The 57,267-nt window shown below is 56.8% G+C and carries 53 protein-coding genes (2 of these 53 cut by a window edge); 33 read left to right on the top strand and 20 right to left on the bottom strand.

Annotation, left to right across the window (positions count from 1 at the left end):
- The 3 genes in view from METAL_RS05765 to METAL_RS05755 are tightly spaced (each overlapping or abutting the next) and all read left to right on the top strand, a layout consistent with a single transcriptional unit that may run on beyond the window.
- A protein-coding gene (locus METAL_RS05765; RefSeq protein WP_005370496.1) for a TolC family protein crosses the window boundary here: on the top strand, window positions 1-1,302 show its 3' portion. 78 nt of this gene lie to the left of the window's left edge; 1,302 of the gene's 1,380 nt are visible here — the last part of the coding sequence; its start codon lies beyond the left edge, outside the window; the stop codon is at window positions 1,300-1,302.
- Window positions 1,299-2,363 carry an efflux RND transporter periplasmic adaptor subunit gene (locus tag METAL_RS05760; RefSeq protein ID WP_005370493.1) on the top strand — a complete coding sequence of 355 codons (1,065 nt, stop codon included), beginning with the start codon at window positions 1,299-1,301 and terminating at the stop codon, window positions 2,361-2,363. Before METAL_RS05765 ends, METAL_RS05760 begins: the two co-directional genes overlap by 4 nt.
- Window positions 2,360-5,602: an efflux RND transporter permease subunit gene (locus METAL_RS05755; protein WP_005370492.1), complete on the top strand. Its 3,243-nt coding sequence runs from the start codon at window positions 2,360-2,362 to the stop codon at window positions 5,600-5,602. Before METAL_RS05760 ends, METAL_RS05755 begins: the two co-directional genes overlap by 4 nt.
- A gap of 88 nt (window positions 5,603-5,690) precedes the next feature.
- Here the strand turns inward: METAL_RS05755 and METAL_RS05750 are convergent, their stop codons facing one another.
- The 5 genes from METAL_RS05750 to hypF form a co-directional block, all read right to left on the bottom strand.
- Window positions 5,691-6,311 (bottom strand): hypothetical protein, encoded by a 621-nt coding sequence (locus METAL_RS05750; RefSeq protein ID WP_005370490.1) that lies wholly within the window; start codon window positions 6,309-6,311, stop codon window positions 5,691-5,693.
- A gap of 97 nt (window positions 6,312-6,408) precedes the next feature.
- Entirely contained in the window at window positions 6,409-7,455 is a 1,047-nt protein-coding gene (gene hypE, locus METAL_RS05745) for a hydrogenase expression/formation protein HypE (protein ID WP_005370488.1), read from the bottom strand.
- Window positions 7,448-8,542 carry a hydrogenase formation protein HypD gene (gene hypD, locus METAL_RS05740; RefSeq protein ID WP_005370486.1) on the bottom strand — a complete coding sequence of 365 codons (1,095 nt, stop codon included), beginning with the start codon at window positions 8,540-8,542 and terminating at the stop codon, window positions 7,448-7,450. Before hypD ends, hypE begins: the two co-directional genes overlap by 8 nt.
- A complete protein-coding gene (locus METAL_RS05735) occupies window positions 8,539-8,784 on the bottom strand; it encodes a HypC/HybG/HupF family hydrogenase formation chaperone (RefSeq protein WP_005370485.1) in 246 nt (81 codons plus the stop codon). The genes hypD and METAL_RS05735 overlap by 4 nt, the downstream gene beginning before the upstream one ends.
- Window positions 8,785-8,790: 6 nt before the next feature.
- Window positions 8,791-11,079 (bottom strand): carbamoyltransferase HypF, encoded by a 2,289-nt coding sequence (hypF, locus tag METAL_RS05730; protein ID WP_005370483.1) that lies wholly within the window; start codon window positions 11,077-11,079, stop codon window positions 8,791-8,793.
- Window positions 11,080-11,146: 67 nt separating this feature from the next.
- On the opposite strand from hypF, the gene METAL_RS05725 reads away from it, so the two are divergent.
- The 7 genes from METAL_RS05725 to hypB all read left to right on the top strand — a co-directional run bounded on the left by METAL_RS05725 (window position 11,147) and on the right by hypB (window position 17,488).
- The gene (locus METAL_RS05725) at window positions 11,147-12,925 is read left to right on the top strand and encodes an NAD(P)H-dependent oxidoreductase subunit E (protein WP_005370481.1); all 1,779 of its coding nucleotides are present in this window, start codon (window positions 11,147-11,149) and stop codon (window positions 12,923-12,925) included.
- Between the two features lies 1 nt (window position 12,926).
- Window positions 12,927-13,646 (top strand): 2Fe-2S iron-sulfur cluster-binding protein, encoded by a 720-nt coding sequence (locus tag METAL_RS05720; protein WP_005370479.1) that lies wholly within the window; start codon window positions 12,927-12,929, stop codon window positions 13,644-13,646.
- Window positions 13,636-14,178, top strand: coding sequence for an NADH-quinone oxidoreductase subunit B family protein (locus METAL_RS05715; protein WP_005370478.1), 543 nt, complete (start codon window positions 13,636-13,638; stop codon window positions 14,176-14,178). Before METAL_RS05720 ends, METAL_RS05715 begins: the two co-directional genes overlap by 11 nt.
- A gap of 117 nt (window positions 14,179-14,295) precedes the next feature.
- Window positions 14,296-14,478, top strand: a complete 183-nt coding sequence (locus METAL_RS21465) for a hypothetical protein (protein ID WP_005370477.1) — start codon at window positions 14,296-14,298, stop codon at window positions 14,476-14,478.
- A 207-nt stretch (window positions 14,479-14,685) separates the two neighbouring features.
- Complete coding sequence (locus METAL_RS05705; RefSeq protein WP_005370476.1) at window positions 14,686-16,188, top strand: Ni/Fe hydrogenase subunit alpha; 1,503 nt, start codon at window positions 14,686-14,688, stop codon at window positions 16,186-16,188.
- Window positions 16,181-16,690, top strand: coding sequence for a hydrogenase maturation protease (locus tag METAL_RS05700; RefSeq protein WP_005370475.1), 510 nt, complete (start codon window positions 16,181-16,183; stop codon window positions 16,688-16,690). Before METAL_RS05705 ends, METAL_RS05700 begins: the two co-directional genes overlap by 8 nt.
- 18 nt (window positions 16,691-16,708) lie before the next feature.
- On the top strand, window positions 16,709-17,488 hold the full coding sequence (gene hypB, locus METAL_RS05695; RefSeq protein ID WP_005370474.1) for a hydrogenase nickel incorporation protein HypB: 780 nt from the start codon (window positions 16,709-16,711) through the stop codon (window positions 17,486-17,488).
- Between the two features lie 160 nt (window positions 17,489-17,648).
- Here the strand turns inward: hypB and METAL_RS05690 are convergent, their stop codons facing one another.
- Window positions 17,649-18,254 carry a TetR/AcrR family transcriptional regulator gene (locus tag METAL_RS05690; protein ID WP_005370473.1) on the bottom strand — a complete coding sequence of 202 codons (606 nt, stop codon included), beginning with the start codon at window positions 18,252-18,254 and terminating at the stop codon, window positions 17,649-17,651.
- A 1-nt stretch (window position 18,255) separates the two neighbouring features.
- Window positions 18,256-19,170 carry a LysR family transcriptional regulator gene (locus METAL_RS05685; protein WP_005370472.1) on the bottom strand — a complete coding sequence of 305 codons (915 nt, stop codon included), beginning with the start codon at window positions 19,168-19,170 and terminating at the stop codon, window positions 18,256-18,258.
- Between the two features lie 194 nt (window positions 19,171-19,364).
- Between METAL_RS05685 and METAL_RS05680 the strand changes: the two genes are divergently transcribed.
- From METAL_RS05680 to METAL_RS05655, 6 genes are all read left to right on the top strand, one after another.
- Entirely contained in the window at window positions 19,365-19,949 is a 585-nt protein-coding gene (locus METAL_RS05680; protein ID WP_005370471.1) for a beta-class carbonic anhydrase, read from the top strand.
- A 129-nt stretch (window positions 19,950-20,078) separates the two neighbouring features.
- On the top strand, window positions 20,079-20,606 hold the full coding sequence (locus METAL_RS05675) for an NUDIX hydrolase (RefSeq protein ID WP_005370466.1): 528 nt from the start codon (window positions 20,079-20,081) through the stop codon (window positions 20,604-20,606).
- Window positions 20,607-21,111: 505 nt separating this feature from the next.
- Window positions 21,112-21,918 carry a hypothetical protein gene (locus tag METAL_RS05670; RefSeq protein WP_051040330.1) on the top strand — a complete coding sequence of 269 codons (807 nt, stop codon included), beginning with the start codon at window positions 21,112-21,114 and terminating at the stop codon, window positions 21,916-21,918.
- A complete protein-coding gene (locus METAL_RS05665) occupies window positions 21,915-23,483 on the top strand; it encodes a DUF935 domain-containing protein (RefSeq protein ID WP_005370449.1) in 1,569 nt (522 codons plus the stop codon). Before METAL_RS05670 ends, METAL_RS05665 begins: the two co-directional genes overlap by 4 nt.
- Window positions 23,483-25,012 (top strand): phage minor head protein, encoded by a 1,530-nt coding sequence (locus METAL_RS20520; protein WP_005370445.1) that lies wholly within the window; start codon window positions 23,483-23,485, stop codon window positions 25,010-25,012. Before METAL_RS05665 ends, METAL_RS20520 begins: the two co-directional genes overlap by 1 nt.
- Before the next feature lie 243 nt (window positions 25,013-25,255).
- Window positions 25,256-25,897, top strand: a complete 642-nt coding sequence (locus METAL_RS05655; RefSeq protein WP_040578294.1) for a LuxR C-terminal-related transcriptional regulator — start codon at window positions 25,256-25,258, stop codon at window positions 25,895-25,897.
- 325 nt (window positions 25,898-26,222) lie between these two features.
- Here the strand turns inward: METAL_RS05655 and METAL_RS05650 are convergent, their stop codons facing one another.
- Complete coding sequence (locus METAL_RS05650) at window positions 26,223-28,202, bottom strand: TonB-dependent receptor plug domain-containing protein (RefSeq protein ID WP_005370443.1); 1,980 nt, start codon at window positions 28,200-28,202, stop codon at window positions 26,223-26,225.
- A gap of 390 nt (window positions 28,203-28,592) precedes the next feature.
- Here METAL_RS05650 and METAL_RS20515 point away from each other — a divergent pair, with 390 nt between their 5' ends.
- The 5 genes from METAL_RS20515 to METAL_RS19835 all read left to right on the top strand — a co-directional run bounded on the left by METAL_RS20515 (window position 28,593) and on the right by METAL_RS19835 (window position 31,927).
- Window positions 28,593-28,832 (top strand): hypothetical protein, encoded by a 240-nt coding sequence (locus tag METAL_RS20515; protein WP_005370441.1) that lies wholly within the window; start codon window positions 28,593-28,595, stop codon window positions 28,830-28,832.
- Window positions 28,829-29,044 (top strand): DUF2283 domain-containing protein, encoded by a 216-nt coding sequence (locus tag METAL_RS05645; RefSeq protein WP_005370439.1) that lies wholly within the window; start codon window positions 28,829-28,831, stop codon window positions 29,042-29,044. The genes METAL_RS20515 and METAL_RS05645 overlap by 4 nt, the downstream gene beginning before the upstream one ends.
- Window positions 29,045-29,299: 255 nt before the next feature.
- Complete coding sequence (locus METAL_RS21460) at window positions 29,300-29,521, top strand: hypothetical protein (protein ID WP_245549473.1); 222 nt, start codon at window positions 29,300-29,302, stop codon at window positions 29,519-29,521.
- A gap of 9 nt (window positions 29,522-29,530) precedes the next feature.
- Window positions 29,531-30,487 carry an IS5 family transposase gene (locus tag METAL_RS05635; RefSeq protein ID WP_005369238.1) on the top strand — a complete coding sequence of 319 codons (957 nt, stop codon included), beginning with the start codon at window positions 29,531-29,533 and terminating at the stop codon, window positions 30,485-30,487.
- A gap of 192 nt (window positions 30,488-30,679) precedes the next feature.
- The gene (locus METAL_RS19835; protein ID WP_213069465.1) at window positions 30,680-31,927 is read left to right on the top strand and encodes a serine/threonine-protein kinase; all 1,248 of its coding nucleotides are present in this window, start codon (window positions 30,680-30,682) and stop codon (window positions 31,925-31,927) included.
- Here METAL_RS19835 and METAL_RS05625 read toward each other — a convergent pair.
- From METAL_RS05625 to METAL_RS05590, 8 genes are all read right to left on the bottom strand, one after another.
- On the bottom strand, window positions 31,924-32,472 hold the full coding sequence (locus METAL_RS05625; protein ID WP_005370437.1) for an OmpA family protein: 549 nt from the start codon (window positions 32,470-32,472) through the stop codon (window positions 31,924-31,926). The two genes, METAL_RS19835 and METAL_RS05625, sit on opposite strands and share 4 nt — an antisense overlap.
- A 33-nt stretch (window positions 32,473-32,505) precedes the next feature.
- Window positions 32,506-33,027, bottom strand: a complete 522-nt coding sequence (locus tag METAL_RS05620; protein WP_005370435.1) for a hypothetical protein — start codon at window positions 33,025-33,027, stop codon at window positions 32,506-32,508.
- An 18-nt stretch (window positions 33,028-33,045) separates the two neighbouring features.
- Window positions 33,046-33,459: a hypothetical protein gene (locus METAL_RS05615; protein WP_005370433.1), complete on the bottom strand. Its 414-nt coding sequence runs from the start codon at window positions 33,457-33,459 to the stop codon at window positions 33,046-33,048.
- A gap of 35 nt (window positions 33,460-33,494) precedes the next feature.
- Complete coding sequence (locus METAL_RS05610; protein WP_213069464.1) at window positions 33,495-34,589, bottom strand: caspase family protein; 1,095 nt, start codon at window positions 34,587-34,589, stop codon at window positions 33,495-33,497.
- Window positions 34,590-34,788: 199 nt separating this feature from the next.
- Window positions 34,789-35,745 carry an IS5 family transposase gene (locus METAL_RS05605; protein WP_005369238.1) on the bottom strand — a complete coding sequence of 319 codons (957 nt, stop codon included), beginning with the start codon at window positions 35,743-35,745 and terminating at the stop codon, window positions 34,789-34,791.
- A gap of 59 nt (window positions 35,746-35,804) precedes the next feature.
- Window positions 35,805-37,685 carry a WD40 repeat domain-containing protein gene (locus METAL_RS05600; RefSeq protein WP_213069463.1) on the bottom strand — a complete coding sequence of 627 codons (1,881 nt, stop codon included), beginning with the start codon at window positions 37,683-37,685 and terminating at the stop codon, window positions 35,805-35,807.
- Window positions 37,686-37,835: 150 nt separating this feature from the next.
- Window positions 37,836-41,666, bottom strand: coding sequence for a two-partner secretion domain-containing protein (locus METAL_RS05595; protein ID WP_005370431.1), 3,831 nt, complete (start codon window positions 41,664-41,666; stop codon window positions 37,836-37,838).
- A 28-nt stretch (window positions 41,667-41,694) separates the two neighbouring features.
- Window positions 41,695-43,404, bottom strand: coding sequence for a ShlB/FhaC/HecB family hemolysin secretion/activation protein (locus METAL_RS05590; RefSeq protein ID WP_005370426.1), 1,710 nt, complete (start codon window positions 43,402-43,404; stop codon window positions 41,695-41,697).
- A gap of 453 nt (window positions 43,405-43,857) precedes the next feature.
- On the opposite strand from METAL_RS05590, the gene METAL_RS05585 reads away from it, so the two are divergent.
- From METAL_RS05585 to METAL_RS05575, 3 genes are all read left to right on the top strand, one after another.
- Window positions 43,858-44,250 (top strand): helix-turn-helix domain-containing protein, encoded by a 393-nt coding sequence (locus METAL_RS05585; RefSeq protein ID WP_005370425.1) that lies wholly within the window; start codon window positions 43,858-43,860, stop codon window positions 44,248-44,250.
- Window positions 44,251-44,465: 215 nt separating this feature from the next.
- Window positions 44,466-44,759: a type II toxin-antitoxin system ParD family antitoxin gene (locus METAL_RS05580; protein ID WP_005370424.1), complete on the top strand. Its 294-nt coding sequence runs from the start codon at window positions 44,466-44,468 to the stop codon at window positions 44,757-44,759.
- A complete protein-coding gene (locus tag METAL_RS05575; RefSeq protein WP_005370423.1) occupies window positions 44,756-45,103 on the top strand; it encodes a type II toxin-antitoxin system RelE/ParE family toxin in 348 nt (115 codons plus the stop codon). Before METAL_RS05580 ends, METAL_RS05575 begins: the two co-directional genes overlap by 4 nt.
- Before the next feature lie 169 nt (window positions 45,104-45,272).
- Here the strand turns inward: METAL_RS05575 and METAL_RS20505 are convergent, their stop codons facing one another.
- Window positions 45,273-46,019, bottom strand: coding sequence for a hypothetical protein (locus tag METAL_RS20505; RefSeq protein WP_005370422.1), 747 nt, complete (start codon window positions 46,017-46,019; stop codon window positions 45,273-45,275).
- 469 nt (window positions 46,020-46,488) lie between these two features.
- On the opposite strand from METAL_RS20505, the gene METAL_RS05570 reads away from it, so the two are divergent.
- The gene (locus METAL_RS05570; RefSeq protein WP_031431170.1) at window positions 46,489-47,097 is read left to right on the top strand and encodes a hypothetical protein; all 609 of its coding nucleotides are present in this window, start codon (window positions 46,489-46,491) and stop codon (window positions 47,095-47,097) included.
- Entirely contained in the window at window positions 47,066-47,623 is a 558-nt protein-coding gene (locus tag METAL_RS05565) for a helix-turn-helix transcriptional regulator (RefSeq protein ID WP_040578290.1), read from the top strand. Before METAL_RS05570 ends, METAL_RS05565 begins: the two co-directional genes overlap by 32 nt.
- Before the next feature lie 189 nt (window positions 47,624-47,812).
- Here the strand turns inward: METAL_RS05565 and METAL_RS05560 are convergent, their stop codons facing one another.
- The 3 genes from METAL_RS05560 to METAL_RS05550 form a co-directional block, all read right to left on the bottom strand.
- Window positions 47,813-48,352, bottom strand: coding sequence for a TonB-dependent receptor domain-containing protein (locus METAL_RS05560; protein ID WP_031431166.1), 540 nt, complete (start codon window positions 48,350-48,352; stop codon window positions 47,813-47,815).
- A 311-nt stretch (window positions 48,353-48,663) separates the two neighbouring features.
- Window positions 48,664-49,758, bottom strand: coding sequence for a DegT/DnrJ/EryC1/StrS family aminotransferase (locus METAL_RS05555; RefSeq protein WP_005370420.1), 1,095 nt, complete (start codon window positions 49,756-49,758; stop codon window positions 48,664-48,666).
- Window positions 49,759-49,868: 110 nt separating this feature from the next.
- On the bottom strand, window positions 49,869-50,798 hold the full coding sequence (locus METAL_RS05550; RefSeq protein ID WP_005370418.1) for a Gfo/Idh/MocA family protein: 930 nt from the start codon (window positions 50,796-50,798) through the stop codon (window positions 49,869-49,871).
- A gap of 330 nt (window positions 50,799-51,128) precedes the next feature.
- On the opposite strand from METAL_RS05550, the gene METAL_RS05540 reads away from it, so the two are divergent.
- The 7 genes from METAL_RS05540 to METAL_RS05510 form a co-directional block, all read left to right on the top strand.
- Window positions 51,129-51,767, top strand: coding sequence for a phosphoribosylanthranilate isomerase (locus tag METAL_RS05540; RefSeq protein ID WP_005370416.1), 639 nt, complete (start codon window positions 51,129-51,131; stop codon window positions 51,765-51,767).
- Window positions 51,757-52,959: a tryptophan synthase subunit beta gene (gene trpB / locus METAL_RS05535; RefSeq protein WP_005370415.1), complete on the top strand. Its 1,203-nt coding sequence runs from the start codon at window positions 51,757-51,759 to the stop codon at window positions 52,957-52,959. Before METAL_RS05540 ends, trpB begins: the two co-directional genes overlap by 11 nt.
- The gene (gene trpA, locus METAL_RS05530) at window positions 52,956-53,759 is read left to right on the top strand and encodes a tryptophan synthase subunit alpha (protein ID WP_005370413.1); all 804 of its coding nucleotides are present in this window, start codon (window positions 52,956-52,958) and stop codon (window positions 53,757-53,759) included. The genes trpB and trpA overlap by 4 nt, the downstream gene beginning before the upstream one ends.
- Window positions 53,760-53,874: 115 nt before the next feature.
- Window positions 53,875-54,834, top strand: a complete 960-nt coding sequence (accD, locus tag METAL_RS05525; RefSeq protein ID WP_084675341.1) for an acetyl-CoA carboxylase, carboxyltransferase subunit beta — start codon at window positions 53,875-53,877, stop codon at window positions 54,832-54,834.
- A gap of 21 nt (window positions 54,835-54,855) precedes the next feature.
- Entirely contained in the window at window positions 54,856-56,130 is a 1,275-nt protein-coding gene (gene folC, locus METAL_RS05520) for a bifunctional tetrahydrofolate synthase/dihydrofolate synthase (protein ID WP_005370406.1), read from the top strand.
- Between the two features lie 4 nt (window positions 56,131-56,134).
- Window positions 56,135-56,911: an SPOR domain-containing protein gene (locus METAL_RS05515; protein WP_005370401.1), complete on the top strand. Its 777-nt coding sequence runs from the start codon at window positions 56,135-56,137 to the stop codon at window positions 56,909-56,911.
- A protein-coding gene (locus METAL_RS05510) for a CvpA family protein (RefSeq protein ID WP_005370400.1) crosses the window boundary here: on the top strand, window positions 56,911-57,267 show its 5' portion. Its footprint extends 174 nt past the window's final position; the window shows 357 of its 531 coding nt (coding positions 1-357); its start codon is at window positions 56,911-56,913; its stop codon lies off the right edge, out of view. Before METAL_RS05515 ends, METAL_RS05510 begins: the two co-directional genes overlap by 1 nt.

Here is a 57,267-nt window from a genome sequence, read left to right as displayed (position 1 = left end):
AATCCGGCGGCGGAATCCGATCCCGCCCTGCCGTCAGGCTCGGCTCCCCTTCTGACCCTGGAACGCGCGGTGACTCTGGCAATCGAACGCAACCCCGACCTTCAGATCGCCAATGAACGGATCGCCCAGGCCGAAGCCGCCATCGGCGAAAGCCTCGCCGCCTTCTATCCGCAAATCAGGGCCCGCCTGAGCTACCGTTACAGCGACAACCCGGCGGAGGCATTCGGAATGATCGTCGCACAGCGCCGTTTTTCTTTCGGCCAGAATATCAATCAACCGAACGGGGTGACCGATTTCCGCCCCGAAGTCCAGGCAACCTGGTCTTTGTACCGGGGCGGCCGCGATTATCACCAAAGCCTGGCCGCTGGCCTCGGCAAGGAAATCTCCGAACTGGAGCTTTCGGCGGTCAGCAACAATCTGATCCACGGCGTGACCGACGGCTTTTATACCCTGTTAGTCGCCAAAGAAAATCAGGCGATCGCGCAGCGCGCGGCCCTGGCGGTACAAAGCGAGCTGGCTGACACCCGCAAACGCCATGCCGCCGGCTCGGCTCTGAAAGCGGACGTGCTCTCGCTCGAAGCCCGTCTGGCCGAAGCCCGCGAGGCGGACATCCACGCGCGGAATGCGGTCGAAATGGCGCGCACGGTGCTCAGAACTCTGCTCGATTTCCCCGACAGCAGCCCGATCGAACCCCGCATCGATCGGGAACGCCCCTTGCCGCGTTTGCCGGCGGCCTTTGACGACTTGCGGACCGAGGCGCTCGCCAACCGCCCGGAAATGCTGATCGCCCAGAGACAGATCGAAACCCGGCAGCACGAGATCAAAATCGCCCGGGGCGAACATCTGCCGCGCCTCGACGCCTTCGTCAATTACGGGCTGAACGAACGTTCGCCCGAGTTTTCTTCGGCACACGACAACGTGACGTCCGGTGTCGCGGTCGAGATGGATTTGTTTGCCGGCCTCGGCACCGCAGCGCGGGTCCGCAAAGCCGAAAGGCGGTTGGCCGAAGCGAAGGCGCAACGCCGTAAAATCGAGCTGCAGATCGGCCGGGAAGCCAAAAATGCCTCCCTGGAATTGCAGGAAGCGCTGCAGCGCGCCGAAGTCGCCGGGACGGCGGTCGCGGCAGCCGAAGAAGCGTTCCGCCTGGTTACCGTGCAGCATCGTGCCGGGGCCGCGACGGTGACGCGCTTCCTCGAAAGCGAAGTCGCGCGCGACCGGGCGCAAACGCAACGGATGACCGCGCATTATGACGCGCTGCGCGCCGAGGCGGCTCTGCAGCGCGCGCTCGGAGCCCGGCGATGACGCAGCCGCTGCCGAAAAAATGGCTGTTCCCGGCCGCCGCGCTGATCGCATTGCTTCTGTTGATTTTATGGATGCTTGGGCTGCTCGGAGGAAACAAGACCGAACCCGGCCTAACGCCGCTACCCACCCAAGCGATGCTCCCGCAGGAAACCGCGCGCGCGATCCGGCAAACACTCCGGGAGACTCAGGCCTGGCCGGGCGCGGTCAAAGCCCTCATCGAAGCGCGGATAGCGCCGAAAATCAGCGCCCGCATCCTGGAAGTCGCCTTCCGCGAAGGCGACCGGGTCGAACGGGGCGCCGTCCTCGCCCGGCTCGACGCGGAACAGTCCCGGGCGCAGGAACGCGAAGCTTCGGCGCATGCCGCCGCCGCGAAAGCCGAAGCGGCGCGTACGGAGGCGGACCTGAAACGGACGCGGGAACTGTTCGAACAGGAAGCCGCGACCCGCGAAGCCTTTGAACACGCCGCAGCGGCCGCACGCAAGGCATCGGCCGGCGCCCGGGCCGCCGAACAGAACTTGCGCGAAGCCACGCTGCAACGCAGCGAAACCGTATTAACCGCGCCTTTTGGCGGCGTGATCGCCCGGCGCCTGCATGAACCGGGCGACATGGGACTCGCCGGCGAGCCGATCGTCGTACTGCACGACCCTTCGGCGTTGCGTCTGGAAGCCTCGGTCACGGCCGCCTGCGCAGGCCAGATCAACGTCGGCGATCCGGCCACGGTGCGCATCGATGCGTTGAAAGCTTCGCTCGATGCGAAGATCGGCGAAATCGTGCCGGCCGCCGACCCGCTGACCGGCACGGTCCTGATCAAGGCCGACCTGCCCCAAACGAAAGGCCTGCAGCCGGGCCTGTTCGGCTGGCTCGAACAGGCCTGCGGCAGCGAACATACCGCCCTGCTGATTCCCGCGGCGGCGCTGCGCCGGATCGGCCAGGTCGAGGCCGTGACCGTACTGGAAGGCGACAGGCTGAGCACCCGGCAGGTGCGCTCCGGCTTCGCGCGCGGAGAATTCGTCGAAATTCTCTCCGGCCTGGACGAGGGCGAAACCGTGGTCGTTCGATGACGCACGAACCCCAACGCGGCCTGAGCGCCGCGATCGTCCGCATCTTTACCGTTTCGCACCTGTCGCCGATACTGCTGATCGCGGCGCTGATCGCCGGCGTCGCCGCGCTGCAACTGACCCCGCGCGAGGAAGATCCGCAGATCGTGGTGCCGGTAATGGACGTGATGGTCGACTATCCGGGCGCTTCCGCCGAAGAAGTCGAAAAACTGGCCGCGACGCCGCTCGAAGCGATGCTGAAGCAGATCAAAGGCGTCGAGCATGTGTTTTCGGCATCCCAGCCGGGCCGGGCGGTCGTCACGGTCGGCTATTACGTCGGCGAGAACCCCGAAGACAGCCTGGTCAAGACCTGGAGCAAGGTGATGTCGAACCAGGACCTGCTGCCGCCGGGCGTGCGCGGCTGGAACATCAAGCCGGTCGATATCGACGACGTGCCGATGCTGATGCTGACCTTGTCTTCATCGACCGGGCAAACCGATGCGCTGGGACTCCGCCGGATCGCCGACGAGCTGCTGGCCAGCCTGCGCGGCGCCGACGACATCGCGAAAACCGAAGTGGTCGGCGGCGCGCGCCGGCAGGTGTCGATTTATCCCGATACGGCGAAAATGACCGGCTACGGCATCGCGCTGCAGGACATCATCGACGCGCTCCGGGGCGCCAACGTCCATCTGCGCACAGGGCGCTTCCAGAACGGCAACCGCGAAACGGTACTGGAAGCCGGTACTTATTTCGACTCGGCCGATGCCCTGGCCGCCACCGTGGTCAAAGCCCCCGGCGGCCGCCCCGTTTACCTGCGCGACATCGGCCGCGTGACCGACGGCGAGGAAGAGCGCGAACATTACACCCGAATCGGTTTCGGCCCGGCAGTCTCGAAAATGCGGACGGTCGGCCGGGCCGAAGGCCCCAAGGCAAAGCCCGGCGACGAACGCGAAATGGTCACGATCGCGCTGGCCAAGCGCAAGGGCAGCAATGCGGTAAAGGTTTCGCAAGATATCCTGGCCAAGGTCGAAGCGCAGCGCGGCCTATTGATTCCTGCCGACGTCGAAATCACGGTCAGCCGCGATTACGGGGCGACCGCCGACCACAAGGTCAACGAACTGGTCAAACATCTGGGCCTTGCGATCGCGATCATTCTGGTGCTGCTCGCGCTGGCGCTCGGGCCGAAGGAGTCGTTTATCGTCTGCATCGCGGTGCCGGTCACGTTCGCGGTCACGCTGCTGGCCGACCTGGTGTTCGGCTATACCATCAACCGGGTCACGCTGTTCGCGCTGATCCTGTCGCTGGGCCTCCTGGTCGACGATCCGATCGTCGACGTCGAAAACATCTTCCGCCATTTCAAACTGAAAAAAGAGCCTCCGCTGGAGGCGCTGCTGTCGGCGGTCGACGAAGTGCGTCCGCCGACGATCGTCGCGACACTGGCGGTAATGCTCGCGTTCATCCCGATGTTCTTCATCACAGGAATGATCGGCCCTTATCTCGCCCCGCTCGCGTTCAACATTCCGGTCGCGATGCTAGTCTCGCTGCTGGTTGCGTTCACGATCACGCCCTGGGCGAGCTACCTGCTGCTGAAAAGCGAATACGGCAAGGACGAAGCCGCGTTCGACCTGAAAATGTCGAACGGCTACCGGCTTTACCGCCGCGTGCTGACGCCCTTGATCGCCTCGCCGGCGCGCAGCCGAATGTTTCTGATCGCGGTCGGCATCGCCTTTCTGCTGTCTTCCCTGCTCGCGGTCACCCGCGCGGTGCCGCTAAAACTGCTGCCGTTCGACAACAAGAACGAATTGCAGATCGTGGCCGACATGCCGGCCGGCAGTACGCTCGAAAAGACCGATGCGGCGATGCGCGCCCTGGGCCGGTATCTGGCGACGGTGAACGAAGTGACCGATTACGAAAGCTATGTCGGCCTCGCCTCCCCGATCGATTTCAACGGGATGATCCGGCACTATTACCTGCGTTCGGGCAGCCGAAAGGGCGATATTCGGATCAACCTCCTGCCGAAGGACGAGCGCGTCCAGCAATCGCACCAGATCGCGATGCGTATCCGCGCCGACGTCGAACGGATCGGTCGGCAGTACGGCGCGAAACTGAAGATCGTCGAATTGCCGCCCGGCCCGCCGGTGCTGTCGACGCTGGTCGCCGAAGTTTACGGCCCGGCCGATGCCGGCTACGGCCGGCTGATCGAAACGGCCGAGGGGATCAAACAGCGCTTCGCGGATGTCAGCGGCGTCGTCGATATCGACGATCTGTCCGAAGCGCCCGACCCGGCCTGGTCGTTTCGGATCGACAAAACCAAAGCCGCCCTGCTCGGCGTCAGTCCGGCGGCAATCGTGCAAACGCTGGACGTGGCGTTGGCGGGCGGCGAGGCCGGCATGCTGCATGCGCCCGGCGAACGGCTGCCGCTCGAAATCCGGCTGCGCCTGCCGCGCGCGGAACGCTCGTCGCTACCGGAGCTGTTGAATACTAAAGTCAGAAGCAGCGGGGACGCCCTGATTGCGCTGAGCGAACTCGGCACGCTCGTTCCCGAATCCGGCGAGCCGGTCATCCATCACAAGGACCTCGAACGCGTCGCCTACGTGATCGGCGACAGCGCCGGGCGCAGCCCGGTCGAGGCGATCATCGACCTGTACGCGTACTTCGCCGACCATCCGCTGCCGAAAGGCTACCGCGCCGAACTGAGCGGCGAAGGCGAATGGAAAATTACCGCCGCGATCTTCCGCGACCTCGGCATTTCGTTCAGCGCCTCGCTGATCATGATCTATGTGCTGCTGGTCGTACAGACGGGGTCGCTCAGTCTGCCCGCGATCATGATGATCGCGATCCCGCTGACCATCATCGGCATCATGCCCGGCTTCTGGCTGCTGAATCTGCTGTTCGCCGAAAATATCGCAGGTTTCGCCGACTCGATCTATTTCACCGCGACCGCGATGGTCGGCATGATCGCGCTGGCCGGGATCGTGGTCCGGAACGGGATCATCCTGATCGATTTCATCGAACGGACGCGGGCGCGCTCAGATATGGCCAATCTCGAAGAAGCCCTGATCGAAGCGGGCGCGACCCGGATGCGGCCGATTTTTCTGACCGCCGGGGCCGCCATGTTCGGCTCGGTGGTGATCATCCTGGACCCGATCTTCTCCGGGCTGGCCTGGAGCTTCATTTTTGGAATCTTCGCTTCGACCGGCTTTTCGCTGGTGGTGATTCCGGTGGTGTATTACCTGATTTACCGGGATAACCCCGAGGCGTGATCCCAGGCACAAAAAAGGCCGCTTACAAAACGAGCGGCCTTTGCCATGTGCCAAGACCGAAGCCGGCCCCGTAAGGCAGGCGAGAATCTTACTGGACGGCCGGTACGCCTTTGTACGAACGCCCCAGATTTTTGAACTGGAAGGTACAGGCATTGGCGCCGCCGAATCCGGCCGCCGCGGCGTCGACTTTGAATCCGATGCCTTCCGCCACTTTAATACTCTTGCCTTTGCGGTTGATCGTTCCGGACACTTTCAACTTGGTGATTTTGAAGCCCGCCGAACCGTCGATGCCGGCCTGCGAAAAATCATAATTTGCCGGTACCCCCGCCAAAGCGAACGCCAATGCCGCCATCGGCGAGTCGTACCAGTTATCGAATTCCAGCTCCAGTTTCGAGCCGCTCTGCTCCCAATGGCCGCTGATTTGCTTTATCGAAAAAAATTCGTCCGTCCAGCTGAAAGTGCCTTCGTTGTCGCCGGGCATGTCGCCGTCATCGAAGCTGATTTTCGCCGACAAGACCTTCGGTCCGGCGATCGGCGCGGAAACCGCACGGCCAACCTGGCATTTCGCGTTCACCCGGCCTTTGAACTTGCCGGTCAGCGTCCAGGTCGTGCCGACGACAGAGGGAACGGGAGCGGCCGCCTGAACCAGCGGCGCGCCGAGGAAACAGACCAATCCGGTCAACAAACCCAATTTCTTTTTGAATGGCATAGCCAATAATCTCCTTGCGGTGGTAAAAATCACGAAAAAGTTTAGCGGAAATTTTTATCGCGGTGCTGAAAACCGCCCGATTGGAACGCGGCGGCGATCAGCAGATTCTGGGCAACTGTTCTCCGCTGAAGAGATCCAGCACCCGGCCGACGCCGATCGGCGTTTGCAGGATGACCCGGCCCTGGGAACAGGCGGACTTGACCCGGCCGATCGCGAGGGACTGTTGCCCCAAGGGATGCCGGCGCAAGACGGCCAGCGCCGCTTCGGTTTGCGATTCCGGAACGAACAGCGCGAAACAGCCTTCATTGGCGATATACAAGGGATCGAAGCCCAGGATGTCGCAGGCGGCGCGCACATCCTCCCGCACCGGCAAGGCGCTTTCACCAAGCTCGAACTCATAACGGCTTGCGGACGCCAGTTCGATCAGCGCCGAGGCTAGCCCGCCGCGCGTCAGATCGCGCAGGCAGTGGATTTCGATGCCGTTTTGCAGCAGTTCCTGCACGAGGCCCGACAGATCCGCGCAGTCGCTTTCGATCCGGTGCTCGAAATTCATCCCTTCCCGCTCCAGCATCACCGCGATCCCGTGCCGGGCCAGATCGCTATTCACGATAATGCTGTCGCCGGACCGGATCGCGGAGGGATTGACGTTTACCTGTTCGCCGATGAGCCCGATCCCGGCGGTATTGATGTACAGCCCGTCGCCCTTGCCGCGGTCGACCGTTTTGGTGTCGCCGGTCACGATCAGCACGCCCGCCTCGGACGCGGCCTGCTGCATCGACTCCAATATCCGCTGCAGATCGGCGGCCGGCAGCCCTTCCTCAATGATCAGCGAGCAGGTCAGGTACAACGGTTTCGCGCCGCTCATCGCAAGATCGTTCAGCGTACCGCAGACGGCCAGCTTGCCGATGTCGCCGCCGGGGAAAAACAGCGGCTTGACGACATACGAGTCGGTCGTGAACGCCAGCCGGGTCCCGTTGATCTCGACGACCGCACTGTCGTGGTTTTGATCCAAGACCGGATTGCGGAACACAGGCCGCACGAGCGTGTCGAGCAACTGCTGCATCAGCCGGCCGCCGCCCCCGTGCGCCATCACGATCCGGTCGTATTGTAGCGGAAGCGGGCAGTTCGGTTCGAAATCAGCCATGTTGCAGGCGGCGGTAGCGGTAATAGGCGGCGCAGGCGCCTTCGGACGAGACCATCGTGGCGCCGAGCGGTTTTTCCGGGGTGCAACGGACGCCGAATTCGGAGCACTCGGACGGCTTCAGCAGACCTTTCAACACGTCGCCGCTCCGGCAGGCGACGGGCTCCTGCGTCGCAATCGCATCGACCGAGAAGCGCCGTTCGGCGTTGAAGTCGCGGTAATCGTCGTTCAATGCCAGGCCGCCGTGCTTGATCGTCCCGAGCCCCCGCCAGTTTCGGTCGACCACCTCGAACACCTGCCGCAGCAACTGCTGCGCAGCCGGATTCCCATGCTCGCGCACCACGCGGCGGTAAGCGTTCTCGACTTCGAACCGGCCTTCTTCAAGTTGCTTGATGCAAGCATAGAGCCCATGCAGAACGTCGACCGGCTCGAAACCGGTAATCACGATCGGGACCCGGTAACGCTCGGCAAGCGGCACGTATTCGCCGCAGCCCATGATCGTGCAGACATGCCCCGCCCCCAGAAAGCCCTGTACCCGATTGTCGGGAGAATCCAACAGCGCTTCGATCACCGGCGGCACCCGCACATGGCAGGCCAGCAGCGAAAAGTTGTTCAGTTGCGACTGTTTCGCTTGATAAGCGGCGAGCCCGATCGTCGGCGCGGTCGTTTCGAAACCGACGCCGAAGAAGACGACTTCTTGGTTCGGATGCTTGCGGGCGATTTCGAGCGCATCGGTCGGCGAGTATACGATTCGCACATCGGCGCCCTCCGCCTTCAGGCCGAGCAGGTCCTGCCGCGATCCCGGCACGCGCAGCATGTCGCCGAACGAGCACAGAATCACATTCGGCAAGGCGGCGATCGCCAGCGCCTTGTCGATGTATTCGAGCGGCGTGACGCACACCGGACAGCCCGGCCCGTGGATCAGGTTCACGCCTTCCGGCAACAGTTGGTCTATGCCGTATTTGATGATGCTGTGGGTCTGGCCGCCGCAGACTTCCATGATGTTCCAGGGCCGGGTCGTAATGGCGGCAATCGCCGCGCTCAACCGTTTCGCCGCGGCAGGGTCGCGGAAGGCCTTCTGCAAACTCATTGCTTGTCCTGAAATTCGGCCAGTTCGTGGAATGCCTGCAGGCTGGCCTCCGCTTCGCCGGGACCGAGCAGCGACAGCGCAAAACCGGCATGCACGATCACATAGTCGCCGATTTGCGCCTCCGGCACATAAGCCAGGCTGATTTCCTTCACAATGCCCGAAAAATCGACACGCCCCTTGCGCAGCAAGGGATCGTTGTCATCGGAAATACGGGTGATTCGGCCGGGAACGGCAAGGCACATATTCAGTTATCCGAGGTATTTGACGGCATACAACTGGCCGAGGGACAGGCCGCCGTCGTTCGGCGGTATTTTTTCATGACAATAGACCCGAAAGCCAGCGGTTTTTAATTTTCCGGCCGCCTGCTCGACGAGCAGCGCGTTCTGGAAACAGCCGCCGCTCAAGGCAACGGCCGGCTCGCCGGCACGTTCGGCGATCGCCGCGATCATCGCCGCCAATGTGTTGTGGAATTTTCGCGCGATCAGGCCGTGATTGCCGGTCGGAATATCCGTCAGCAACTGTTCGATCATCGGTTGCCAGTCGATCACGCAAGTCCCTTCGCCGGCGATCCGGAAATCGTAAACAAGATCCGATTCGACCGCCGCCGCGCATTGTTCCAGCGCGATCGCGGCCTGTCCCTCGAACCGATTGACCTGGCAAAGTCCGAGCAGGCTGGCGGCCGCATCGAACAGGCGCCCGGCGCTGGTGGTAAGCGGGCAGTTGATCCCTTTCTTCAGCGCCGATGCGAGCAGGTTCGATTCCGCTGCCGAGAAATGCGGCGCCATGCGCTCGAAAGCCCTTTCGGGTTCGAGCGCGTAAAGCAGCCCCAGGGCCGCGCGGCGAGGCTCCCGGATCGCCTTTTCTCCGCCCGGCAGCGAAAACGCGCGCAGGTGCGCGAAGCGTTCGAAGCCCCGGCCGTGTATCCGCAAAAATTCGCCGCCCCAAAGCGTGTTGTCGCTGCCGAGCCCGTTGCCGTCGAAGACCACTCCGAGCAGTGGCGGCTCCAGCCCGTGCTCGGCCATGCAGGCCAGCACGTGCGCATAGTGATGCTGAACCTTGACCGTTTGAACGGGCTTTTCAGCGCGTTGCGCCTCGCGTTCCGCGATCCGGCTGGCGCCATAGTCCTCGTGCAGATCGTGCGCGATCAGTTTCGGCCCGCGTTGATAAAACTGCCGAAGATCGGCCAATGTCGCTTCGCATTGCCGTACGGAAACATCGCAATCGAGATCGCCGATATGCGGGCTGACGATCATCTGCAGGTCATGGCCGAGCGCGACCGTATTTTTCAAATGGCCGCCGACCGCAAGCGCATTCGGCAGAATCGTCTTCGATAAAATGGGCTGCGGCACGTAGCCGCGGGCGCGCCGCAGCAGCGTCAGCCGGCCATTGATTACGCGCGCCACCGAATCGTCCAGCGGCCTGAGGATCGGACGGTCGTGGAGCAAAAAACAGTCGGCAATATCGGCCAATCGCTCCAGCGCCTGCGCGTTATCGATACAGATCGGCTCGCCGTGCCGGTTGCCGCTGGTCGCGACGACCGGCGCGCCGAAGCCGCGCAGCAACAGATGATGCAACGGCGCATAGGCCAGCATCACGCCGAGCATCGTGTTGTCCGGCGCCACCGCCTCGGTGACGGCGGCATTTGGCCGGCGCTTGAGCAAGATGATCGGCGCGGCAGGCGAAGCCAGCGCCTGCCTTTCAAGACCGCTCAGAAAGCAAAGCGCTTCGGCGTCTTCAATCCCCGGCACCATCAGGGCGAACGGTTTGGCCGGCCGGTGCTTGCGAATGCGCAAACGTTCGACGGCCACCGGAGCGGCCGCATCGGCCCAAAGCTGGAAGCCGCCGATCCCTTTCACCGCGATGATGCTCCCTTCCCGCAAATGCCCGCAGGCGGCTTCCAGTACCCGATCGCCGTCTGCCAGCCGATTGCCTGCCCGATCGTGCAGGCTCAATACGGGGCCGCACTGCGCGCAGGCGATCGTCTGAGCGTGAAAGCGCCGGTTTCCGGGATCACGATAATCCCGAGCGCAGTCTTGGCACAGCGCAAATCCGGCCATCGCGGTGCGCTCGCGATCGTAAGGCAGGCTCCCGATGATGCTGTAGCGCGGCCCGCAGCGGCTGCAACTGGTGAACGGGTAGCGGTAGAAACGGCCTGCGGGATCGAATAGATCCTGCAGGCAGTCGCCGCAAATCGCCAGGTCGGGCAGCACGAAAGCCGCGCTTTGCCCTTCGGCTTCGCTGCTTCGGATCTCGAAGCGGCTGAAATTTTCCAAAGGCCGTCTGTCTACGGATAGCGAGAAAATAGTGGCGGGCGGCGGCGGGTTATTGAGCCCGTCGAGAAACTGCCGCTGCAATTCCGGCGCGCCTTCGATCGCTATCGTCAGTCCCGAGCCGGTGTTTGCGACCCATCCGCTCTGGCGGCACCGCTCCGCCAGCTGAAAGACGAACGGCCGCATCCCGACGCCCTGGATCGTTCCCTCGACCTGAATCCGAAGCTGTTCGCGAATAGTGAAATCCCGTAAAAGATTTAATGGCATTGAAGCCTGAGTGGACTTATTATAATGCCGACCGACACGCCCCGAACATTCAAATCCGGTAACACGCATGCGACCATTCATTCAGGATCTGGCGGCAAAACATCATTTCCAGCCGACGCGTTTACTCGAAATGCTGCGCGAGATTCAGGCCCGCGATCATCATGTTTCGAATGAAGCGGTCGAACTGCTGGCCGAAGCGTTACGGATTCCCCGCACCCGGCTCATCGACGCGATCGAATTCTACAGCTTCTTTTCTTCCACTCCGAAGGGCCGCTACGAACTGCGGATCAGCGATTCGATCACCGACAAAATGCTCGGCAAAGACGCCCTGATCGATTATCTGTCCGAAAAATTGCGCGTGCCGGTCGGCGGCGTGCGTAGCGACGGCCTGGTCAGCCTCGACAATACGTCCTGCACCGGGATGTGCGACCAAGGCCCGGCGGGCCTGGTCAACGGCCATGCGCTGACGCGGCTGGACCGCGCCCGAATCGACCGGATCGCCGGGCTGATCGAGCGGCAAGTTCCGCTTGCCGAATGGCCTTCCGAATTTTTCCATGCCGAAGACAATATCCGCAAACCCGGCCTGCTGCTCGGCCAGCCGATCGCCCAGGGCGAAGGATTGAAGGCGGCCTATGCGCGAGGATTAAACCAAACGCTCGCCGAAATCGACGCTTCGGGGCTGCGCGGCCGCGGCGGCGCGGGTTTCAAAACCGCGGCCAAATGGCGCTTCTGCGCCGAAGAAGCGGAAAGCGAACGCTACGTGGTCTGCAACGCGGACGAAGGCGAACCCGGAACGTTCAAGGACCGGGTGCTGCTGAATGCGTTCGCGGATCAGGTGTTCGAAGGGATGACCCTGTGCGCCGCGATCGTCGGCGCCCAACACGGCTTTTTGTATTTGCGCGGCGAATATCTGCACTTGTACGACAAACTGCAGACGATCCTAGCCCACCGCCGCGAAGCCGGCCTGCTCGGGCGCGGCATTCTCGGCCGGAACTTCGATTTCGACATCGAAATCCGGCTCGGCGCCGGCGCCTATATTTGCGGTGAGGAATCGGCATTGATCGAATCGCTGGAAGGCAAAAGCGGCATTCCGCGCAACCGCCCGCCGTATCCGGTCACGCACGGCTATCTGGACAAACCGACCGTCGTGAACAACGTCGAATCGTTCTTCGCGGCCGCGGCGATTGCGGTGCACGGCGGCGGCTGGTTTGCGGCGCACGGCACCGGGAAATCGAAAGGCACCAAAATTCTCAGCGTCAGCGGCGACTGCGCCCGGCCCGGCATTTACGAATACCCGTTCGGAACGCCGGTCCGGACCATTCTGGACGACTGCGGCGCCGAAGACGTCCTGGGCGCACAGATCGGCGGGCCGTCGGGTACCTTCGTTTCGAACCGGGAATTCGACCGCCTGCTCGCGTTCGAAGACCTGGCCACCGGCGGTTCGTTCATCGTGTTCGACAACCGCCGGAACATTCTCGACATCGCGCGTAACTTCACCCATTTCTTCGCGCACGAAAGCTGCGGCTTCTGCACGCCCTGCCGGGTCGGCACCTCGCTGCTCCGGAAACAGCTCGACAAGATCTACGACGGGCACGGCTCGGCCGGCGACGTTGCGGTGCTCGATGAAATCTGCCGGCTGGTCAAGACCTACAGCCACTGCGGCCTCGGCCAGACCGCCGCGAATCCGGTGCTGACGACCCTGGCGCGCTATCCCGAAACCTACGAAAGCCGGTTGAAGAAAATCAGCTACGAGCCCGGCTTCGACCTGGACGCCGAGCTCGAAACCGCGCGCCGCCTCGCGAACCGGAGCGATGCGGCGGCGCATTTATCGCAGACCGGGGAATGACATGAGCAAGACTTTTACGCTCGACGGCCAACCGATTCCTTTTCGGGACGGCCAGACGATCATTGACGCCGCGCTTGATGCCGGCGTCTATATTCCGCATCTGTGCCACCACCCGGACTATACGCCGCACGGCAGCTGCAAATTGTGTTCGGTGATCGTGAACGGGCGGGTCTGCTCCGCCTGCACGTTTCCGGCGGCCGAAGGACAAGAGGTGCTGAGCCATACCGACGAATTGAACGAGGATCGCAGGCGTATCACGCAAATGCTGTTCGTCGAGGGCAACCACCTCTGTCCCGGCTGCGAAAAAAGCGGCGACTGTAAGCTGCAGGCGGTCGGCTATTATCTCGGCATGCACGACAACCATTTCGTGCATTTCTTCTCGCCGCGCAAACTGGACGCCTCGCATCCGGATGTGCTGCTCGACCTGAACCGCTGCATTTTCTGCACGCTGTGCGTGCGCGCCTCGCGCGAAAAGGACGGCAAGGACGTATTCGCGATCAGCGGCCGGGGAATCAACAAGCACTTGATCGCCAACTCCGCCAGCGGGCTGTTGAAAGATACCGACCTCGAAGCGAGCGATCGGGCCGCGCACATCTGCCCGACCGGCGCGATCCTGATCAAACGCACCGGCTACACGACGCCGATCGGCGCGCGCGACTACGATCATCAGACGATCGCCGAAGTCAGCCTTGAACGGGAGCGGGAAACGCATGACGGATAAAAAACTGAAGATTGCGACCGTCTCGCTGGCCGGCTGCTTCGGCTGCCACATGTCGTTTCTGGACATCGACGAGCGGATTATGGAACTGGCCGAGGTCGCCGAATTCGACCGCTCGCCTTTGACCGACATCGAACACTGCGGCGACTGCGACATCGGCCTGATCGAAGGCGGCGTCTGCAACTCGGAAAACGTGCATACCTTGCGCGAGTTCCGCCGGCACTGCAAAATCCTGGTTGCGGTCGGCGCCTGCGCGATCAACGGCGGCCTGCCGGCCTACCGGAATTACATCCCGCTCGAAGAATGCCTCGGTGAATCCTATCTGGACGGGATCGGGGTCGAAAACCCGCAGATACCGAGCGATCCGGAACTGCCGCTGCTGCTGAACAAGGTGCGTCCGATTCATGAAATCGTCAAGATCGATTATTCCCTACCCGGCTGCCCGCCGTCCGCGGACGTGTTCTGGAAATTCCTGACCGATTTGCTGGCGGGACGGGAGCCGGTGTTGCCGTATGAATTGATCCATTATGATTGATGCGTAGGTTGGGTTAGCGATAGCGTAACCCAACATTGCCGTCTTCGATCTTGTTGGGTTACGGCTACCGCCTAACCCAACCTACGAACTAAATAAAATTTTGAATTGAGAAAAATCATGAAAACCAAAGAATTAATAGCAGAGGCTGTTTCCTTGCCCGTAGAAGAGCGGGCATTGGTGGTAGACCGTTTGCTCAGCAGTTTGAATACCCCAGAATCAAGTTTTGACTGGAAATTTCTGACCGATTTGCTGGCGGGACGGGAGCCGGTGTTGCCGTATGAGTTGATCCATTATGATTGATGCGTAGGTTGGGTTAGCGATAGCGTAACCCAACATTGCCGTCTTCGATTTTGTTGGGTTACGGCTATCGCCTAACCCAACCTACGAACTAAATAAAATTTTGAATTGAGTGCGTAGGTTGGGTTAGCGATAGCGTAACCCAACATTGCCGTCTTCGATCTTGTTGGGTTGCGGCTACCGCCTAACCCAACCTACAAAAGGCAGAGTATGTACGAACATCTGGAAACCGCCGACAATCCCGAAAACCTGAGACGCGTCGCGATCGATCCGGTCTCGCGCGTCGAAGGCCACGGCAAGGTCACGCTGCTCCTGGACGAGCACAACCGGGTCAAGCAGGCCCGGCTGCATATCGTCGAGTTCCGCGGCTTCGAACGCTTCATTCAGGGCCGGCCTTACTGGGAACTGCCGGTGATCGTGCAGCGCCTGTGCGGGATCTGCCCGGTCAGTCATCAGTTGGCTGCCGGTAAGGCAATCGACCAGTTGGTCGGGATCGATCCGGACAAACTGCCGCCGAGCGCGGACAAGCTCCGGCGGCTTCTGCACTTCGGGCAGGTACTACAATCACACGCGCTGCATTTTTTCCATCTGGCCAGCCCCGACCTGCTGTTCGGTTTCGAAAGTGAGATCGGCAAGCGCAACGTGATCGGCGTGTTGAGCGATTATCCCGACATCGGCCTGAAAGGGGTCAAGCTGCGCAAGTACGGGCAGGAAGTGATCCGGGTCATCTGCGGCAAGCGCATCCACGGCACCGGCGCGATCGCGGGCGGGATGAACAAGGCGCTGACCTTGGAAGAACGCGACTATCTGCTGGAAGACATCGACGCCATCATCGCCTGGTCCGAAGAAGCGGTCGACGTGATCAAAAAAGTGCACTGCTCGCACCTGCCCTATTACGACGAATTTGCGACGATACGCAGCAATTATCTGGGCCTGGTCCGGCCGGACGGCGCGCTGGAGCTTTACCACGGCGGCCTCCGGGTCAAAAACGGCGAAGGCGAAACCGTGCTCGATCATGTGGATTATTGCCGCTACAACGAAGTGATTCATGAGGAAGTCCGTTCCTGGAGCTACATGAAATTCCCTTATCTGCTGGCGCTGGGCAAACAGAACGGCTGGTACCGGGTCGGGCCGCTGGCGCGGGTCAATAATTGCGACTTCATCGATACTCCGCTTGCGGAAGCCGCGCGCGTCGAATTCAAGGCGCACGGCGGCGAATCGATGGTGCACAGCACGCTCGCGTTCCATTGGGCGCGGATGATCGAGGTGCTGCACTGCGCCGAGAGCATCAAGCATTTGCTGCACGACCCCGAGATCCTGGGCCGCGATCTGGTCGCGCGCGGTGAAAAGCGCTTCGAGGGCATCGGCGTGATCGAAGCGCCGCGCGGCACGCTGTTCCACCATTACCGGATCGACGAGAACGACATCGTGACCAAGGCCAATCTGATCGTCTCGACCACCAGCAACAACACCGCGATGAACGAATCGGTCCGGCAGGTCGCGGCGACCTATCTGTCCGGCCGCGAACTGACCGAGCCGCTGCTGAACAACCTGGAAGTCGCGATCCGCGCTTACGATCCCTGCCTGTCCTGCGCGACGCACGCGGTCGGCAAAATGCCGCTGCAGGTCGAATTGATCGATGCCGAAGGCCACATTGCCGATCGTATAGTCAAACATGGCGACGGTTCGCTCGAACGCGCGGACGATGCCTAAACCCGTCCTGGTCTTCGGCTACGGCAATCCCAGCCGCGGCGACGATGCGCTCGGTCCGTTACTGGTCGAATATGTGCAAGACCACTGCGACACGGACGGCATCGACGTCCTAATCGATTTTCAACTGCAAATTGAACATGCGCTGGATCTGGAACACCGGGAGCTCATACTGTTCGCCGACGCATCGGTCGCGTGCGAAGCGCCTTTCGAATTGAACGAACTGGAACCGGCTCTGGAGATCGGTTACACGACCCATGCGCTGCATCCGGCCTCGGTGATGGCGGTTTTTCAATCGATTAGGAAACAGCCTCCGCCGCCTTGTTTTTTGCTGGCGGTCAAAGGCGAAGCGTTCGAACTGGGCGAAAGTTTGAGCGCAAGCGCCGAACGGCACTTGCGGCAAGCCGAATCGTTCATCGAAGTGCTGCTGCAAAATCCGCGGCCTGCCGCCTGGCGCAGCAAAAAATTCAAGAGTCGACCGTTATTTGATAAGATTCGAACGTAATCAACTTCGGAAAATATCATGTGCGGAATTTGCGGCTGCGGCTCTCCCCATCCACATCCTGAGCCCCAAAAACATCGCTTCGTCCTGAACCGGAATCTTGATGCCGGGCATGATCATGAGCATTCGGCGGCGCGGCTGTTAAAAATCGAGCAGGACCTGCTCGGCAAGAATAACGCCTACGCAGAGCAAAACCGGACTTACTTCGAGCGGCGCCATATTTTCGTGCTGAATCTGGTCTCAAGCCCCGGTTCCGGCAAGACGACGCTGCTGGTCGAGACGATCAAGGCGCTGAAGGACCGGATTCCGATCGCAGTCATCGAAGGCGACCAGCAGACCGAACACGACGCCGAACGGATTCGCGCCGCCGGCGTGCCGGCCGTGCAGATCAACACCGGCCGCGCCTGCCATCTGGACGCGCAGGGGATCGGCCATGCGGTCGAGAAGCTGGGTCTCAGGAGTCACAGCCTGCTGGCGATCGAGAACGTCGGCAACCTGGTCTGTCCCTCCTCTTTCGATCTCGGCGAGGCGCACAAGGTCGTCGTGCTGTCGGTCACCGAAGGCGACGACAAGCCGCTCAAATACCCGGACATGTTCCACGCCGCCGACCTGATGCTGATCAACAAGACCGATCTGCTGCCTTACGTCGATTTCGACGTCGAGCGCTGCATCGGATTTGCACGGCAGGTCAATCCCGATATCGGGGTCATCCGCCTTTCGGCCGCGAAAGGCGAAAACTTTTCGGTCTGGCTCGATTGGCTGTCGAGCGGAATGGCCGGCATGAAGGCCAAGCGCTTGTAGGGCGGATTCGCCGTCAGGCAATCCGCCTCGCTTTGAAGGGGATTGGCGTTTTGCTATCGCGAAAACGCCCTACAGCTCTTAGAAACATACCCGCCTGCCCGACTTTCAAAACCTGACGGGTCTTGAATATTTCATTTAAGGATTATCTCCGGCGCAATTCTTACGGCACCGCCCGATTCCGCCAACTGCCGAGAAAATGCCGAACCAGCAGCTTCACGCCGGCTTCCATGTCGTCCGCGCCGGCGGCTGCGAACTTGCCCGTCAGCGACAGCATGCAGATGCCGTGGATCCCGCCCCACAAAGCGCGCGCCGCCTGCTTGACCTCCGCATCCGAACGATCCTCCGCGAACCGCTTGAATTCCGCTTCGAAGCGGGAAAACGCACGGTCGATCTTTTCGCCATACCAGTCCGGAAACACCTCCCCTGCCGGCTGGCGATGTTCGAAAATCAGGTTCCAGCAGTTGAAATGCCGGCTGGCGAAATTCAGATAAATCCCGGCAATCGCTTCGATCGCTTCCGCCGGACCGTTGGACGGCAGGCTATCGAACTGTTCGATCAATGCATCGAGCGTGCGCGCGTTCAAATGCAGCACCAGGTCGTTCATGTTCTCGAACACCATGTAGATGCTGCCGACCGTGTAGCCGATCTCGAAAGCGACATTGCGCATCGTCAGCGCCTTGCTGCCTTCTTCCGCGACCAGGGTTTCGGCCGCCTGGAGCACCATCGCCTTGATCTCCGGGAGCGTGTGTTGGCTTCGTCTTGCCATTTCAAACCCGCCTTACCTGACCGGACAAACTGTTTTCGGAAAAATACCCGACCAGAAAATCGACGAACGTCGTCAGCTTGGCAGGCAAAAACCGCCGGTGTAAATAAATCGCATAAATCGCCAGAGATGGAATCCGGAACTCCTGCAATACCTCGACCAGTTTGTCCTGCGCCAGATAATTCGCGACCGAAAACTCCGGCGCCTGGGTAATGCCCATCCCCAGCGCCGCCGCCTGGCACAAGGCTCGGCCGTTGTTCGAGGCGAAATGCCACTGGGTTTTAATCTTGGTCTCCTGCTCGCCGGTCCGGAAAATCCAGTAATCCCGGTGCGGCGTATCCATGTAATGCAGGCAGCGGTGTTCGCTGAGTTCTTCTATCCGTTCCGGTTTGCCGTGGGTCGCGATATACTCGGGCGAAGCATAAACGCACAGCCGCGTCTCGGCGATCTTGCGGGCCACCACGCCGAGATCCAGCGTATCGGTCACCAGAATCGACAGGTCGAAGCTGCCTTCGCTCAGATTCACCCGGCTGTTGTGCAGGGTCATCAAAATTTTCACGTCCGGATATTCGCGCTGGTAAGCCTCGATCGCCGGCACCATGAACAGTCCGCCGAAGTCGATCGGGACGCTGATTTTCAATACGCCGCGCACTTTCCGGCCGAGCTGCGAGGTCGATTCGTCCAGTTCCCGAAAATCGTCCAACAACTGCTTGCTGCGGTGATAGTAAATTTCTCCGGCCTCGGTCAGGCTGATCTGCCGCGTCGTCCGGTTCAGCAGGGCGACCCCGAGCGATTCTTCGAGCTGCGCGACGTATTTGCTGATCATCATCGCGGACAAGTTCATTTCGCGCGCGACCGCCGCAAAAGTGCCGAGTTCGACGATCCGGCAGAATACCTGCATGTTATTCAATTTATCCATCACCTTACTATAAACGATAAGTTTATATTTTATAAATTTATAACACTATTTAAAGCCTGGGTTTAGTCGGGTATATTACACCCCGGAGATAGTTGAAAGCCGCTTGGCCCTGTGCATCGAAAGAGACAAGACCAAGCGGTTTTTTTATATCGGCCATTTTTTCCGATCCCCAATAATAACGATAAGAGGCACTCATGAGCAAAATTCTGAACGAAGTCCTGGCCGCCAACCGGGAATACGTCGATAATTTCGGCGATAAAGGCGACTTGCCCATGCCGCCGGGCAGGCACTTTGCGATTCTGACCTGTATGGATGCCCGCCTCGATCCGGCCAAATACGCAGGATTGGCCGAGGGCGACGCGCATGTGATCCGGAATGCCGGCGGCCGCGCCAGCGACGACGCGATCCGTTCCCTGGTCATTTCCTACAAACTGCTCGGCACCCGCGAATGGTTCGTGATTCACCACACCAATTGCGGCATGGAACTGTTCAACGACGAAATCATGCGCGACTTGCTGGCCAACAGCCTGAAGACCGCCTCGCTGAACGAGCAAGGCTTGTGGTACGACACCGGGGAAGGTCCCGGCTCGCACGAAGCGAAACACATCAGTTGGCTGACGATCAAGGATCAAGAGCAAAGCGTGCACGAAGATGTCGTCCGGATCAGAACCCATCCGCTGGTGCCGCGCGACATTCCGGTTTACGGCTATATCTACGACTGCAAGACCGGCCGTCTGATCGAGGTGCCTTCCGCGACCGAAGCCGGCAAAGCCGCTTAAAGCCCAAACCTTACGCTCCGCCCGCCGCAAGTCGGGCGGAAGATTGTCCCTCTTCTTTTTTCCTTTTCTCGCCCCGTCGCCTCGGCTCAAGATGCAGCGAAAATCAATCCGGATAAATTCGATCGAGTCATGAAGCCACTCCCCCATCAGGAATTACTGGCGGTTGTCGACGAAAACGACAGCGTGATCGGCACCAGTCCGCGCCATCTCGTTCATACCTCGCTAATGAGGCACCGCGCAGTGCACATTCTGGTATTCGACGATTCCGGACGCCTGTTCCTGCAGAAACGCTCGATGCTGAAGGATCTGAATCCGGGACTTTGGGATACCTCGGCCGCCGGCCATGTCGACGCGGGTGAAGATTACAACAGCTGCGCGGTGCGGGAACTGCGCGAAGAGCTCGGCGTGGAACATCGCGGCCCCTTAACGCCGGTTTTCAAAATGCCGCCGACGGCCGAAAACGGCATGGAATTCGTCCAGGTTTACCGCGTCACGCACAACGGACCGTTCGCGCTTGCCGCCGACGAGATCGACGAAGGCGGCTGGTTTGCGCCCGATGAAGTCGATGCCCGCGTAAAGGCCGACGATCAGAATCTGACGCCGACCTTCAAAATGCTCTGGCGGCAATGGCTTTGGGATTCTTTCACAGTCTCGTAGCGTAATCGGACGCATGTCATTCATCGCCATCCACCACGCCACCTAACGTCGGGTAACGATGAGGCTATTGCCCGTACCCGGGCTCCGCTTTGAAGGCTACGGGCGTTTTGCTGTCGCGAAAACGCCCTATAGCAGGTAGCCTCAATGAAACGTTAGCGGAATCGAGGATAAACGAAGCCACATACGGTTTTGTGGGAGCGACGCCTTCGCCGCGACTTTCGAATAAAGTCCGATCGCTTTGAATGAGCGATAAATCGTATCTTTTGGCAAGTATCGATGCCGTAGGCGAGTCCATAAAAAGTTGTAAGGCACATTTGATTGCCTCACAAAAACAACGCCGTCATAGTCCGCATAATCAAACCAGCCCACGTAGGGCGGATGCCGACAGGCGATCCGCCGCCATGCCGGGCGATCCACTCTCCCTAGGCGGAACCCGGCAGAGCCGGTTCCGCCTTACGGATTCCGCCTTACGGGTTATCCGGATCAGGCCGACGCTAACGAGGAATTGCTGTGTATTGCAAAGAAAGGCAGCGGCGCGTATTTCACCCGCCTGCTGATCGAGCAATGCCAAATCAAGGGCGTGCCGGTGATCCGCTGGAGCAAGCCGGCCGAATGGGTGACCTGCGAAACGCGGATCGAGGAAGCCAAGCAATGGATCAAGGACGTACTGCAGCCGGTGCTGGACAACATGACCGACGATTCGACCGCCTACGGCCAGGACTTTGGGCGCGACGGCGACCTGTCGAACATCTGGCTGATGCAAAAACGCGATCCGACCCGCTGGAGAATGGCGGTGATGATCGATCTGCGCTGCATTCCGTTCGATGTGCAGGCGTTGATCCGCGATCACATTTTGCAACACGTCCCCAAATTGCACCATGCCTCGTTCGATGCGCGCGGCAACGGCCAGAGCCATGCCGAAGGTGCACTGCAGCAGCTCGGTGCGAAGCGGGTCAGTTGCATTAAGGCGACGGTGCAGTTCTATGATGAGTGGTTCCCCAAATATAAGCAGACGTACGAGGATCGCTCGTTCCTGGTCGCCGATTGCGAGGACATCATCACCGATCACCGGCGCGTGGTGCTGGTGCGCGGCCGGCCGACGATGGACGAGGGCCGCGACAAGGGTGAGGACGGCCTGCCGCGACACGGGGATAGCGCGATCGGCGGCTTGATGGCGTATCACGCCACTTGCCAGCCGGTGGCGGAAATAGAATTCGAATCCACCGGCATCCGCCGCGTGTTGGCCGAAGTTGTAATCGACGAAGATGATGACCGGATTACCGGACTGAACGATTTTAGCGGGTATGTATGACCTATAAAGTGCACAACGGCGTGTGGATCCCGGCCGGTTTTGCCGAAGAACGCCCGGCCAAGCCGATTTTCGAAGAGGTGGCCACCACCGCAGACGGCCGCGACATTACGCGCGGCTTCGTGGACGGCCTGCAATTGTTGCCGCCGACCGACAGCATTCAGCAACTGCGCGGCGTGGACCTGCGCGTCTATGACGAGGTACGCCGCGACGATCAAGTTGCGACCGTGCTGCAGCAGCGCAAGCTGGCCTTGTCGAGCAAGGAATGGACGATCGAAGCCGGCGGTACCAAGCGCGCCGATAAAGCCGCGGCGGATTTCGTTAGGGAGCAGTTGAACCATATCCCGTTCGACCGGCTGACCGAGAAGATGCTGAGCGGCCTGTTCTGGGGGTATGCGGTGGCCGAGTGTTTGTGGGCGCGCGACGGCCAGTTTATCGCGCTGGCCAACGTCAAGGTCAAAAAGCAACGCCGCTTCGGCTTTGCGCCGGACGGATCGCTGCGGCTATTGACCGCGAAAGCGCCGCAAGGCGAGGATCTGCCGGCGCGCAAATTCTGGGCCTATGCGACCGGCGCCGACGACGATGACGATCCTTATGGGCTGGGCCTGGCGCATTGGCTGTATTGGCCGACGTTTTTCAAGCGCAACGGCATCAAGTTTTGGCTCATTTTTCTGGAAAAGTTCGGCATGCCGACCGCGGTCGGCAAATACCCGACATCGGCCAGCCCCGAGGAAAAAAACAAGTTGCTGCAGGCGCTGCGCGCGATCCAGATGGACAGCGGCATCCGCATCCCGGACACGATGCAGGTCGAGCTGCTCGAAGCGGCGCGTTCTGGCTCGGCCGATTACACAGCTCTGTACGATCGCATGAACGCGGCGATCAGCAAGGTCGTGCTCGGCCACAGCGGCTCTTCGGATTCGACGCCGGGCCGCCTGGGTGGTGAGGATATGGCCTCGGAAGTGCGCGAGGACCTGATCAAGGCCGATGCGGATCTGATCTGCTCGTCGCTCAACTTGTCGGTCGTGCGGTGGTTGACCGACTGGAATTTTCCAAACGCGGCACCGCCGCGGGTGTGGCGCGAAGTGGCAGCGCCGGAGGATATGAAGGCGCGGGCCGAGCGCGACAAAGTGATATTTGATATGGGCTACAAACCCACGTTGAAGTACGTTACTGACACGTATGACGGCGAATTCGAGGCGAAACCCGCCGCTAACCCGAACACCCCCGAGAGAGAGCCAGCATTAGCAACGCTGGCAACTCTGGACACCAGTCTGCCCGCCCGGCCGGATAACGCCGGGCGGAAGGCTGAGTTTGCTGACCCTCCCGAGGCATTGGCGCCGCCAGAGCTAATGGTCGACCGATTGGCTAAAGATACGGCCAAGCCCGGCCGCGTCTGGATGGCTAAGATCGTCGCGATGGGCGATACCGCCGACAGCCTGGAGCAGCTGCGCGACCAGCTGCTGAACGCTTACGGCGACCTGCCGAGCGAGGATATGGCCAATGTAATGGCATTGGCCTTTGCTGCGGCGGATTTAGCAGGGCGGTTTGATGTTGAGCAAGGCGACTGATGCCGTTTAACATCCATCCCGACAAAATCGGCTTCAATCCGCGCGGTGATGGGCCGTTCCAGTTGCCATTTCCGGAGCAAATCGCTTTTTTCCGGCAAAAGCTGAATCTGCCGACCGAGCATTACGACGATATCCTCAAGAGCGCGCACGACCGGGCCTTTATGGTCGCCGGCGCGGCGAAGGCGGATCTGCTGGACGACTTGCGCAAGGCGGTCGATCGGGCAATTGCCGAGGGTAAGTCGATCGGCTGGTTTCGCCAGGAGTTCAACAAGATTGTTGCGCGTCACGGCTGGACCGGCTGGACGGGCGAAGGGTCTGCAGCCGGGCGCGACTGGCGCACGCGGGTGATTTACCGCACTAATCTATCGGCCAGTTACGCTGCCGGCCGCTACGCACAGTTGACCAGTCCGTCGATGTTGAAGCACCGGCCATATTGGAAGTATATCCACAATGACACAGTGCAGCACCCACGGGAGCTGCATTTGAGCTGGAACGGACTGGTGTTGCGGCATGACGATCCGTGGTGGCAGACACATTTTCCGCCCAATGGCTGGGGCTGCCGCTGCCGAGTGACGGCGGTGCGCGCGGATCAATATAAGGGGGACAAGGCGCCAAACAACGGCACCTATACTTATATAGATAGGTGGGGTGAGCAGCATACGATACCGCAAGGCATCGATTATGGCTGGGATTATGCGCCGGGGGCGAGTCTGACTCTGAAGGATCAGGTCGAGAGAAAGGCAAAGGATCTGCCGAAACCGCTTGCCAAAGCGCTGGAAAGTGATGTAAAACAGGCCGCGGCGAAGGTTTTTGAGCCGCAAAAAACTGCTAAGGCGGCGGCTCAATGGGCGGTCGACAACGATTTGGTCGATTTTGCCGATTATGGAAAGGTCCATCCGGCAGTCGCAAATGCGATGAATCAGGCGTTGTTCGATCATCTGCAGGAATTTCCAGAGCTGCGCCGCAACCAAAAGTTTGTCGGCACCGGACAGCAGCAGTTCAAGCGCTGGCGAGATTTGGAGATTAGCGCCTATGTAAATAAGTTGAAGGATGGAGGCGTAAGCGAGTATGTCGCTAGACGCCACGCCGAGCGTGTGATTAAGCCGCTCAAAGTCAAAGGGAATGTCTGGATGCATTCATGGAGCCAACCGCGGGTTTCCGGCATTGCCGTGAATGAGAAATGGGGCAAGGATTTAGCTGCATTTAATGAGTCATTGGTCCGTAATGTCAAATCCTTATTCCACCCAATTGGTTGCGATACCGTCAAGAGCATTGTCGATCATGAACTGGCACACCAATTGGATGATCTGCTGGGCCTGGATCAAATGGATGCGGTCAAGCATTTGTACCACGAAGCATTGTCCGCAGAAATAACGCGGCAGGTTTCCGGCTATGCCGGGTCAAATATTAAAGAGTTTATCGCTGAATGTTGGGCCGAGGCCCAGAATAATGAAAAACCAAGAAGATTCGCAAGTGAAGTTGCAAAAATCATCAGAGCCGAATACCGTCGTCGATTTGCCTCCGCCTGATATCGACTACGGCATCATCACCTCGGGCCTTTGCCCGACCCCTGAAGACCAGGCGTTTTTCGATAAAGACGTCGCAGGTCAACCTCCGTCTGCAGACTAATTTTTTATTTTCACTCTGCGAAAATTATTTTTATTTTTCGTTTCGTTTTATCCCTCTTCATTTCGTTTCATTTCCATTTATCTCGCTTTTTCCCTTTCATTTATCTCGTCTCTGAAAACGAGATTGCCTTATATCGGCGCCTCATGCCGCACTTACAACGGGCGCTGCGCATTCACTGGCGCTTATCGTTGGAACAAGAAACGCGCTACTTGCGCGAACACGTCCTGGACCGGATAAATCAAGCGGTGGCCTTGTTGGACGGTGACGGTAAGGTGTTGTTCGCCAATCGACAGGCCGAGGCCATTTTCCGGGAGGGCAGCGGCCCGCTGGTCATCAACCAGCGGCTAACCGCCGCCGGCGCACAGGATGCCGCCGCGATTCGCGAAAACCTGTACCAGACTCGTCAGGGTTTTGGCGGCAGCATGGACGTAAAGGATATCGGGACCGGCCAGCGTTGGATGATTACTTTCATGCCGCTGCCCAACGCCTTTACCCAGTCCTTGGCCGAGCAAGCGCACATCATGGCGCTGATCGCCGAACCGGGCAAGCTGGCTACGGGCAATCTCGGCGGCTTTGCCAAGATTTACCGTCTCACTCCGGCCGAAACCCGTGTTTTAGAGCAATTACTGCTGAAAGAAAGCACTCAAGAAATCGCCGAATGCCTGCAAATCGGCATCAAGACCCTGCGTACTCAGCTCAGCGCCTTGTTCGCCAAGACCCAAACCAAAAACCAGCGCGAATTGGTCAAATTTTACTTGTCGCATCTGATGGCCGGACCGATGTAAATCATTCATCGTTAACCCGAAGAAATTATTTTTTAGATTGTTTGATGGGTTTCGCTGACGCTCTACCCATCCTACGGCCCTGTTATCCATGTCAAGCGTTATGAAGCGCAGCGTTGTAGGGCGTTTTCGCGATAGCAAAACGCCAACCGCGCCTGATTGCCTGACGGCGAATCCGTCCTACAAGCGCTTTGCCAAGCATCAAACGCTCTACCCACCCTACACAAGGTTAAGGACACGTCGAACGGTGTTGGACGCGCTACAGCAGCCAGTGTCGACCTTGTGTCGGCAGTATTGATCCATGTCATTCGGGGCATCGATTACTGGTTCAAAGCCGGTAGGAAAGGCCGCCATAGACCGCGGCGCCGGCATGATCGAAACTATAGATATCCGGCGTTTTGTCGTTATTGATGTTTTCGCCGCGCACGTATAAGTCGAGCCTGGGCATCACCCGGTAGTTGACGTGAACGTTCAGATGAAACGCGTCGTCCACATCCAGTGTGTTGCCGAGATCGTTTTGAGACAGGCTGCGGTAAATGCCTTCAGCCCATAAGGTTAGCGGCAGATTCGGCGCGCGCCATTCGCCCCAGACGCGCACGCTATCCTTGGCTTGAAACGGCAACCGGCGGCCGTTATCGAGATTGCGGCCGTCGTTATAGGTATAGGCCGCTCCGCCGCGCCATTGCGGATTGAAAACGAGCTCGGCACTCGTTTCCAGACCGGCGATACTGGCGTTGGCGACATTGCCGATACATTCGCCGATGCAAGGGAGTTGGGCGGTGGGTTGCGGCTCCCAACTGACGACGATCAAATTGTCGTGGCGGGTGTAAAACCCGGTCAGATTGAATCTGAGGTTGGACAGCGCCTGCCACTCCAAGCCCAGGTCGCCGCCCGCGCCGCGTTCGGGTTTAAGCTGGGGATTACCGAGCAGCGGAAACAATCTTTCGGCGTAACTCGGTATCCGGAAGCCGTTGCCGCCGTTGGCGCGCAGCTTCAACGTGTCCTGTACCTGCCAGGCCAAGGCGGCGTGAACGAGCGCGTGGCTTTGGAAGCGATCGTAGCTTTCATAGCGGACGCCCATGTCGCCGCTGAGTTTTCCATAGGCGAAACGGGTTTCCAGAAAGCCGGCTTGCTGATTACGGCTTTCGGCAAAGGACGCGCCGGGCGCCAATGCCGGCGGCGGTCCGAAAGTAGGAGCCTCGGCCCATTCATGGCGCCCTTCCGCTCCCCATACCAGACGAATGACATCGCCCCCTTTGCCATGCCACAAACGCTGGTTGTTCTCCCAGCGGGCGAGGTAAAGATCGGTGGTATAGCCCGGAGTTATGCCCATGACTTTAGCCTGATTGTCGGTATGGATATAACCCAACTGCAAACGCATATCCCAATCCGCATTGATATGGGCAGTGAGCGTGTTCTGCGCTATCCAGCTTTCTTCGGCAAAAAAAGAGTCCTTTTCGTCCGCCATCGCAAACATGCCTTTGCGAATGCCGTAACCGTCCCATGCATTCCATGCATCGCGGTACAGCATGGAGCCTTCCCAGGCGACGGCATCACTCAGGTCCAGACCGGCTTTCATGAGGACCTGATTCGCGTGGTAAGGATCGCGCTCCGGATTGTTGTTGGACTTTTGCGCATGATAGGCGCCGTCGAACGCATCGGCGCGGGTGACTGTGACGGCAAGACGTGCTTTTTTTCCCGCCAGATTGCCGCGCGCAGTTTCCTTGAGAAAACCGAAGGTGCCGCCTTCCACGCGCAGATCCGCGCTGTCGTCTTTGGCCGTGCGGGACGTCAAATCGATGGAACCACCCAGCGAACCAAATGTTCTCGATGCCGGATTGAACCCCCGCTTGATTTCGATACGGTCTTGACCGTCGGGAAGCAACGCATTCAAATTGACGACGCCGGGCAAGGAGTCGGGCACCGGCATGCCGTCCAGAAAAACCAATCCTTGGCCGCCCACGCCTCGCACATGAAGCAGGCCCAAGCCGAAAGTACCGCCTTTAGTCACGCCAATGCCAGGAAGGCCCCGCAAGGTTTCGTCAACGGTACGCTCCTGGGCGATGGCCAGGTCTTCTTGAGTTAAATGCGTAGTACCGGTCTTTTCGGTAAATCCCGCGTCTTGAGCTTCGTCCGCGAAGTCGCCCGATGTTGTCACTGTAATTTCCGGCAGAATGACTTCTTCGGCTTCCGCGGCAACGGCGGAGCAAATAATGAAAACAGGGGGAAACGCCAATACTCGCCATAAATCCTTGACATTGAACAACTCTAAAGCCGGATAGACTTTTCCCGGATCGCATTTCTGCATGAGAGCTCCAAGCGTATTGACATTGTTTTTTGATTGAGACTTCTTGCCTGAATACAGTAACACAAGGGCGACTGCGTCGGAAAGATATAGAGCGACGCTATATCTTTTTGTCGAGCGGAAAGACAAAGAAATGGCATATTTGACAGAAATTATCGATTGTCCGGAAACGGTAAATCATGATGATTTCCGGGCGTTGCATGTCCTTGTTTTGGAGAAGGCCTTATGCACTACGGTTTTGTGGGAGCGACGCCTTCGTCGCGACTTTCGAATAATCGCTTTGAATGAGCGATAAATCGTATCTTTTGGCAAGTTTCGATGCAGTAAGCGAGTCTATAAAAAGTTGTAAGGCACACTTGATTGCCTTACAAAAACTCCCTCATAATCCGCATAATGAACAATTTAACCACAACGACTTATTTTCGCGACGATGTTTTGCTGAAGCGCCCTTATATCCGTTCAGAAGGGTGCCTTAAAGCGATTTCACATCCCTTTCGTCGGGAAATCCAGCCGGATGGGCGTATTCGCCATTGGATATTTGTTGACGAACTCGACCGCTATTTGCGCGTGGTCACACTGGAAGATGGGGTGACCGTGCATAACGCTTTTCCAGACCGAAGGTTTAAGCCATGAAATTAAATTACGATAAAGAAACGGATTCTTTATATATCCATTTATCCGAACGGGCGTCCGTAGACTCCGATGAGGTGGCTGACGGCGTAGTGCTGGATTTTGATGAAAACGGGGGATTGGTTGGTATTGACGTACAACATGCCAGCCAAAAACCCGATATTCAATCCATAGTGCTGTCGCATTTGCCTTTGCACGATTTACAGGCGGCTTGATTCTTGGCTGTATAGAAATTTCTCATTTCCATATCCCTGATTTTGAACCCGTACCCCCTAAGACGGAACCGGCTTGCCGGGTTCCGTCGAATGAGGTTCTACCGTGAAATGCGGGGATCGCTTGACATGGCGGCGCTGGACAAAGCTATCAGCGTGCGGTTTTTTGAATACCCATTATGTTGCAAATAGAGACAGGTAATATCAGTGAGAGGCGGACTATTTTTGTGTAAATTTTTAGTCGATTAGGAGAGAAATGTGATAACTCCCTCTACCGAAAGCAAAAAAGTGCTAAAAGATCGCTTTGTGCTTGAAGAGGTTCTAGGTCGCGGCGGAATGGGAACCGTCTATAAGGCATTAGATTTATTAGCAGTAGAGGCTCGGGACAAAGACCCGTATTTGGCTATCAAACTGCTTAAGGAAACTCTGAATAAGTCCTACGCCTGGGATAAAATATCCGCAGCTTGCCATTTTCGATAGGTGCCCGCCATGAAGCAACTCGGACTCAGTGCCCCACTGTTTGTGAAGAAACCGAAACAGACTCGGCGGCAGCAATTTCTCCAAGAGATGGAGCAGGTAGTGCCTTGGAGTTTGTGGACGAGCCGGATAGCGCCGCACTACCCGACAGCGGGCCGAGGCCGCCGCCCCTTTCCCTTGGCGACGATGTTGCGCATTCACCTGATGCAGCAGTGGTTCGGCTATTCCGATCCGGCGATGGAGGAAGTATTGCACGACATGCCGCTGCTGCGCGAGTTTGCCGGGCTCGATGCGGGCGAGGACGCCCTGCCGGATGAAACCACGATCCTCAAGTTCCGGCATCTGCTGGAACGCCATCAGTTGGCACAAACCCTATTTGATGAAACGGCGGCGCTGTTGGCCGAAAAAGGCCTGTTGCTACGGCAAGGCACGATCGTCGATGCGACATTAATCGCTGCCCCGCCGTCCACCAAGAACCGGGCGCGCAAACGGGATGCCGAGATGAGTTCGACCAAGAAAGGGAACAATTACCACTTTGGGATGAAGGCGCACATTGGGGTCGATGCCGAGTCGGGGTTAGTGCATACTGTGGAGATGACCACCGCCAAGGTGGCGGATGGGGTCATGACGGAGGCGTTGCTGCACGGCGAGGAACGGGTCGTGCTGGGCGATCGGGCCTATACCCGCAAGGACCGGAATCTGGCGGCGGATCGCCTGGAAGGTGAGCCGGTTTGGGCCTTTCCGTTCAAGCGGGGGAAGGGTGAGGAGTTGCCGGTAGAGCAAGCCCTTCACAACCACATGCTGGCGCCGTTACGCGCCATGGTCGAACATCCGTTCCGGATCGTCAAGCGCCAGTTCGGCTATACCAAAGTGCGTTACCGGGGGCTGTTCAAGAATGCCCAACAACTCTACTTGCTGTTTGCCCTGGGCAATCTTTATCACGTTCGGCAGGCGCTGCAGCCGACCTAGGGAGACCTTTGTCCTTCGCCCTGGAAAACCGAGAACACTGAGTGAAATCACCCCGATAGCGGGCGCTGCCGGGAAGGATTTGCCCATTTTCGGCGAGGTGCCACGGATGTCGCACGGTGTCGCTTATAAAAACCACTTATTCAGAGCTTCCTTAACTCCGATCTTCTGGACGATCCCCTGTTTTTTGTCGCGATGCAGAGGGAAGCCAAAAAAGCTAAATCACTTGCCCACCCAAACATTATTGCTGTCTATGACTTTGATCGGGATGGGAACAATATTTATTTGAGCATGGAACTCCTCAAAGGACAACCACTTAGTACATTACTAAAAAAATATACTTCTGGTATTCCATTCAGCAAGGCATGGCCATTAATTCAGAATATGGCCGCAGCGTTGTCGCATGCTCATAAAAACGGCATTGTTCATGCGGATTTTAAGCCTGGTAATGTTTTTGTGGATGAAGAGGGGCATGTGAAGGTTCTGGATTTAGGCATCGCCAGCCGATTCAATAAACCCGGACACAATTATGACGATACGACGATTTTCAGTTCCCAAACCTTAAATGCCTATTCACCTTCTTACGCGAGTCTGGAAAGGCTCAATAATCAGCCGGTGGATCCGCGAGACGATATTTATGCATTGGCTTGTGTCGTTTATGAACTATTAACCGGTAAACATCCCTTTTCGCGATCGAATGCACAACAAGCTTATGATATGAAAGCCAAGCCGGCGCCGATTACATCGATCACAAAGGCGCAATGGAACGGCTTATTGCATGGACTTGAGTTGAAACAGGGGAACAGGACACGGTCGATCGACCAATTTTTGCTGGAAATTTCGTCCCCCAAACAGCCTAAAATAAAAAGCCTTGCTGCAATTGCTACTGTCGGGGGCGTCTTATTGACGGTTTTGGCCTGGTTCATTTATCGTCCGGCGGAGCAGAACGGAAGGGCTGCCGAAGCAATCAAGCCGCCTACCCGCGTATCCCAGCGCATCGACGAGGCCACCGGAGACGGTGAAATGTCGACAATGCAATCCCCTCCGAAAAATGTCGAGGCTGGGATTCAACCATTCAAACTCAGGTTGTCCGCAGAGCATTATAGAATCGGAGAATCGATAGCGTTATTCGTTGCGACTGAAAAACCGCTGTATGTGACCCTTCTGCACATTAACTCCAAAGGCGAAATTTTTACGATTTTTCCGAATGCCTATGAGACCCATCATTTGATTCGGCCCGGTGCCGAGATTCGCATTCCTAACGCCAACGCGGACTATGAATTTACCGTGGACGGACCGGCCGGAACGGATCGTATTGAAGCTTTCGCCAGTACGATGCCGTTGCCGCAACCAGAGACAGTTGTCGGTTCGGAGGGCAAGTTAAAGCCGGAAATCGAAGGGTTGATTGCAGGGCGGATTACCCTGAAATTTCCGGTCAATTAAGGCATTGCGACAATTCTGACCCGGCGGTTGACCGCGCTATTAGGATTCGTCGGATCCAGCAAATTCGATTTGCCGTAGCCGGATGCCTGGATGCGGGAAGCGTTCAGTCCATGTTTCTGAACGAAAAAATTGCGTACCGTCGCGGCGCGCCTGACCGACAAATTTTTGTTGTAAGCATCGCTGCCTTTCGCATCGGTGTAACCCTCGACTTGAAATCTCAAGCTGTCGAGTTCACCAGACGTCAACGCTTCCGCGACCGGCGTCAATTGCCGAATCGATTCATCGGTCAATCTCGCTGAGTCGTATGCGAAGCGAATTTCCAGCGAAATGGCATTTCGCTGGGATGCTACGGTTTTTTTGGGGTTGATTTTGATGCTACGGGTCGAGATGGCTTCGTCGCTGTCTGCACTCGGTTTCAGCGCACGAATGACTTCTTCCTTTGAAGGGGAACGGCCGCCCAGATTCAAATCCTCGGCATCCGCGGCGACGCTGAAGGACAACGCGAACGCTGAAGCCAGCACATACAGATTTTTGCAAATGATCATATTCGCTCCAAGATAGGGATTAGGACTTCGAAACTAACCGCCGATAAACCCGGCGTTGATAGCGGATTGGCCCGATTGAATGCAGCGTTGATAATAACCGAGCATGTCTTTGGTCACCGCATCGATATTCGGATTGCGCATGAGTACATGAATCTCGGTTGCGCCAAATACTTTTTCGTTTTTCGTGACGTTCGAGCCGATATAGAAGGAGACCATACTAACCGCGTTAGCCACAAAAATGCCCGAAAGCGCGCGCCAGACGATGAAACCATTTTCTTTCCACGGAATCACGGCATCGAGTGCCTTCGCCCAGGTCAGCAGCGTGGGGTGCGCTTGACCGGGCGTTTGAATCGTTGCGAGCACGTCAGGCAACAGCACTTTCGAGGCGATTTGGCCGTTGCTGCGTTTCAATTGCTCCAACTCTTGCCAGATCGGTTTGAAAAAATTGCCGGCATAGAGCAGCGTTTTATTCGGCGGCGCGGCAATTCGAGTGCGAATAGTTGGATTCTTCTGCAGAAAATTCAATAATTCTTTGGTTTGGGGATACATCGGCATCGTTATGGCCCAAAATAGCTAGACGCGTACGGACAGAATTTGATTTGCTGCAACTTTCATAGGCATGCAAGCATTTCTTCCATTTTTAAGCGATTGGCCTTTTTGATTCGCTTCGAATCGCACATAGCCCAGCAAGCGCATGGCGTCTGATTTGGAGGTTACGCCGGTTTCATCCCGAAGGATGCGTAACGTTTGTAATAACTCTTGATCATTCAGTCTCTCGTTTTGAGAGAAAAGTTTACGCTCGATTGCCGGCGAAAGTCGTTTGCAGGTTAAAAGGCCGAATGCCAAACCGGTAGCCGCTCCGGCTAATAGCCCAGGCAACATGCCAAGTCGGCCGACCGCTGCGCCCATCAAAATTGCCCCGCCAACACAGGCTTTATAGGACATGTCTTGTTTGTCTTTGTCTGTCAAAATATTGAAATCTTCCATTCACTTGCTCCGACGCGGTAGTTGATTGTTTAAACTCATTTAGATTCCGGAACCGGCAACGCAATATTCGCCAATGTTCCAGGTGCAATCAATTGCGGCGTCTGTGGCCCGGCTGACGCATTATGTAATTTCTCCACCATTGGCACCGCAAAATCATGCAACTCCCCCACAGTAATTTTTCGATCATGATTGCGATCCGCTAACCCGCGCAAACCTTTCAGCAATACATAAGTAAACAAGCCGTGTTGCGCAGTTTTATATTCCTGCGAAAGCTCGTCGCCCTTTGAAGCGAGCAGCAACGGAAACAGTGCCGCGGCAGAACGTTTGCGGAGGGAACGTGAATCGAACTCACCGAAAATATTTTTGGCCTGGCAGGTGTCGACGATCATGACCCGGCGTCCGGCGGCTCGTCTCATGCCGTCAATGAAATCGGTCCAGCTTAGCAGAGAAGGAGCTTTTCCGGTCAGATTACGGCCCGACAGCACTGCTTCTATGTCCGTGAATTCGCCGTCTTGCGGAAGAAAATAATAGTTGCCGGTTTGATCGCTGAAGCCGTGCGAGGCCAGGAACAGCAGCACAGTGTCGTTCGGCCCGGCCTGCTCGAAAAATTTTAAAGCGTCTAAAATGTTTTGCCGCGTGGGCTGCTGTTCCGAGGCGTCGGCTAATAAGCGGACATGGACTTGTTTAAAACCGGAATCATCTGCGGATTTTTCCAACACTCCAGCCAGTTCAATCGCATCGTTCACGGCGTATTTCAGATCAGGTACTGTACTTTTGTTGTCTCCGGATATGCGTGTGAACTGATTGGCCCCCACTGCCAATACATACAAATCGCCTTTCGGATACATTGCTTGCTTGATATTGGATGTTTCGACCCACTGTTCCGCCAGTCCCAACGATACGCCGTTGTTGATTTCGACACGAATGAGATTGTCGCCCGCGGCAATCGGAAATCGGAAGGTGCGGCGCAAGCTGCTACTCTCGGTGGCTGCCAATTGACGTTCTTGATGCGTCGCAACCGGTAACAGATTGGCATAAATCTGGATATCCTGCATCGGCCGGCTATTTTTCTCGGCCTCGATTGTCAGTTCCAATTCCGGTATGCCTTTGGGGTTGATGGACGTACGCATCGACGTCACAGTGATGCGAGGCGGCGCAATGCTGCTCAATTGACTTAAGGAAGCTCTGAATAAGTGGTTTTTATAAGCGACACCGTGCGACATCCGTGGCACCTCGCCGAAAATGGGCAAATCCTTCCCGGCAGCGCCCGCTATCGGGGTGATTTCACTCAGTGTTCTCGGTTTTCCAGGGCGAAGGACAAAGGTCTCCCTAGGTCGGCTGCAGCGCCTGCCGAACGTGATAAAGATTGCCCAGGGCAAACAGCAAGTAGAGTTGTTGGGCATTCTTGAACAGCCCCCGGTAACGCACTTTGGTATAGCCGAACTGGCGCTTGACGATCCGGAACGGATGTTCGACCATGGCGCGTAACGGCGCCAGCATGTGGTTGTGAAGGGCTTGCTCTACCGGCAACTCCTCACCCTTCCCCCGCTTGAACGGAAAGGCCCAAACCGGCTCACCTTCCAGGCGATCCGCCGCCAGATTCCGGTCCTTGCGGGTATAGGCCCGATCGCCCAGCACGACCCGTTCCTCGCCGTGCAGCAACGCCTCCGTCATGACCCCATCCGCCACCTTGGCGGTGGTCATCTCCACAGTATGCACTAACCCCGACTCGGCATCGACCCCAATGTGCGCCTTCATCCCAAAGTGGTAATTGTTCCCTTTCTTGGTCGAACTCATCTCGGCATCCCGTTTGCGCGCCCGGTTCTTGGTGGACGGCGGGGCAGCGATTAATGTCGCATCGACGATCGTGCCTTGCCGTAGCAACAGGCCTTTTTCGGCCAACAGCGCCGCCGTTTCATCAAATAGGGTTTGTGCCAACTGATGGCGTTCCAGCAGATGCCGGAACTTGAGGATCGTGGTTTCATCCGGCAGGGCGTCCTCGCCCGCATCGAGCCCGGCAAACTCGCGCAGCAGCGGCATGTCGTGCAATACTTCCTCCATCGCCGGATCGGAATAGCCGAACCACTGCTGCATCAGGTGAATGCGCAACATCGTCGCCAAGGGAAAGGGGCGGCGGCCTCGGCCCGCTGTCGGGTAGTGCGGCGCTATCCGGCTCGTCCACAAACTCCAAGGCACTACCTGCTCCATCTCTTGGAGAAATTGCTGCCGCCGAGTCTGTTTCGGTTTCTTCACAAACAGTGGGGCACTGAGTCCGAGTTGCTTCATGGCGGGCACCTATCGAAAATGGCAAGCTGCGGATATTTTATCCCAGGCGTAGGACTTATTCAGAGTTTCCTTAAGGTAAATTCGCCAAGGCGAATAGTATCTATGGTTCCACGACTGCCATTAGCCAAAACTCCGGCATAGCGAGTGCTGACACCCGATCTTTTGGGTTCGCTTCGAGCGATCCAATCTTCTTTTGCGCTTCCGGCAGAGGCGCCCAGGCTGCTACGCAACAAATCGGGCCTGTAAAACTGCCGTTCAAATTGCACTGCCCGGTAAAAATCCGGGGCACTATTTTTACCCCGGTTGACATGCCAGCCGATTAAATTGTCGCCGTTTTCGGAGGATGCATAATAGCCGTCGGGACGCCAAAGCACCCACTCCTTGCTGTGCGGTTCTACGAAAAGCGCCTGCATCTCTTTCCCGTCGGCCGCCCTATACCAACGGATCGTGCCGTCGGAAAGCGCCGCCACTACCAATGATCCGTCGCCGGTTGCCGCCAAATTCCAAACCGCGCCCGGCATGGCAGTGTTCCACGCCAGCCTGCCTTTTTTATCAAAGGATTTAAGCGACCACTCGGTACCTAAAAATAGGTGGGTATTTTTAGTAGAGGAAGCATAAGAGCGTACGATTTCGAAAGGCTCCAGTTCCAATGGATGCCCATTCAGTTTTGGCTTGGCGGCATTTTCCCAATCGGCGAGTTGTAAATTTTTATTGGGTTTCCGGCTTGCCGCCTGTTTGAAATTTGCCGTTTCCTTCTCTAATGACAGCTGATCGACCGAAAAAAATAAAGATTCTTTGACGGGCTGAGTGATTGGAAACGAGACTTTACTACCGTCAAAAGAAACCTGAAATCCATCGTGCATCTGTGGATGTTGAAGGGTATGGGTATCCGATAAGCGCGGTCTGGTTTCATTATCGGCAAGCAATCCGATCGCGGCGTTTTCAGTTGAAAACGCGATACCGTTCTGGCTGCGGGGGCGTATCGATTGAACCCTGTGAGATAATTTTATCGACTCATAATGAGAAAGATCGGAAACCTTCCAACGCAGAATTTCCGCTTCTTGGACATTGGCCGAATCGCCGCTGCCGTAAATGAATTCGCCCGATGGGCTCCAAACCGCGTTTCTGAGCGTTTTGATAGGATGTGAAGCATCGACTCTTAAACTGCGCTCAACCTGCAATTGCGGCAACGATAAAATCTGAATCAGCGGACTGTTGTAAGAACTGACCAGAAGCCTTTTGCCATCCGGGGAAAAATAGCTGTCGGCAATGCGGTCGACTTCTGGCACCTTAACGCGGGCAGCCAACTTGAATTGCGGATCGTAAACGCGAAGGTAGCCGTCATTGGAGCCTGTTGCCGCATAGCCGTTGCTTGAGAAGGACAAGCCGGTTACCCGTTCGCCATAATCCTGATCTTGTGCCAAAATTTGGAAGGTTTGGGTATCGACAAAGGCGATCCCGCCGTTTCCATGCAGGCCGATCGCCAGGACGCGGCCATCAGGCGAGAAGCGCAGCTCGCCGATAATATTCTTCAATTGATCGATACAGCGGAGCAAATGGCCGGTAGTGGCATCGAATAGATAAACGCACCCGTGTTTACCCCGTTCCCAGCAGGTCCAGCCGCCGACGGCGATTAGTTTGCTGTCCGGCGAAACGGCAATGCTGTCGAGGTTGCCTTCGAAAGCGTTGCCGATCGGAATGCGCAGCGTCTGCAATAATTTAAAATCGCGGCTGCGCCAGATTTTGACGGTTTTGTCGTGCGAAATCGTCGCCAGCCTTTGATCGTTCATCAAGGGTTCGACGCCAAAGACCGGCCCACTGTGATAAGCGGCATCGACCCGGATGATCGGGGTGCTATCTAAAGCAAAAGCCGCAGTCTGGTCGATAAACAAAAAGACGAAGGCGGAAAATAGGCGTTTCATTGTCATCAATTCAGTCATTCATAATCAAGGCGCCGCTTTGCGATGTTTAGGAAGTGGCCAATATTAACTTCCTGGTATGCCGGGTAGACCTGCCAGGTTTTTAAAACCTGGCAGGTCTTTGGTTGGGAAGTTATTTGGAGCCAGATCCTTAGAATAAAAGCACGGTAATTAAGAAGCTTCCTTGCATTGAGGCAGCCCGTTTTTAGAGTTCCCACGACCGACTCCACAAACTGGAGAATGCTTGGTTGAATAAGTATCTTGCACCGCCCCGTTTTCCGGGGAGTTTAAGCCCAAATCGGCATTATCGGCCTCGCTGCCGCCGCCCAAGATGACTGTTTCTTCGTCTGAGTTTTCCGGAGCGTTTGCATTTGGAGTCGTTTCCGACGAGTCGGCATAATTTAATGTTTGTTTGGTAATGGATGACGTGTCAATTCCTTCAGGGTCGGAAGAAACCGAATTCGATGGTGCCCCAAATAGTCTAAAATCTGTGTTAAACGAATTTTGTGGGGATGCTGTAGATGTTGAAACTGCATTATTTCCTAACATGTTAAATGTGTCCCACGAAGAATTTCTATTTTGCGATAAAATTGGTGTAGCTTGTGAAATAGGTTTTTGCGGTATCTTTTCGTTTTGGTCTCTAGGTTTTTCACTATAATCAAATGCGGCAGTTCCCAGGGTACGAATATAAAAAAATAACAGGTTTTCTATGTCTCTGTTTACGTATACAGATAAGTCATCGCCATCCCAAACGTTAAATGTCTTTGAATCAATTGTAAAACTCTCCGCAGGAATGCCAACCCAGTTAGGAAGAGAAATAGATTTTGCATACAGCTTCAAATTAAGTAGCAAATTTGGTTCAAATAATCCATTTATATTTCCACTGAGTAAAATATTTCCATTTTGATTTTCCAGCTCGACAGTCGGCTGATTGTCGACATCTTTCACATAGTGTAAAGGGTATTCAGAAAAACTTGGAGGAATGTCAACGTTCAGTAGTGAGTCTATTTTTTTTGAATTGTATACATGAATGTCGTTGTTTAGTGTAATGGCATCTCCATTTAAAGTATAAATTGAATTTCCTAATTCAATATTATTGGCGTCGTTAAAGTAATCTATTCCGACAGGTTTACCCAAGTAAACGCTGCCATTATCCACCACGATTTTTCCGTTGATGGTTAGTTTGCCGGTGGTACCGGTTTGTAATACGCTCAGTACATTATCGCTCGTCGGATAATTACCCTCTGCCGGGTGATTGCCCGTCAGATGCACTTGATCGTTAAAGGTTATGGCGTCTTTACCTTGAACCGAAAGTGCGGCTAAGCCGGTGTAGGTGTTATCCCCTGTACCCAAAGCCCGATTGAAAATAATCGGGCCGTCGGCGATTACATCAAGCTTTCCGGTAGTAAAGACATCGTACAAGGAAACCGCACCGGCACTGCGCAGTGAAATATCGGCAGTCCCTGTCTCCAGTCGCTTGTCGGATGTTCCGGTGACACTTCCTGAGTCGATGATCTTCAGCGTACCGTTCTCAGTCAACAAATCGCCCTTCAAATTAAGCGCGTTTTTTGCCGTCAACTCGATGCCGGCAGACCCCCGGGATCGCAAATCAATCGTGCTCAGGTCAAGTTTGCCCTGGTTTGCCGTGATGGATAACCCGCGGTCGGCGATGATATCACCGAGCTTAATGTCGCCATTTTGCGAAATTAGGGTTGCCGTGGCCGGAATAGCGCCTTGATTCTCTATGGTTGAATGGTTGCACAATCCACCTGGCGCCAAACAGGTTTTGCCCATCGTGATGTTTTTACCGGCATCGATTGTCAACTTTTCGGAGCCGGGATCAATCAGGATCTTGTCGGCAGTGGTGATCGATCCTTCCGTTCCGGTTGTTTTCAGGATGATTTTGGCATTATCCGTCAATAAATTGGCGTTGACTTGCATGTCGCCAATCGAGGTCAATTTGAGCTCATTGCCGGGCAATGCGCCGTTCGCGCCTTTGGTGCTGATATCCGCGCCGTTTGCAACATTGAGCGCGCCGCCGGACAAATCGACAGCACCGCCGGCAAAAATAGGTTTGAAGACATCAATCGAGCCGTCGGCCAATACGGTAACGCCGCCTATGGTCAACAAGCCGTTCAGGCCAACATTGCCGCCGGCATCGACTTCAAACACGCCAATACCTTGATTGTTCAGCCCTACCAAAGCCTGGCGGAAAATCGAATCGGCACCGGAGGTGACATCGATTTTCCCGGTGGAAAGCAAATGTTGCAGATCCGTATGGTTGCCCGCAGTCAGGGTAATATTTCGGTTGCCGGCGAACAAGGCCGTGCCGTTTGCCATCGTAATATTGCCGGTAATGGCGTTGATGAAGATGTCGCCGTTATTGGTCAGGATGTTGTCATTGATATTGATATTATTTCCCGCCGATAGGCTGAATGATGCGCCGGCTACGCCATTGGTGGCACGTCCGTCTATCTGCGAAGCAACCGTTAAGTCATTGCTGGTTTTCAGAGAAACGCTGGTGCCGGTTTGCAGCAGGTAATTGACCTTTTCGGAACTGATCACATTGTCTGCGCTTGACGGGCTGCTATAGGTGCCAGTGTTGGGTAATAACGTCGTCGATTGCATTTGCGTTTTGGACGCAATGGTCAAATTGCCGGGATCGAGCAGCAATTCACCCGCCGAACCGTTCTTTGCACTGGCATCGACCTCGCCGTCGAAATGCAGCGTATTTTTGCCGGAGACCTCGACCAGGCCACCGTTGCCGGACGCGCTGCCGCCGCGCGTGCTGATGCTGCCGTCATAGACGGTGCGATCGTCGGCCCAGACGATCACCTTGCCGCCGTCGCCTGCGGTTTTGCTGTCCGCGTTGATCGCCGCGCTGCGCTCGACCGTAGTCAGCAAGGCGCGGACACCGTCGCCGGAACCTTGATAATCGCCGCCGATCAACGCAGTTCCGCCTTGCCGATCGCCGGAGACGTCGATGCGGCTGCCGGCTTGCAGATTGACTTCGCGGCCGCGGATTTCGACTTTGCCGCCGTCGTTCTGCGCGGATCGGCCGGAAGCATCCAGTGTGCCGGCGACATCGATCCGTGTGCCGTCGTCGCCGAGCAAGGAGATCACGCCGTTCTTGTTCTCGATAGATTGCGCCTGTACGTGTCCTTGCAGGTTGATCAGGCTGTCGATGATCGCCTTGCCGGTGCCGGCCATGATCGTGACGATGCCGCCGTCGGCGGTGATTTCGCCGGTGTTGCTGACATAATGCGACAGGGGGTGGCCTTCGGCGTTCGGGATATGGTCGAGTTGTTCCTTGCTGACGGTCAGTTGGATCAAGCGATCGCCGTACAGATCGAGCGTGAACGCGTCGCCGCTGGCCAGCGCGACCTTGCCAAGGCGGGCATTGATCACGCCGTGGTTTTCGACGCCCGGCGCGACTAAAGCGACCAGACCGCCTTGCTGCGCGGTGATGTTGCCAAAATTGACAATGCGGGCTTCTGGGTTGCCGGGCTCGGCAAAGTGCAGGTTACCCGCCATGAAGTCTTCGTTGCTGATGTTCGCGGTGCTGGCGGTCAGCGAGCCGACGTTGATTTGGGCATCCTTGCCGACCATGATGCCGTTCTGGTTGATCAGATAGACGTTGCCGTTCGCGGTCATCCGGCCCAGAATCGCCGATGGATCGTTGCCGACGACCCGATTCAACGTCGCGGCGTCACGGCCGGGCTGATTGAAGTTGACATGCTCGTGCGTATCGATGCTGAACGATTGCCAATTGATCACCGCGCGCTGGCTGCTTTGGTTGATGTCCATCCGCGCGCCTTGCTCGACGATCGCCGCGTTGCCGGCGGCCACCTGGCCGCCGGTTGGATTGGCATGGGCGACTGGGATAAAACTGAAGGCGGCCAGAGCGACTGCTTCGGCTATCAATCGTTTCCGGATGGCGGCCGGTAAAGTCCTCAATTGATTGGGTTGGCAAACGGAGGTCTGGATGCTGTTTTTATTCATTTTCTCGGATTCCTGCTGTTCCGCAATATCAGAAGGTTAATTTAAAGCCGCCGAACAAGCGCATGTCTTTGTTTAGCTCTGTCGATTGCTCCGGATGGAGTGGCTTTGCGCCTTCAACGTAACCGGAAAAGTAGCGGGTAACGGTCATGCGCATGCCGACGCCGGCCGCGTGGACCGCAATACCGGGACGATCGTAGTTGTAATGCACCTCACCGTAATCATGGAAACCATACAGGGTCATGTCGGCATTCGCGAAAGGAGTAAAGGTGTAACGCAATTCGGCTTTGGTCGCGAAGCCTTTGTCGCCGATGAATTCGGAGGGATCATAAGCCCGTAGAAATTGCTCGCCGCCGAGCGAGAATTGTTCGGGAGCGAGTAGCACATCCTCGGTGTATTGCCCTTGGAACGCGGCGAGGAAAGACCATTGCGGCGCGATCGCTTGCAGGCGAGCCAGATAGATATTGGTTTTAACGTAGTCGACTTCGCCTTGAGCGGCCGATAGTTTGGCGGTACCCGCCGCGCGTTCCGTGTCGGAGGGATCACGTGCGCCAAGCGCGTTGATGCCCTGGCTGAGTTCCAGATCGACCATGTTGATGCCGCGCCAGCTATCGGCCAAATCATAAGTTAGGCCGGCTCTGAACGAGCGGATGCGGTCGCTGGTGATGGTTTCATTGAAAAAGTCGCTGGAGGAGGTCGAATCGACCATCGAAAAACTGCCCCGCACGCTTAAATTGCTGTTGCGACTGCGGAGCAAGGGGTGCGCCAAACCGATGTTGAGCGATACCAGATGAGAATTCAAACCGTTAGCGATGTTGAACAAAGACGTGTTGGACCAGACCTGATTCAGCATCAGGGACAGGCGTGTGCCTTCGTTGAACAGTGGCAGGTCCTCGCCCAGCGACAGCACGGTCATCTTGTCTTCGAACGATTGGAATACCCGTGCATAGCTTTTTTCCTGCAGGCCGAGCGCATTATTCGCTTCACCGTATACCTCCGCACGGTAAGTGCCGAGCAACTTGGTCAAGCGGTTGTTGAAGCCGAGGGTGGCGCTGAACGATTGTTGCGTGATTTCGACAACAAGATCGGCCGCCCCCGGCGTGATAGGTGAAGGCACGAGCGAACCGTAGGCGTTGATGCCCGGCAAATCATTAATCAATAACAAATAGCGCTCCATTGCCGAGATATTGACCGGTTTGGCGGTGCGGATTTTGTCCGCATAGTTTTGCAACAGGCCGAGTACGTCCTTTATACCATCGCCCTGGAATCTGACTTCATTGATATGGCCTTCGACAATGTCGAGCCGAACGATGCCGTTCTGCAATGTTTGTTTCGGAACCAACACTTGCGCTAAAACGTAGCCGTCGTTCCGGTAATGAACGGTTGCGTTTGCGGCGGCGGCGCGCAATTGGTTCAACGTTACGGTTTTGCCCAATAAAGACGTAAAGAAACTCTTCAATTCGGCTTCGGGGTATACCGTACCGCCGGAAAAAGTTACGTCTTTCAGTTCAAAGGCGATGTCGCCATCGGTCGCTGACGGAATCGGCTGTTCCGGAATCACCTTGAGGGCAGGCGTGTCTGCTTTCGGAGTCGGGATCGCCTTAAGCTGTTTCTCGATCTGTCCAGGTTGGATGGCGCCCGGAATCTGTTGGCTTTGGGCTTCTACGCTTGTCGAGTTGGACGCCCATAGGACACCAAATACGGCGGCCCCTTTGGCAAATTTATGGTTTAAGAGTCTCACTTCGCTTCCTATTAAAGACGTTGAGTAATGGTCGAGTTGATTGCCACTTTAGCTCCGTTGAATCAATCATCTGCGTAGCCTGTAGGTTGGGTTAGGCGCTAGCCGTAACCCAACACGCGAAGCCGAATTCCGTTGGGTTACGCTTCGCTAACCCAATCTACGGGCCTAGTTAATAAGATAGGATCCGCCATTACAGGGCGTATCGCCGCCATTAAAAATAAAAAACATGCTAATGAATCCAATGGAATCCGTCATCAGTCATTTGACTGAAATGATCGCCGAAGAGCTGTCGGACTGTAGGGTGTTTTCGCGATAGCAAAACGCCGATGTGCTTCAAAGCGGTGGTGTCGGCGAATTTGCCTTACGTTGTACGTTGACGGGCGAATTATAAAAATGCCGTGAGTTTGCTACAATCAAGCCAGACTTGGTATTTCACCCATAGGATGTGTCTTTATGGCAGTACATGAAAAAATTCGCCTGCTCAGACAGTTGAAAGGCTGGTCGCAGGAAGAGGCGGCCAGTAAGCTGGAAATGTCGCCAAACGGCTACGGCAGTATCGAGCGCGGCGAAACGGACGTGAATTTGTCGCGGCTCGAGCAGATTGCTGCTTTGTTCGGCATTAAGCTTGCGGATTTGTTTGAGCTGAATGAAAAAAATGTTTTCAATCTGGCGGGGTCGAACAACGATCAAAGCCACTGGCACATTGGCGTGTGTTCGCCTGAATTCATGCAATTGAAGGTCGAGCTGGAAAAACTGCAATTGCTCGTCGAGCAGAAAGACAAAGAAGTGGCGTATTTGAAAGAAATTATCGATTTGCTGAAGGCGCCCGGAAACGATAAATCATGATGGTTTGCGGGTGTTGCATGTCCTTGTTTTCGAGAGATGTGGAGCTGTAGGGTGTTTTCGCGATAGCGAAACCCCACAACATGCTTCAAAGCTATGGCGTTTGCTGACGCGAAACCGCCCTACGGTCCTCTGCAAACTGGGGAATTGGGTTGACAGTCCCATCTTGGCGTGAATAAAATGGCATAATCTGCCAATGCGCTATAGGAGAAAATGCCATGCCAACACGTAATGTCGTCATCACCAACCATCAAGCCGCCTTCATCGAGCAGTTGGTCGAAAGCGGGGAATACCAGAACGCCAGTGAAGTGCTACGCGAAGGCTTGCGTCTAGTGGAAGAGCGCCGGGCCGAACATGCCGCCAAACTCGCCAGATTGCGCGCGGCCGTCGACGTGGGAATCGCCGACAGTGAAGCAGGTCGCGTTACCCGATTTGAAAGTGGCGAAGAGCTGCAAGCGCATCTCAAGTCCATCGCTGCCAAGGCAATTGCGGACGGTTTAGCCGAAAGATGACCTTTAGTGGTACGAAGGGCTCTTGGAATGTTCAATTGGTTCGGCTTGCGGAACTGGATTTTGCGGAAATACTTCGTTGGACGGCCAGCAACTTCGGTGAACGTCAAGCAGTGATTTACGAAGCTACACTTTTGCAAGCAATTGATGCGCTGCGATCTGGCCCAAACATTATCGGCACCCGCCCACGCGACGACCTCGGTTCAGGTATCCGCACTTTGCATGTAGCGCGGCAAAGACGCAATGGGCGTCATTTCATCGTATTTCATGTCGTTGGTATAAGAGCCATTGAGGTGCTGCGCTTGTTGCACGACAGCATGGATTTGACCAGTCATTTGCCTTCCTGACCTCATGCCGTCCACAACAGTTCGGCGCCTTTGCCCTTGGCGTATTGGGCCTGATTGGTTTTCAGTTTATCATCCGTCTTCCAGCCTGTAGGGCGTTTTCGCGATAGCAAAACGCCGATGTGCTTCGAAGCGATGGCGGATTGCCTGTCGGCGAATCCGCCTTAGCGGGTTACTGGTAGATAACGCACATAAATCCTCCTCCATTGGTATTTTCAATACCTACCCATTCTTTTCCAGCGGGTATTTCACATGCTCGATAAGTTATTCTTGATCCAGTCGGAACTTTAACTGTAGTCGTAGACTGTCCAGGATTAAGGTCTCCCTTGCCTTGATGCCCTCCCCAAGTAGTACCATTAACGTAATGTGTAACACTGATCCTAACTTGGCAAGTGTTAGTTAGGCGATAATAAGTGCCATAATTGTCCGATTTGGATTGATCAACTTTTGATGAAACGCAATTTGTCATTGGTACGGAGTAACGACTGCTTGAGCCTGCATAAGATGATGCTTGGGCATTATTTGATACGTTGGAGTTTGACGTATTTGAGGAAGTAGCATAATCGCGGCTGCTACCGTACGTCGTGTACGCCCTTTGTGTTACAGTGCTAGCTATTGCATTAGAATTTTTTGCGGTTGAATAACTGGAAATACCACTTGGCCCAGAATATGAACGTCCTGAATTAGCTGCCGCAATGAGGGCTTTAGAGCCTGTTGTGACATCTGTAGTCCCGCCAAGAGTTACCACATCAATAAGAGCGGCCATAGTAATCCCCATCGTTCCGTACCAAAGCCCCGTTATGATATTACCTTGTGAAAACTCATTGCCGGTTTCCTTGATAGCTTTAGCGGTAGTGCAAGCGGTCGTATTCAAAACGCAACACAATAATATGACAAACTTTCCGAGTCTTCTTTTCATATATTTCTTTTATTGTTTTAAAGGCGGAACCGGTATTGTTTTAAAGGCGGAACCGGCGTGCCGGTTCCGCCGAATGAGGTTCTGCCGTGAAATGTCGGGTCGCTTGATATGGTGTCTACGTCCTTATCGCATTAGTTAGCATGTAGGTTGGATTAGGCGTCAGCCGTAACCCAACACTCGAAGCCGAATGCTGTTGGGTACGCTTCGCTAACCCAAACTACGAGACTTCTCGCATTAGTCAGTTCGTAGAAATTGCCGGAGCGAAGCTTAATTTATATAATCCCTCCCTGTCATCAGTCATTTGACTGAAACGGGCGTTCTTGCGGGCGTTTTTCGATCCTCACCCGCAGCGTCAGAAAGCAAAACAACGTTTTCGGCAAATTGCCGGGAATAGTGATTGGTTATCTAACCAAGTGCCTGCGTATTGGCAGCATCATTGAGAAATTCCGAGGGGTGAGCGGGGGGCGAAATGGAGGAGCAATTTGACGAACTGGTCGGATTGATCTACGACGCAGGCATGGAGCCGGCCGCCTGGCGACGGTTTCTCGAATGCTTTTCCGAGGCGATGCATTCGGCGGGATCCTTGCTGTTTGTACATGACTTCGGCACGGGCCACTCGACCACGGCCTCCTCGCCCAACCGAAGCTTCGTCGCCCAGGCGCGTACCGACGAGGATTTCCTCGAATCGCTCCAAAGGGAATTCGGCCACTCGAACGTCTGGCTGCAAAATGCCAAACGCTACGGTGAAGGCGTTCCGGTCATTTCTTCCCAGCTGTATCTGGACGCCGACCTGCCCAAAACCGAGTTTTTCAATGGCTGGCTAAAGCCGCAAGATTATTTCTATTCGATCGGCGGCGCGATCTTGCAGCAAGGGGATGTTTCGGTACGGGTGACGACATTGCGCTCGCGCCGCGCCGGCCTATACGGAGAGCGAGATCGCCTTGTATCGGCGTCTCATGCCGCACTTGCAGCGGGCGCTGCGCATTCACTGGCGCTTATCGTTGGAGCAGGAAACGCGCTACTTACGCGAACACGCCCTGGACCGGATGAGTCAAGCGGTGGCCTTGTTGGACGGTGATGGCAAGGTGTTGTTCGCCAATCGACAGGTCGAGGCCGTTTTCCGGGAGGGCAGCGGCCCGCTGGTCATCAACCAGAGGCTGACCGCCGCCGGCGCACAGGATGCCGCCGCGATTCGCGAAAGCCTGTATCAGGCCCGTCAGGGTTTTGGCGGCAGCATGGGCGTAAAGGGTATCGGGACCAGCCAGCGTTGGATGATCACTTTCATGCCGCTGCCCAGCGCCTTTACCCAAACTTTAACAGAGCAAGCGCGCATCATGGTGCTGATCGCAGAACCGGGCAAGCTGGCTACGGGCAATCTCGGCGGCTTTGCCCAGCTTTACCGTCTCACTCCGGCCGAAACCCGCGTTTTAGAGCAATTACTGCTGAAAGACAGCACCCAGGAAATCGCCGAAAGCCTGCAAATCGGCATCAAGACCCTGCGTACTCAGCTCAGCGCCTTGTTCGCCAAGACCCAAACCAAAAACCAGCGCGAATTGGTGAAGTTTTATTTGTCGCATCTGATGGCTGGACCGATGCCGCCGTAAATCATCCACCGTTGTACCGGAGAAATTGTTTGATGGGTTTCGCTGGCGCTCCACTCATTCTATTAGGTGACAGACACGTCGAACGGTGTTGCGGACGACTTTGGACGTGCGGCAAAAGCCAGTGTCAACTTTTTGTTGGCGGTATGGCTACATTTCGCTCGGCCGGTAGCCTGGGCATCGATTGCCGGTTCAAAGCCGGTAGGAAAGGCCGCCGTAGACCACGGCGCTGGCATGATCAAAACTATGGATATCCGGCGTCTTGTCGTTATTGATGTTTTCGCCGCGCACGTACAAATCGAGCTTGGGCGTTACCCGGTAGTTGGTGTGAACGTTCAGATGAAACGCGTCGTCCACATCCAGCGTGTTGCCGAGATCGTTTTGAGACAGGCTGCGGTAGATGCCTTCGACCCATAAGGTCAGCGGCAGATTCGGCGCGCGCCATTCGCCCCAAGCGCGGACGCTGTGCGGGGCCTGAAACGGCAACCGGCGTCTATTGTCGAGATTGCGGCTATCGTTATAGGTGTAAGCCGCACCGCCGCGCCATTGCGGGTTGAAAACAAGCTCGCTACTCGTTTCGATGCCAGCGATACCGGCATTGGCGACATCGCTGACACACTCGCCGATGCAAGGGAAGGCATCCGGAAACGGTAAATCATGATTGATTTCCGGGCGTTGTAGTCTTTTTCCCGTTCTCACGCGCTGCGCGTAGGAACGATGAGGGGAAGTCATTATCGACCCAATCCTTTGTTTTCGAGGGGCCTTAGGCGCTACGGTTTTGCGGGAGCGCCCACCTTCGCCGCGGCTTTCGAATAAAGCCCAATCGCTTTGAATGCGCGATAATTCCTGCTTTTTGCCAATTCTCGATGCCGTAGGCGAGTCTATAAAAAGTTGTAAGAGGCCCTTGATTGCCTTACAGAAACGCCTTCATGGTCCGCATAGGAATTGGCCGATATGAACTTTCCGGTATGCCGGTAGACCTGCCAGGTTTTTAAAACCCGGCAGGTCTTTGACCGGGAAATGATTTGAAGCCAAATCCATAATCAAACCAGCGCGGCGCGAATCACCTTCACGATCGACTCTATCGTCCGATCATCCAGCTCCGAGCAGATCGGCAAGGACAGGCAGGTTGCCGCCACCTTTTCGGTATTCGGCAGGCTGACGCCGGCGCATTCGTCTTTGAACACGTTCTGTCGGTGCAGCGGCACCGGATAATAAATCGCCGAGGCGATCCGGTTTTCCTGCAGTGCCTTCATGACCTCGTCGCGGCGGTCGCACAGCAGCGTGTACTGATGATACACATGCTCCCCGACGCCATCCTCAAACGGCGTGGTCAAGGGCAAATCGGCCATCAGTTCCGAATACCGGTGCGCGGCGCGGCGGCGCGCACCGTTGTAGCGGTCGATCCGTTTCAGTTTCGCGCGCAGGATCACCGCCTGCATCTCGTCGAGCCGGCTGTTGTAGCCGATGATGTCGTGGTAATAGCGCACCTTCGAACCGTGATTGCGCAGCATTTTGATCGTTTCGGCGGCCGCGTCCGAGTTGGTCACGACCAGGCCGCCGTCACCGTAGGCGCCAAGGTTCTTACTCGGAAAGAAACTGTAGCCGCCCGCGTCGCCGATCGCGCCGGTCTGCCTGCCGCCGATCGAGGCGCCGAACGACTGGCAGCAGTCTTCGATCAATTTCAGATTGTGTTGCGAACAGATTGCAGTAATCCGCGCCATGTCGGCCGGCTGGCCGAACAGATGCACCGGCATCACCGCCTTGGTGTTCGGCGTGATCGCCTGCTCGATCGCCTCCGGCGAAATATTGAAGGTCTTCGGATCGATATCGACGAACACCGGCTTCGCGCCGACATAGCGGATCGCCTCGGCGGTCGCGATGAACGTGAACGCGGTCGTGATCACCTCATCGCCGGGGCCGATGCCTTCTGCGATCAGCGCCAGATGCAGCGCATCGGTGCCGGATGCCACGCCGATCGCATGCTTGACGCCCAGATAATCGGCGCATTCCTGTTCGAAAGCCTGCACGTTCGGGCCGAGAATGAATGAACAATTCGCGATCGTCTCGGCGAGGCCCTGCTCGACCTCGTCCTTGATTTCGGCGTATTGGGCCTTCAGGTTTACCATTGGGATCATGTTATCTGCCTAAATATTTCATAATAGTAGGGTGGATAAGCGAAGCGCATCCACCACGAAAAGGCCGGCGTGGGTGGATGCGCTTCGCTTATCCACCCTACGCTTAACCTTTAATTCAGAAGCTCCGTAATCCTGATCGCAGTTGCCAGCGCTCTTCTTCCCGCTTCTCCAGGCACCAGCGGATTTTCGCCGGTTTGTATGCAAGCGACGAAATGCCGGATTTCTTCCAGCAGCGCGTCGCTGGTCGCGAACACCGATTCTTCGGTCACGATCTCGGGAATGCCGGGAAACATTTCCTTCTCGCCGGTGCGGTGCTTGGTCAAGACGCGGTTCTGGAAATCGACCGACACGTACGAAGACGGGCGGAACAGACGCATCTTGCGTTCCAGTTTCATGCTGATCCGGCTCGCGGTTACATTCGCGACGCAGCCGTTTTCGAACAACAGGCGCGCGTTCGCGATGTCGGTGCCCTGGGTCAGCACCGCCGTGCCGCTCGCGTCGATCCGCTCGACCTCCGAATCGACCAAAGCCAGAATGATGTCGATGTCGTGAATCATCAGATCGAGCACCACGCTGACGTCGTTCGCGCGCGGATTGAACGGCGCCAGCCGGTGCGATTCGATGAACAGCGGCTTTTCTTCCTTGTCGAGCCCGAGCACGGCCGGATTGAAGCGTTCCAGATGGCCGACCTGCAGGACCCGGTTATTTTCATGCGCGATCGCGATCAGCTCGTCGGCTTCCTCCAGCGTCACCGTAATCGGCTTTTCGACCAGCACGTGCGCGCCGGCCGATAGAAAATGCTTCGCTACCCGATGATGCAGCGTGGTCGGCACGACCACGCTGACCGCATCGATCCGGCCCAGGAGCTCCCGGTAATCGGTCACCGCCTTCGCGCCGTGTTTCTCCGCGATATTACGGGCGGCAGCCTCGTCGATATCGACCACTGCGGTCAGTTCGCAGTCCGGCAGCGAAGCGTATTTTTCCGCGTGAAACTTGCCGAGATAGCCCGTACCGATTACCGCGCATCTTAATTTTTTCATCTATCTCATCCAACCGTCATTGCCGACATTGTTTTCCAGCGGGTCAGCCCAAAACGGTTTTCGCGCGGCTAACCCATAACTTGCCAGGTTTTAAAAACCTGGCAAGTCTTTCAACAAACCGTCCATTGTAAATGAAGCACGGACTTATTCAAATGGCGCAACTTTATCTGAAAGCCGGACCTCTGCAAATGCGGCGAAAAAAGCCATGTTTTCGTTTTAAATTTAAAAAATCCCCCGTTCCGAAACCGGCGAATTTTCGGAATCAAGGACGGCCGCCTTTTATGATATTCTATAAGGCTTGGTTTTTTTCTTAAATTCCCATATCACTTTATGCGAACTCGCGTTAAAATTTGCGGCTTTACGCGTGCCGAGGACGCGCGCGAAGCTGCGCTGCTCGGCGCCGATGCGGTCGGCTTAGTGTTTTACCCGCCAAGTCCGCGCAACGTCGACATCGACCAGGCATTGAAGATCGTCGGCGCCCTGCCCGCGTTTACGACGACCGTCGCATTGTTCGTGGATGAGGAAGAGGCACGGATACGGGAAATTTTGCAGCACGTGCCGATCGATTGCCTGCAGTTTCATGGCGACGAGGCGCCCGAGGCGTGCAGGCTTTACCGCAAACGCTATATCAAGGCGGTCGGGGTCAAGCCCGGCACCGATATTGCGGAGTTGGCGCGGCAATATCACGATGCGGCGGGACTCTTGCTCGACGCCTGGCATCCGGATGCGAAAGGCGGCACCGGCAGCCTTTTTGACTGGAAGATGATCCCGGAACAATGCGGCCTGCCGATCATTTTGGCGGGCGGCTTGAATCCGGAAAACGCCTGTGATGCGGTACGGACGGTCAAACCTTATGCGCTGGATGTCAGCAGCGGGGTGGAAGCGGCCAAAGGTGTTAAGGATGCGGCCAGAATGGCGGCGTTTTTAACAGAAGTTAATAAGGGTGACACAATAAATTATGACCAATAAATACAATATGCCCGATGCGCGGGGGCATTTCGGCCCCTACGGCGGAACGTTCGTCGCGGAAACGCTGATCCGGCCGATCCAGGAACTTAACGAAGCCTACCACCGCTATTTGCAGGACCCCGACTTCCTGGCCGAACTGGATGCCGACCTACAGCATTACGTCGGCCGGCCGTCGCCGCTGTACCATGCCGAACGCTGGAGCCGCGAACTCGGCGGCGCGCAGATCTACCTGAAGCGCGAAGACCTGAACCATACCGGTTCGCACAAGATCAACAACACGGTCGGCCAGGCCCTGCTGGCCAAGCGGATGGGCAAAACCCGGATCATCGCCGAAACCGGCGCCGGCCAGCACGGCGTCGCGACCGCCACCGTGGCGGCCCGTCTGGGCCTCGAATGCGTCGTGTACATGGGCGCGGTCGACGTCGCGCGCCAATCGCTGAACGTGTACCGGATGAAGCTCCTGGGTGCGAAAGTCGTCGCGGTCGAATCCGGCTCGAAAACGCTGAAAGACGCACTGAATGAAGCGCTCCGCGACTGGGTCACCAATGTCGACAACACCTTCTACATCATCGGTACGGTCGCCGGCCCGCACCCGTATCCGGCGATGGTCCGCGACTTCCAGGCCATTCTCGGCCGCGAAGCGAAGCAGCAATGCCAAGAAATGACCGGTCGCCTGCCCGACGCGCTGGTTGCCTGCGTCGGCGGCGGCTCGAACGCGATCGGCCTGTTCTATCCGTTCATCGACGACGAGAGCGTCAAAATGTACGGTGTCGAAGCGGCCGGCGACGGCATCGAAACCGGACGCCATTCCGCACCGCTGTCGGCAGGCCGCCCGGGCGTCCTGCACGGCAATCGCACCTATCTGATGGCCGACGACGACGGCGAAATCATCGAAACCCATTCGATCTCGGCAGGACTCGACTATCCGGGCGTCGGCCCCGAGCATTCCTGGCTGAAAGACACCGGCCGCGCAACTTACGTCAGCATTACCGACGACGAAGCGCTCGAAGGCTTCTACGCGCTGACCCGGATGGAAGGCATCATTCCGGCGCTCGAATCGAGCCACGCGATGGCCTACACGATGAAGCTGGCCCCGACGATGAAAAAAGATCAAATCATCATTGTCAACCTGTCCGGCCGCGGCGACAAAGATATGCAGACAATGGCCAAACGCGAGGGAATTTTACTGTGAGCCGATTAGCCGCCAAATTCGAAGAACTGTCCCAAAACGGCCGCAAGGCGCTGATCCCGTTCATTACCGCGGGCGATCCGTACCCTGCTTTCACGGTGCCGATGATGCATGCAATGGTCAAGGCCGGTGCCGACGTGATCGAACTGGGTGTGCCGTTTTCCGATCCGATGGCCGACGGCCCGGTGATCCAGCGCGCCAGCGAACGCGCGCTCGCACATAAGATGAGCCTGCGCCGTACGCTGGAAATGGCGATGGAGTTTCGGCGCACCGATGCCCAAACGCCTCTGGTCTTGATGGGCTACCTGAACCCGATTGAAGCGATGGGCTATGGGGGCTTTGCCAATGCCGCACAGCGGGCCGATGTCGACGGCGTGCTGACCGTCGACCTGCCGCCCGAGGAAGGCGAAGCCTGCGCCGCCGAATTGAAGACGCGCGGCATCGATACGATCTTTTTGCTGGCGCCGAACAGCAGCGCGGAGCGGATCAGAAAAATGGGTGAGATCGGTTCGGGCTACCTTTATTATGTGTCGCTGAAAGGCGTCACCGGCGCGGGGCATTTGAATACCGCCGATGTAGAGCAAAAACTCAAGGAAATCCGCGCAAACGCCAGCCTGCCGGTCGGCATCGGCTTCGGCGTGAAAGATGCGGAGACCGCGAAAACTGTCGCCGGCATCGGCGACGGCGTCGTGGTCGGCAGTGCGCTGATCAGCCATATCGAAGCGAATCCGGACGATCCCGAACGCGCCAAAAGCGCAATCATCGACATGCTGAGCGCGATGCGCCAGGCCATGGATAATTAAAAGAATCTCCCCCTACCCCCTCTTTTTCAAAGAGGGGCTTTACGCTTACTCGAGTATCTGACGATGGGGATGAGTAGTTACACGACAACCGCATTAACGCGCGCAACGAGGCACAATGACAATGAGTTGGTTTCAGAAACTGGTTCCGTCTACCATCAGAACGGAAAACTCCAATAAAAAAGGAGCCGTGCCTGAAGGTTTGTGGAATAAATGTCCCAACTGCAATGCAATTCTTTATGCGCTGGAGCTGGAAAGAAATCTGCACGTTTGCCCGAAATGCGAACATCACATGCGCATTTCGGCGCGAACCCGGCTGGACATTTTCCTGGACGCCGAAAGTCGGGAAGAAATCGGCAAAGGCATCAAGCCGACCGATCCATTGAAATTCCGGGACAGCAAGAAATACAAAGACCGTATCGCTCAGGCGCAAAAGCAGACAAAGGAAACCGACGCCCTGGTCGTTATGAAAGGCAAACTGAAGGGTATCGACATCGTCGCGGCCGCATTCGATTTCAATTTCATGGGCGGCTCGATGGGCTCGGTCGTCGGCGAGCGCTTCATGCGCGGCGTAAACAAAAGCCTGGAGTTCGGCTGCCCGTTCATCGTGTTTACCGCGAGCGGCGGCGCCCGGATGCAGGAATCCTTGTTTTCGCTGTTCCAGATGGCCAAGACCAGCGCCGCGCTGACCAAGCTGTCCGAGGCCGGCATTCCGTACATTTCGTTCATGACCGACCCGACCATGGGCGGCGTTTCGGCGAGTCTGGCGATGCTGGGCGACATCAATGCGGCCGAGCCGAACGCCTTGATCGGTTTTGCCGGCCCGCGCGTCATCGAACAAACCGTACGCGAAAAACTGCCGGAAGGCTTTCAGCGCAGCGAGTTTTTGCAGGAACACGGCGCGGTCGACATGATCATCGACCGCCGCGATATCCGCGACAAAATCGCCAGCATTCTGAGCATTTTGTCCCCGGTAAGAACCGAAGCACTGGCGCGGCTGGAATATCTTCAGAATCCGGAGCCGGAAACCGTCGACGAAGTGCCCGGCGAAAGCCAAGTCGTAGAAGAAGACCAGTAGCCGATTGCGATCCCACCGTTGATGCCGCGTTTCAATACGCTAAAAGACTGGCTGACCTGGCAGGAAAGCCTGCATCCTTTAGCGATCGACATGGGCCTGGAACGCGCCGCGCGCGTTTTCGCCGCGCTCGATCCGGATTACCGGAAACCGGTTACGATCACCGTCGCCGGCACCAACGGCAAAGGCTCCTGCGTCGCCTATCTCGAAACGATCTACCGGGCGCAGGGCTACCGGGTCGGCGCTTATACCTCGCCGCATATTCTACGCTACAACGAACGCATCAAGATCGACGCCATCCCGGCCGCCGACGAACTGATCTGCGAAGCATTCGCCCGAATCGAAGCGGTCCGCGACAACACCTCCTTAAGTTATTTCGAGTTCAGCACGCTCGCCGCGCTCGACATTTTTTCCCGTCGCCGCGTCGATATTCAGATCCTGGAAGTCGGCATGGGAGGCCGCCTCGACGCGGTCAACATCGTCGATCCGGACGTAGCGCTGATCAGCAGTATCGGGATCGATCATGTCGACTGGCTCGGCCAGACCCGCGAAGCGATCGGCGCCGAAAAAGCGGGCATCTTCCGTACCGGCGTGCCGGCGATTGTCGGCGATCCGGAGCCGCCCGCCTCGCTCTTGCAATGCGCCCAAAACAAAAACGCCAAACTGTTCCGCATCGGCAGAGAATTCGGCTACCAAAAAAACGCCAACGGCTGGCATTGGCGCTGTGCCGGCCAATCGCTCGAAAATCTGCCGCCGCCGGCGCTGAAAGGCGAACACCAATACCGGAACGCGGCCTCGGCGATTCTGGCAGCCCGCCAATTGTCGCCGGTTCTACCGGTCGACATCGCGGCGATCCGGCACGGCCTGGAAAATGTAAAACTGGCCGGCCGTTTTCAGTTAATTGATGATAGAATTCCCTTGCTGTTGGACGTGGGGCATAATCCGGAAGCCGTAAAAACTTTGGTCGAATACCTGCAGGAACATTGCCGGCATTACCGTATCCGCGCGCTGTTCTCGATGATGAAAGACAAGGACATCAAAGGCGTGCTCGAACTGATGAATCCTTTGGTTCACGACTGGTTTTTCGCTCCTTTGACGAATCCCCGAACGGCTAATGAGGCGCAAATGCGCGCAATCTTCGAACAGTGCGGAATCTCCGCCGCGCACTTCGGCTTTCAGACCTTCAACGAAGCCTTTGCCGCCGCAAAAACCCAGTTGCAAGAAGGCGATCTGCTGCTGGTCTTTGGCTCTTTCTTTTTGGTATCCGATTGCCTCTCCGCGCTAGATAAAGGTGAATGACGAAATGGATCAAGAACTGAAACAACGATTGATCGGAGCGGCTGTCGTCACGGCGCTTGCCGCCATTTTTATCCCGATGCTGTTCGACGATCCGGTCGACACCAGCGGCCAGGCCGTCAGCGAAATGACGATTCCCGAACCGCCCGCCGGTTCGCCGAACGGCCCCGAAAGCAAACTGCCTGCCGATGCGGCGAGCATAGAGAACGCGCCCGGCAACAATCCCTCTACTCTGAATGTTACCGCCGGAGGCGTCGAAAAGATCGAGCCCGGCCTTCAGGAAAACCCATCGGCCGATTACGAGCCGCCTGCCGAAATGGACGCCGCCGATGCCGAAAATGCGCCGGATGAAGACATCGAAACCGTCCCCCCGAAACCGGCGCCAACCCGCACGCCGCCCGTGGTCAACGCCCCGGTCAAAACGGCCGCGCCGAAAACCGCTCCGGTTCCCGGCCGGACCGCAAGCGTTACCGAACCGTCCGCCGCAGTCGAACCTGTCCCCTTGAAATCCTCAGAGACGCCGGCAAAGGCAGCGCCGAAAAGCACGGCAAAATTCGAACGCTGGACAATCCAGGCGGGCAGCTTCACCAAAAAGGAAAATGCGCTTTCGCAACGCGACAAACTGCGCAAGCTCGGTTTTCCGGCCGCCATGGAAACCTTATCGACCGACAAGGGCCCTATTTACCGCCTGAAGGTCGGCCCCGAACTGAGCAAGCAGCGCGCGATCGAGATCAGGAACCGCTTGAACCAACAGAACATCAAGACGATCATTCTGGCCGAGTGATGGCGGCGGTCCAATTCATGGCCCAGTTTTTTGCGAAGATGCTGTGGATTGATTACGCGATTGTGGTGCTGCTGGCATTCTTTCTGTTGATCGGCTTGCTGCGCGGCGCGGCGCTGGAAGCGCGTTCGCTGGCCTGCTGGCTGATTGCCGCCGCGATCGGCTGGTATTTTGCCGACGCCTACACCCGCGCGATCCGCTCGGAGTTCACGAATCCGAAAGCGGAAATCGCGGCCGCGTTCGCAATCCTGTTCGTGCTGACCCTGACGCTAAGCGCATCGATATTTTTTATCCTCAACTTCAAAAAAGAACGGATTTATCCTTCGCTTTTCGGGCATTTCGCCGGCCTGCCCGTCGCC

It is taken from the genome of Methylomicrobium album BG8 (assembly GCF_000214275.2).
Lineage (GTDB): Bacteria > Pseudomonadota > Gammaproteobacteria > Methylococcales > Methylomonadaceae > Methylomicrobium > Methylomicrobium agile.
The sequence above is the reverse complement of the archived record's forward strand: the minus strand, read 5'-3'. Positions and strand labels throughout refer to the sequence as shown.

What these genes read in the sequence shown, in the direction of transcription:
- METAL_RS05635 (WP_005369238.1), top strand. Translation starts at nt 29,531, where the DNA reads ATGAAGCAACTCGGACTCAGTGCCCCACTGTTTGTGAAGAAACCGAAA.
- METAL_RS05665 (WP_005370449.1), top strand. Translation starts at nt 21,915, where the DNA reads ATGACCTATAAAGTGCACAACGGCGTGTGGATCCCGGCCGGTTTTGCC.
- METAL_RS05515 (WP_005370401.1), top strand. Translation starts at nt 56,135, where the DNA reads ATGGATCAAGAACTGAAACAACGATTGATCGGAGCGGCTGTCGTCACG.
- METAL_RS05540 (WP_005370416.1), top strand. Translation starts at nt 51,129, where the DNA reads ATGCGAACTCGCGTTAAAATTTGCGGCTTTACGCGTGCCGAGGACGCG.
- METAL_RS05595 (WP_005370431.1), bottom strand. Translation starts at nt 41,666, where the DNA reads ATGAATAAAAACAGCATCCAGACCTCCGTTTGCCAACCCAATCAATTG.
- hypE (WP_005370488.1), bottom strand. Translation starts at nt 7,455, where the DNA reads ATGGCTGATTTCGAACCGAACTGCCCGCTTCCGCTACAATACGACCGG.
- METAL_RS20505 (WP_005370422.1), bottom strand. Translation starts at nt 46,019, where the DNA reads ATGAAAAGAAGACTCGGAAAGTTTGTCATATTATTGTGTTGCGTTTTG.
- METAL_RS05685 (WP_005370472.1), bottom strand. Translation starts at nt 19,170, where the DNA reads ATGGATAAATTGAATAACATGCAGGTATTCTGCCGGATCGTCGAACTC.
- METAL_RS05570 (WP_031431170.1), top strand. Translation starts at nt 46,489, where the DNA reads ATGGAGGAGCAATTTGACGAACTGGTCGGATTGATCTACGACGCAGGC.
- METAL_RS05715 (WP_005370478.1), top strand. Translation starts at nt 13,636, where the DNA reads ATGACGGATAAAAAACTGAAGATTGCGACCGTCTCGCTGGCCGGCTGC.
- METAL_RS05555 (WP_005370420.1), bottom strand. Translation starts at nt 49,758, where the DNA reads ATGATCCCAATGGTAAACCTGAAGGCCCAATACGCCGAAATCAAGGAC.
- METAL_RS05725 (WP_005370481.1), top strand. Translation starts at nt 11,147, where the DNA reads ATGCGACCATTCATTCAGGATCTGGCGGCAAAACATCATTTCCAGCCG.
- METAL_RS05750 (WP_005370490.1), bottom strand. Translation starts at nt 6,311, where the DNA reads ATGCCATTCAAAAAGAAATTGGGTTTGTTGACCGGATTGGTCTGTTTC.
- METAL_RS05675 (WP_005370466.1), top strand. Translation starts at nt 20,079, where the DNA reads ATGAAGCCACTCCCCCATCAGGAATTACTGGCGGTTGTCGACGAAAAC.
- METAL_RS20520 (WP_005370445.1), top strand. Translation starts at nt 23,483, where the DNA reads ATGCCGTTTAACATCCATCCCGACAAAATCGGCTTCAATCCGCGCGGT.
- accD (WP_084675341.1), top strand. Translation starts at nt 53,875, where the DNA reads ATGACAATGAGTTGGTTTCAGAAACTGGTTCCGTCTACCATCAGAACG.
- METAL_RS05600 (WP_213069463.1), bottom strand. Translation starts at nt 37,685, where the DNA reads ATGACTGAATTGATGACAATGAAACGCCTATTTTCCGCCTTCGTCTTT.
- hypB (WP_005370474.1), top strand. Translation starts at nt 16,709, where the DNA reads ATGTGCGGAATTTGCGGCTGCGGCTCTCCCCATCCACATCCTGAGCCC.
- folC (WP_005370406.1), top strand. Translation starts at nt 54,856, where the DNA reads ATGCCGCGTTTCAATACGCTAAAAGACTGGCTGACCTGGCAGGAAAGC.
- METAL_RS05655 (WP_040578294.1), top strand. Translation starts at nt 25,256, where the DNA reads ATGCCGCACTTACAACGGGCGCTGCGCATTCACTGGCGCTTATCGTTG.
- hypF (WP_005370483.1), bottom strand. Translation starts at nt 11,079, where the DNA reads ATGCCATTAAATCTTTTACGGGATTTCACTATTCGCGAACAGCTTCGG.
- METAL_RS20515 (WP_005370441.1), top strand. Translation starts at nt 28,593, where the DNA reads ATGAACAATTTAACCACAACGACTTATTTTCGCGACGATGTTTTGCTG.
- METAL_RS05585 (WP_005370425.1), top strand. Translation starts at nt 43,858, where the DNA reads ATGGCAGTACATGAAAAAATTCGCCTGCTCAGACAGTTGAAAGGCTGG.
- METAL_RS05575 (WP_005370423.1), top strand. Translation starts at nt 44,756, where the DNA reads ATGACCTTTAGTGGTACGAAGGGCTCTTGGAATGTTCAATTGGTTCGG.
- METAL_RS05605 (WP_005369238.1), bottom strand. Translation starts at nt 35,745, where the DNA reads ATGAAGCAACTCGGACTCAGTGCCCCACTGTTTGTGAAGAAACCGAAA.
- METAL_RS05700 (WP_005370475.1), top strand. Translation starts at nt 16,181, where the DNA reads ATGCCTAAACCCGTCCTGGTCTTCGGCTACGGCAATCCCAGCCGCGGC.
- METAL_RS05720 (WP_005370479.1), top strand. Translation starts at nt 12,927, where the DNA reads ATGAGCAAGACTTTTACGCTCGACGGCCAACCGATTCCTTTTCGGGAC.
- METAL_RS05625 (WP_005370437.1), bottom strand. Translation starts at nt 32,472, where the DNA reads ATGATCATTTGCAAAAATCTGTATGTGCTGGCTTCAGCGTTCGCGTTG.
- METAL_RS05620 (WP_005370435.1), bottom strand. Translation starts at nt 33,027, where the DNA reads ATGCCGATGTATCCCCAAACCAAAGAATTATTGAATTTTCTGCAGAAG.
- METAL_RS05650 (WP_005370443.1), bottom strand. Translation starts at nt 28,202, where the DNA reads ATGCAGAAATGCGATCCGGGAAAAGTCTATCCGGCTTTAGAGTTGTTC.
- hypD (WP_005370486.1), bottom strand. Translation starts at nt 8,542, where the DNA reads ATGAGTTTGCAGAAGGCCTTCCGCGACCCTGCCGCGGCGAAACGGTTG.
- METAL_RS05580 (WP_005370424.1), top strand. Translation starts at nt 44,466, where the DNA reads ATGCCAACACGTAATGTCGTCATCACCAACCATCAAGCCGCCTTCATC.
- METAL_RS05690 (WP_005370473.1), bottom strand. Translation starts at nt 18,254, where the DNA reads ATGGCAAGACGAAGCCAACACACGCTCCCGGAGATCAAGGCGATGGTG.
- METAL_RS05565 (WP_040578290.1), top strand. Translation starts at nt 47,066, where the DNA reads ATGAGTCAAGCGGTGGCCTTGTTGGACGGTGATGGCAAGGTGTTGTTC.
- METAL_RS05615 (WP_005370433.1), bottom strand. Translation starts at nt 33,459, where the DNA reads ATGGAAGATTTCAATATTTTGACAGACAAAGACAAACAAGACATGTCC.
- METAL_RS05550 (WP_005370418.1), bottom strand. Translation starts at nt 50,798, where the DNA reads ATGAAAAAATTAAGATGCGCGGTAATCGGTACGGGCTATCTCGGCAAG.
- METAL_RS05645 (WP_005370439.1), top strand. Translation starts at nt 28,829, where the DNA reads ATGAAATTAAATTACGATAAAGAAACGGATTCTTTATATATCCATTTA.
- METAL_RS05610 (WP_213069464.1), bottom strand. Translation starts at nt 34,589, where the DNA reads ATGCGTACGTCCATCAACCCCAAAGGCATACCGGAATTGGAACTGACA.
- METAL_RS19835 (WP_213069465.1), top strand. Translation starts at nt 30,680, where the DNA reads ATGCAGAGGGAAGCCAAAAAAGCTAAATCACTTGCCCACCCAAACATT.
- METAL_RS05760 (WP_005370493.1), top strand. Translation starts at nt 1,299, where the DNA reads ATGACGCAGCCGCTGCCGAAAAAATGGCTGTTCCCGGCCGCCGCGCTG.
- METAL_RS05755 (WP_005370492.1), top strand. Translation starts at nt 2,360, where the DNA reads ATGACGCACGAACCCCAACGCGGCCTGAGCGCCGCGATCGTCCGCATC.
- METAL_RS21465 (WP_005370477.1), top strand. Translation starts at nt 14,296, where the DNA reads ATGAAAACCAAAGAATTAATAGCAGAGGCTGTTTCCTTGCCCGTAGAA.
- METAL_RS05735 (WP_005370485.1), bottom strand. Translation starts at nt 8,784, where the DNA reads ATGTGCCTTGCCGTTCCCGGCCGAATCACCCGTATTTCCGATGACAAC.
- METAL_RS05560 (WP_031431166.1), bottom strand. Translation starts at nt 48,352, where the DNA reads ATGACTTCCCCTCATCGTTCCTACGCGCAGCGCGTGAGAACGGGAAAA.
- METAL_RS05680 (WP_005370471.1), top strand. Translation starts at nt 19,365, where the DNA reads ATGAGCAAAATTCTGAACGAAGTCCTGGCCGCCAACCGGGAATACGTC.
- trpB (WP_005370415.1), top strand. Translation starts at nt 51,757, where the DNA reads ATGACCAATAAATACAATATGCCCGATGCGCGGGGGCATTTCGGCCCC.
- METAL_RS05705 (WP_005370476.1), top strand. Translation starts at nt 14,686, where the DNA reads ATGTACGAACATCTGGAAACCGCCGACAATCCCGAAAACCTGAGACGC.